At 36.1% G+C, this 57,671-nt stretch carries 64 protein-coding genes, 1 rRNA gene, 1 riboswitch and 2 other annotated features (1 of these 68 running past the window's edge); of the genes, 16 read left to right on the top strand and 49 right to left on the bottom strand.

Features of this window, described 5'->3' with window-relative positions:
- Both DOK78_RS04330 and ppk1 read left to right on the top strand, forming a co-directional pair.
- On the top strand, positions 1 to 491 hold the 3' end of the coding sequence (locus tag DOK78_RS04330; RefSeq protein WP_207942495.1) for a Ppx/GppA family phosphatase. 1,051 nt of this gene lie to the left of the window's left edge; the window shows 491 of its 1,542 coding nt (coding positions 1,052–1,542); its start codon lies off the left edge, out of view; the stop codon is at positions 489 to 491.
- A 17-nt stretch (positions 492 to 508) separates the two neighbouring features.
- Complete coding sequence (gene ppk1 / locus DOK78_RS04325) at positions 509 to 2,635, top strand: polyphosphate kinase 1 (RefSeq protein ID WP_207942496.1); 2,127 nt, start codon at positions 509 to 511, stop codon at positions 2,633 to 2,635.
- Between the two features lie 95 nt (positions 2,636 to 2,730).
- On the opposite strand, the gene DOK78_RS04320 is transcribed toward ppk1, so the two are convergent.
- From DOK78_RS04320 to DOK78_RS04300, 5 genes are all read right to left on the bottom strand, one after another.
- Positions 2,731 to 3,471: a class I SAM-dependent DNA methyltransferase gene (locus tag DOK78_RS04320; RefSeq protein WP_207942497.1), complete on the bottom strand. Its 741-nt coding sequence runs from the start codon at positions 3,469 to 3,471 to the stop codon at positions 2,731 to 2,733.
- A 147-nt stretch (positions 3,472 to 3,618) separates the two neighbouring features.
- Positions 3,619 to 4,026: a hypothetical protein gene (locus DOK78_RS04315; protein WP_207942498.1), complete on the bottom strand. Its 408-nt coding sequence runs from the start codon at positions 4,024 to 4,026 to the stop codon at positions 3,619 to 3,621.
- An 11-nt stretch (positions 4,027 to 4,037) separates the two neighbouring features.
- Positions 4,038 to 4,799 (bottom strand): MurR/RpiR family transcriptional regulator, encoded by a 762-nt coding sequence (locus tag DOK78_RS04310; RefSeq protein WP_207942499.1) that lies wholly within the window; start codon positions 4,797 to 4,799, stop codon positions 4,038 to 4,040.
- A 58-nt stretch (positions 4,800 to 4,857) separates the two neighbouring features.
- Entirely contained in the window at positions 4,858 to 6,432 is a 1,575-nt protein-coding gene (locus tag DOK78_RS04305; RefSeq protein ID WP_207942500.1) for an alpha-glucoside-specific PTS transporter subunit IIBC, read from the bottom strand.
- An 80-nt stretch (positions 6,433 to 6,512) separates the two neighbouring features.
- A complete protein-coding gene (locus DOK78_RS04300) occupies positions 6,513 to 7,850 on the bottom strand; it encodes a 6-phospho-alpha-glucosidase (protein WP_207942559.1) in 1,338 nt (445 codons plus the stop codon).
- A 219-nt stretch (positions 7,851 to 8,069) separates the two neighbouring features.
- Here DOK78_RS04300 and DOK78_RS04295 point away from each other — a divergent pair, with 219 nt between their 5' ends.
- Positions 8,070 to 9,074, top strand: coding sequence for a zinc-dependent alcohol dehydrogenase family protein (locus tag DOK78_RS04295; protein ID WP_207942501.1), 1,005 nt, complete (start codon positions 8,070 to 8,072; stop codon positions 9,072 to 9,074).
- A gap of 44 nt (positions 9,075 to 9,118) precedes the next feature.
- On the opposite strand, the gene DOK78_RS04290 is transcribed toward DOK78_RS04295, so the two are convergent.
- The gene (locus tag DOK78_RS04290; RefSeq protein ID WP_207942502.1) at positions 9,119 to 10,630 is read right to left on the bottom strand and encodes a DUF1846 domain-containing protein; all 1,512 of its coding nucleotides are present in this window, start codon (positions 10,628 to 10,630) and stop codon (positions 9,119 to 9,121) included.
- Between the two features lie 255 nt (positions 10,631 to 10,885).
- On the opposite strand from DOK78_RS04290, the gene DOK78_RS04285 reads away from it, so the two are divergent.
- Positions 10,886 to 11,788 (top strand): magnesium transporter CorA family protein, encoded by a 903-nt coding sequence (locus DOK78_RS04285; protein ID WP_207942503.1) that lies wholly within the window; start codon positions 10,886 to 10,888, stop codon positions 11,786 to 11,788.
- Between the two features lie 161 nt (positions 11,789 to 11,949).
- The gene (locus tag DOK78_RS04280; RefSeq protein ID WP_207942504.1) at positions 11,950 to 13,341 is read left to right on the top strand and encodes an Ig-like domain-containing protein; all 1,392 of its coding nucleotides are present in this window, start codon (positions 11,950 to 11,952) and stop codon (positions 13,339 to 13,341) included.
- A 134-nt stretch (positions 13,342 to 13,475) separates the two neighbouring features.
- On the opposite strand, the gene DOK78_RS04275 is transcribed toward DOK78_RS04280, so the two are convergent.
- From DOK78_RS04275 to rlmH, 10 genes are all read right to left on the bottom strand, one after another.
- Complete coding sequence (locus DOK78_RS04275) at positions 13,476 to 14,297, bottom strand: methylenetetrahydrofolate reductase (protein ID WP_207942505.1); 822 nt, start codon at positions 14,295 to 14,297, stop codon at positions 13,476 to 13,478.
- 73 nt (positions 14,298 to 14,370) lie between these two features.
- The gene (msrA, locus tag DOK78_RS04270) at positions 14,371 to 15,204 is read right to left on the bottom strand and encodes a peptide-methionine (S)-S-oxide reductase MsrA (RefSeq protein WP_243430754.1); all 834 of its coding nucleotides are present in this window, start codon (positions 15,202 to 15,204) and stop codon (positions 14,371 to 14,373) included.
- Positions 15,176 to 15,691 carry a DUF6630 family protein gene (locus tag DOK78_RS04265; RefSeq protein ID WP_243430756.1) on the bottom strand — a complete coding sequence of 172 codons (516 nt, stop codon included), beginning with the start codon at positions 15,689 to 15,691 and terminating at the stop codon, positions 15,176 to 15,178. The genes msrA and DOK78_RS04265 overlap by 29 nt, the downstream gene beginning before the upstream one ends.
- A gap of 65 nt (positions 15,692 to 15,756) precedes the next feature.
- On the bottom strand, positions 15,757 to 16,755 hold the full coding sequence (add, locus tag DOK78_RS04260) for an adenosine deaminase (protein ID WP_207942506.1): 999 nt from the start codon (positions 16,753 to 16,755) through the stop codon (positions 15,757 to 15,759).
- Between the two features lie 55 nt (positions 16,756 to 16,810).
- Positions 16,811 to 16,909, bottom strand: a riboswitch (purine riboswitch).
- A 45-nt stretch (positions 16,910 to 16,954) separates the two neighbouring features.
- Positions 16,955 to 17,140, bottom strand: coding sequence for a hypothetical protein (locus tag DOK78_RS04255; RefSeq protein ID WP_207942507.1), 186 nt, complete (start codon positions 17,138 to 17,140; stop codon positions 16,955 to 16,957).
- 172 nt (positions 17,141 to 17,312) lie between these two features.
- Positions 17,313 to 18,053, bottom strand: a complete 741-nt coding sequence (gene truA, locus DOK78_RS04250) for a tRNA pseudouridine(38-40) synthase TruA (protein WP_207942508.1) — start codon at positions 18,051 to 18,053, stop codon at positions 17,313 to 17,315.
- Positions 18,054 to 18,142: 89 nt separating this feature from the next.
- Positions 18,143 to 18,439 carry a hypothetical protein gene (locus DOK78_RS04245; protein ID WP_207942509.1) on the bottom strand — a complete coding sequence of 99 codons (297 nt, stop codon included), beginning with the start codon at positions 18,437 to 18,439 and terminating at the stop codon, positions 18,143 to 18,145.
- Between the two features lie 174 nt (positions 18,440 to 18,613).
- A complete protein-coding gene (locus DOK78_RS04240) occupies positions 18,614 to 19,243 on the bottom strand; it encodes a hypothetical protein (protein WP_207942510.1) in 630 nt (209 codons plus the stop codon).
- A 127-nt stretch (positions 19,244 to 19,370) separates the two neighbouring features.
- Positions 19,371 to 19,718 (bottom strand): winged helix-turn-helix transcriptional regulator, encoded by a 348-nt coding sequence (locus DOK78_RS04235; RefSeq protein WP_207942511.1) that lies wholly within the window; start codon positions 19,716 to 19,718, stop codon positions 19,371 to 19,373.
- 44 nt (positions 19,719 to 19,762) lie between these two features.
- Complete coding sequence (rlmH, locus tag DOK78_RS04230) at positions 19,763 to 20,242, bottom strand: 23S rRNA (pseudouridine(1915)-N(3))-methyltransferase RlmH (protein ID WP_207942512.1); 480 nt, start codon at positions 20,240 to 20,242, stop codon at positions 19,763 to 19,765.
- A 288-nt stretch (positions 20,243 to 20,530) separates the two neighbouring features.
- Here rlmH and DOK78_RS04225 point away from each other — a divergent pair, with 288 nt between their 5' ends.
- Positions 20,531 to 21,820 (top strand): S1C family serine protease, encoded by a 1,290-nt coding sequence (locus tag DOK78_RS04225; RefSeq protein WP_207942513.1) that lies wholly within the window; start codon positions 20,531 to 20,533, stop codon positions 21,818 to 21,820.
- Positions 21,821 to 21,914: 94 nt separating this feature from the next.
- Here the strand turns inward: DOK78_RS04225 and ytpR are convergent, their stop codons facing one another.
- The 4 genes from ytpR to pepA form a co-directional block, all read right to left on the bottom strand.
- Entirely contained in the window at positions 21,915 to 22,526 is a 612-nt protein-coding gene (ytpR, locus tag DOK78_RS04220; protein WP_207942514.1) for a YtpR family tRNA-binding protein, read from the bottom strand.
- 369 nt (positions 22,527 to 22,895) lie between these two features.
- Positions 22,896 to 23,357 carry a universal stress protein gene (locus tag DOK78_RS04215; protein WP_207942515.1) on the bottom strand — a complete coding sequence of 154 codons (462 nt, stop codon included), beginning with the start codon at positions 23,355 to 23,357 and terminating at the stop codon, positions 22,896 to 22,898.
- Between the two features lie 25 nt (positions 23,358 to 23,382).
- Positions 23,383 to 23,694: a thioredoxin family protein gene (locus tag DOK78_RS04210; RefSeq protein ID WP_207942516.1), complete on the bottom strand. Its 312-nt coding sequence runs from the start codon at positions 23,692 to 23,694 to the stop codon at positions 23,383 to 23,385.
- A 97-nt stretch (positions 23,695 to 23,791) separates the two neighbouring features.
- Positions 23,792 to 24,868: a glutamyl aminopeptidase gene (gene pepA / locus DOK78_RS04205; RefSeq protein WP_207942562.1), complete on the bottom strand. Its 1,077-nt coding sequence runs from the start codon at positions 24,866 to 24,868 to the stop codon at positions 23,792 to 23,794.
- A 129-nt stretch (positions 24,869 to 24,997) separates the two neighbouring features.
- Here pepA and DOK78_RS04200 point away from each other — a divergent pair, with 129 nt between their 5' ends.
- Positions 24,998 to 25,336, top strand: coding sequence for a PepSY domain-containing protein (locus DOK78_RS04200; RefSeq protein WP_207942517.1), 339 nt, complete (start codon positions 24,998 to 25,000; stop codon positions 25,334 to 25,336).
- An 18-nt stretch (positions 25,337 to 25,354) separates the two neighbouring features.
- A complete protein-coding gene (locus DOK78_RS04195) occupies positions 25,355 to 25,735 on the top strand; it encodes a PH domain-containing protein (protein ID WP_207942563.1) in 381 nt (126 codons plus the stop codon).
- Positions 25,736 to 25,771: 36 nt separating this feature from the next.
- Here DOK78_RS04195 and pepV read toward each other — a convergent pair whose 3' ends face one another.
- Positions 25,772 to 27,184: a dipeptidase PepV gene (gene pepV / locus DOK78_RS04190; RefSeq protein WP_207942518.1), complete on the bottom strand. Its 1,413-nt coding sequence runs from the start codon at positions 27,182 to 27,184 to the stop codon at positions 25,772 to 25,774.
- A gap of 132 nt (positions 27,185 to 27,316) precedes the next feature.
- Between pepV and DOK78_RS04185 the strand changes: the two genes are divergently transcribed.
- Both DOK78_RS04185 and DOK78_RS04180 read left to right on the top strand, forming a co-directional pair.
- The gene (locus DOK78_RS04185; RefSeq protein ID WP_207942519.1) at positions 27,317 to 28,141 is read left to right on the top strand and encodes an NAD(P)H-hydrate dehydratase; all 825 of its coding nucleotides are present in this window, start codon (positions 27,317 to 27,319) and stop codon (positions 28,139 to 28,141) included.
- A gap of 63 nt (positions 28,142 to 28,204) precedes the next feature.
- Positions 28,205 to 30,334, top strand: a complete 2,130-nt coding sequence (locus tag DOK78_RS04180; protein WP_207942520.1) for a HelD family protein — start codon at positions 28,205 to 28,207, stop codon at positions 30,332 to 30,334.
- A gap of 73 nt (positions 30,335 to 30,407) precedes the next feature.
- Here DOK78_RS04180 and DOK78_RS04175 read toward each other — a convergent pair whose 3' ends face one another.
- The 13 genes from DOK78_RS04175 to DOK78_RS04115 all read right to left on the bottom strand — a co-directional run bounded on the left by DOK78_RS04175 (position 30,408) and on the right by DOK78_RS04115 (position 43,383).
- On the bottom strand, positions 30,408 to 31,592 hold the full coding sequence (locus DOK78_RS04175; protein WP_207942521.1) for an acetate/propionate family kinase: 1,185 nt from the start codon (positions 31,590 to 31,592) through the stop codon (positions 30,408 to 30,410).
- Between the two features lie 62 nt (positions 31,593 to 31,654).
- Positions 31,655 to 32,665, bottom strand: a complete 1,011-nt coding sequence (locus DOK78_RS04170) for a class I SAM-dependent methyltransferase (RefSeq protein ID WP_207942522.1) — start codon at positions 32,663 to 32,665, stop codon at positions 31,655 to 31,657.
- Between the two features lie 185 nt (positions 32,666 to 32,850).
- Complete coding sequence (gene comGG / locus DOK78_RS04165; protein ID WP_207942523.1) at positions 32,851 to 33,270, bottom strand: competence type IV pilus minor pilin ComGG; 420 nt, start codon at positions 33,268 to 33,270, stop codon at positions 32,851 to 32,853.
- Positions 33,251 to 33,679 carry a competence type IV pilus minor pilin ComGF gene (gene comGF / locus DOK78_RS04160; protein ID WP_207942524.1) on the bottom strand — a complete coding sequence of 143 codons (429 nt, stop codon included), beginning with the start codon at positions 33,677 to 33,679 and terminating at the stop codon, positions 33,251 to 33,253. The genes comGG and comGF overlap by 20 nt, the downstream gene beginning before the upstream one ends.
- Positions 33,669 to 34,001, bottom strand: a complete 333-nt coding sequence (locus DOK78_RS04155) for a hypothetical protein (protein WP_243430758.1) — start codon at positions 33,999 to 34,001, stop codon at positions 33,669 to 33,671. The genes comGF and DOK78_RS04155 overlap by 11 nt, the downstream gene beginning before the upstream one ends.
- A complete protein-coding gene (comGD, locus tag DOK78_RS04150; RefSeq protein WP_207942526.1) occupies positions 33,961 to 34,401 on the bottom strand; it encodes a competence type IV pilus minor pilin ComGD in 441 nt (146 codons plus the stop codon). Before comGD ends, DOK78_RS04155 begins: the two co-directional genes overlap by 41 nt.
- 4 nt (positions 34,402 to 34,405) lie before the next feature.
- The gene (gene comGC, locus DOK78_RS04145) at positions 34,406 to 34,672 is read right to left on the bottom strand and encodes a competence type IV pilus major pilin ComGC (protein ID WP_207942527.1); all 267 of its coding nucleotides are present in this window, start codon (positions 34,670 to 34,672) and stop codon (positions 34,406 to 34,408) included.
- The gene (gene comGB / locus DOK78_RS04140) at positions 34,669 to 36,615 is read right to left on the bottom strand and encodes a competence type IV pilus assembly protein ComGB (protein WP_339076341.1); all 1,947 of its coding nucleotides are present in this window, start codon (positions 36,613 to 36,615) and stop codon (positions 34,669 to 34,671) included. Before comGB ends, comGC begins: the two co-directional genes overlap by 4 nt.
- A gap of 43 nt (positions 36,616 to 36,658) precedes the next feature.
- A complete protein-coding gene (locus DOK78_RS04135) occupies positions 36,659 to 38,500 on the bottom strand; it encodes an acyltransferase family protein (protein WP_207942529.1) in 1,842 nt (613 codons plus the stop codon).
- Positions 38,501 to 38,696: 196 nt separating this feature from the next.
- Positions 38,697 to 39,572 (bottom strand): YitT family protein, encoded by an 876-nt coding sequence (locus DOK78_RS04130; RefSeq protein WP_207942530.1) that lies wholly within the window; start codon positions 39,570 to 39,572, stop codon positions 38,697 to 38,699.
- Between the two features lie 121 nt (positions 39,573 to 39,693).
- A complete protein-coding gene (gene aspS, locus DOK78_RS04125; protein ID WP_207942531.1) occupies positions 39,694 to 41,466 on the bottom strand; it encodes an aspartate--tRNA ligase in 1,773 nt (590 codons plus the stop codon).
- Positions 41,467 to 41,470: 4 nt separating this feature from the next.
- Positions 41,471 to 42,763 (bottom strand): histidine--tRNA ligase, encoded by a 1,293-nt coding sequence (gene hisS, locus DOK78_RS04120; RefSeq protein WP_207942532.1) that lies wholly within the window; start codon positions 42,761 to 42,763, stop codon positions 41,471 to 41,473.
- A gap of 81 nt (positions 42,764 to 42,844) precedes the next feature.
- Positions 42,845 to 43,049: a binding site (T-box leader), on the bottom strand.
- Positions 43,050 to 43,137: 88 nt separating this feature from the next.
- Positions 43,138 to 43,383: a hypothetical protein gene (locus tag DOK78_RS04115; protein ID WP_207942533.1), complete on the bottom strand. Its 246-nt coding sequence runs from the start codon at positions 43,381 to 43,383 to the stop codon at positions 43,138 to 43,140.
- A 139-nt stretch (positions 43,384 to 43,522) separates the two neighbouring features.
- Between DOK78_RS04115 and DOK78_RS04110 the strand changes: the two genes are divergently transcribed.
- The 4 genes from DOK78_RS04110 (at position 43,523) to DOK78_RS04095 (ending at position 45,913) form a co-directional block, all read left to right on the top strand.
- Entirely contained in the window at positions 43,523 to 43,966 is a 444-nt protein-coding gene (locus tag DOK78_RS04110) for an acyl-CoA thioesterase (protein WP_207942534.1), read from the top strand.
- 108 nt (positions 43,967 to 44,074) lie between these two features.
- A complete protein-coding gene (locus DOK78_RS04105; protein WP_207942535.1) occupies positions 44,075 to 44,239 on the top strand; it encodes a hypothetical protein in 165 nt (54 codons plus the stop codon).
- Between the two features lie 124 nt (positions 44,240 to 44,363).
- Positions 44,364 to 45,419, top strand: coding sequence for an FUSC family protein (locus DOK78_RS04100; protein ID WP_207942536.1), 1,056 nt, complete (start codon positions 44,364 to 44,366; stop codon positions 45,417 to 45,419).
- Between the two features lie 86 nt (positions 45,420 to 45,505).
- Positions 45,506 to 45,913: a threonine/serine exporter family protein gene (locus tag DOK78_RS04095; RefSeq protein WP_207942537.1), complete on the top strand. Its 408-nt coding sequence runs from the start codon at positions 45,506 to 45,508 to the stop codon at positions 45,911 to 45,913.
- Between the two features lie 116 nt (positions 45,914 to 46,029).
- Here DOK78_RS04095 and DOK78_RS04090 read toward each other — a convergent pair whose 3' ends face one another.
- The 6 genes from DOK78_RS04090 to infC all read right to left on the bottom strand — a co-directional run bounded on the left by DOK78_RS04090 (position 46,030) and on the right by infC (position 48,688).
- Complete coding sequence (locus DOK78_RS04090) at positions 46,030 to 46,443, bottom strand: VOC family protein (protein ID WP_207942538.1); 414 nt, start codon at positions 46,441 to 46,443, stop codon at positions 46,030 to 46,032.
- Positions 46,444 to 46,457: 14 nt separating this feature from the next.
- Entirely contained in the window at positions 46,458 to 46,826 is a 369-nt protein-coding gene (locus DOK78_RS04085) for a hypothetical protein (RefSeq protein ID WP_207942539.1), read from the bottom strand.
- Between the two features lie 11 nt (positions 46,827 to 46,837).
- A complete protein-coding gene (locus DOK78_RS04080; protein WP_207942540.1) occupies positions 46,838 to 47,431 on the bottom strand; it encodes a DJ-1/PfpI family protein in 594 nt (197 codons plus the stop codon).
- A 99-nt stretch (positions 47,432 to 47,530) separates the two neighbouring features.
- Positions 47,531 to 47,890, bottom strand: a complete 360-nt coding sequence (gene rplT, locus DOK78_RS04075; RefSeq protein WP_016175999.1) for a 50S ribosomal protein L20 — start codon at positions 47,888 to 47,890, stop codon at positions 47,531 to 47,533.
- Between the two features lie 38 nt (positions 47,891 to 47,928).
- Positions 47,929 to 48,129 (bottom strand): 50S ribosomal protein L35, encoded by a 201-nt coding sequence (gene rpmI / locus DOK78_RS04070; RefSeq protein WP_016176000.1) that lies wholly within the window; start codon positions 48,127 to 48,129, stop codon positions 47,929 to 47,931.
- 37 nt (positions 48,130 to 48,166) lie between these two features.
- Entirely contained in the window at positions 48,167 to 48,688 is a 522-nt protein-coding gene (gene infC, locus DOK78_RS04065; RefSeq protein ID WP_016176001.1) for a translation initiation factor IF-3, read from the bottom strand.
- A 40-nt stretch (positions 48,689 to 48,728) separates the two neighbouring features.
- Positions 48,729 to 48,855, bottom strand: a sequence feature (ribosomal protein L20 leader region).
- Positions 48,856 to 48,951: 96 nt separating this feature from the next.
- On the opposite strand from infC, the gene DOK78_RS04060 reads away from it, so the two are divergent.
- On the top strand, positions 48,952 to 49,737 hold the full coding sequence (locus tag DOK78_RS04060) for a nucleotidyltransferase domain-containing protein (RefSeq protein ID WP_207942541.1): 786 nt from the start codon (positions 48,952 to 48,954) through the stop codon (positions 49,735 to 49,737).
- A 27-nt stretch (positions 49,738 to 49,764) separates the two neighbouring features.
- Here the strand turns inward: DOK78_RS04060 and DOK78_RS04055 are convergent, their stop codons facing one another.
- The 8 genes from DOK78_RS04055 to msrB form a co-directional block, all read right to left on the bottom strand.
- Complete coding sequence (locus DOK78_RS04055) at positions 49,765 to 50,931, bottom strand: pyridoxal phosphate-dependent aminotransferase (RefSeq protein WP_207942542.1); 1,167 nt, start codon at positions 50,929 to 50,931, stop codon at positions 49,765 to 49,767.
- 11 nt (positions 50,932 to 50,942) lie between these two features.
- A complete protein-coding gene (locus DOK78_RS04050; protein WP_207942543.1) occupies positions 50,943 to 51,728 on the bottom strand; it encodes a carbon-nitrogen family hydrolase in 786 nt (261 codons plus the stop codon).
- A gap of 152 nt (positions 51,729 to 51,880) precedes the next feature.
- Entirely contained in the window at positions 51,881 to 53,221 is a 1,341-nt protein-coding gene (gene nox, locus DOK78_RS04045; protein ID WP_207942544.1) for a H2O-forming NADH oxidase, read from the bottom strand.
- A 379-nt stretch (positions 53,222 to 53,600) separates the two neighbouring features.
- On the bottom strand, positions 53,601 to 54,062 hold the full coding sequence (locus DOK78_RS04040) for a low molecular weight protein-tyrosine-phosphatase (protein WP_207942545.1): 462 nt from the start codon (positions 54,060 to 54,062) through the stop codon (positions 53,601 to 53,603).
- Between the two features lie 4 nt (positions 54,063 to 54,066).
- Positions 54,067 to 54,636, bottom strand: coding sequence for a TetR/AcrR family transcriptional regulator (locus DOK78_RS04035; protein WP_207942546.1), 570 nt, complete (start codon positions 54,634 to 54,636; stop codon positions 54,067 to 54,069).
- Between the two features lie 14 nt (positions 54,637 to 54,650).
- On the bottom strand, positions 54,651 to 55,649 hold the full coding sequence (gene ruvB, locus DOK78_RS04030) for a Holliday junction branch migration DNA helicase RuvB (RefSeq protein WP_207942547.1): 999 nt from the start codon (positions 55,647 to 55,649) through the stop codon (positions 54,651 to 54,653).
- Between the two features lie 10 nt (positions 55,650 to 55,659).
- A complete protein-coding gene (gene ruvA / locus DOK78_RS04025) occupies positions 55,660 to 56,265 on the bottom strand; it encodes a Holliday junction branch migration protein RuvA (RefSeq protein ID WP_207942548.1) in 606 nt (201 codons plus the stop codon).
- 97 nt (positions 56,266 to 56,362) lie between these two features.
- A complete protein-coding gene (gene msrB, locus DOK78_RS04020) occupies positions 56,363 to 56,800 on the bottom strand; it encodes a peptide-methionine (R)-S-oxide reductase MsrB (RefSeq protein ID WP_207942549.1) in 438 nt (145 codons plus the stop codon).
- 131 nt (positions 56,801 to 56,931) lie between these two features.
- Between msrB and DOK78_RS04015 the strand changes: the two genes are divergently transcribed.
- The gene (locus DOK78_RS04015) at positions 56,932 to 57,417 is read left to right on the top strand and encodes a cupin domain-containing protein (protein ID WP_207942550.1); all 486 of its coding nucleotides are present in this window, start codon (positions 56,932 to 56,934) and stop codon (positions 57,415 to 57,417) included.
- A 113-nt stretch (positions 57,418 to 57,530) separates the two neighbouring features.
- On the opposite strand, the gene rrf is transcribed toward DOK78_RS04015, so the two are convergent.
- Positions 57,531 to 57,646 (bottom strand): 5S ribosomal RNA (rrf, locus tag DOK78_RS04010).
- Positions 57,647 to 57,671 lie beyond the last annotated feature (25 nt).

Here is a 57,671-nt window from a genome sequence, read left to right as displayed (position 1 = left end):
TTAAACAAAAACAATTAATGAATGACGAAATTGAGCAATTAACAGCGTATGTTTCTTATGGTTCACAACTTTATCATATTGGTTCCTATATTGAAGAAGATAATAGCGCCTACCATTCTTTTTATTTGCTAGCTAATAGTAATTTAAATGGCTTTACGCATCGTGAACGAATTTCTTTAGCTTTATTAGCCAGTTACAAAAATAAATCCTTGTTCAAATTATTTGTTAAACCTTTTAAACAATGGTTCACAGAAGAAGAATTAAAGTATATTCGTTTAGCGGGTAGTTTGATTAAATTTTGTGAAGCACTTAATATCACTACGGTCAATGAAATTATCCATTTTTCTCTGAAAGACAAAGAAACATATTTTGTCTTAAAAGTAGAATGGTCCTTTGATCCTGTCGCTGAAGAATATCGTGCCAATCGCCAGAAAAAAAATCTAGAAAATATAATTAATAAAAAAGTGGTTATTGATTTTAAGAAAGCATAGAGTAGGAGTATTAAAAAATGGAAGTATCTGAGTTTACTAATCTCAATTACTATCATAGAGATTTAAGTTGGTTATTATTTAATCGTCGGGTCATTCATGAAGCTAAAGACCCGTCAAATCCTTTATTAGAAAAATTACGTTTCTTAGCCATTGCAAGTAGCAATTTAGATGAGTTTTTTATGGTGCGTGTGCCAAGCATTCAAAGTTTAGCTCGCTTGCAACCTAAAGATAAAGACACTCGCACAGGTTGGACACAAGAAGACGTTTTATTAAAGCTATACGAAATAAATTTAAACAACACACGATTGCAATATCAATATTTCAATCAACTGATTGAAGAATTAACGAAACATCAAAAATTTGTGAAATCGATTAATGAATTATCTGCAGAACAACTTCAAGAAGCAGATAGTTTCTTTTATGAACTATTATTACCAGCAGTTACGCCGATTGGTTTAGATGCGTATCATGCTTTTCCTAAATTAGCAGAGAAAAAAGTTCATATTTTTGTGCAAGTTCATCAAGGTAATCGAGTTGAACGTGCGGTAATACCTTTGCCACCACTCTTTTCACGCTTGCATCAATTGGCTAATGAGCAAACCTATCTCTTTGTTGAACAGTTAATTATCCGTCATTTACCTGAAATTTTTGTCGGCTGGGAAATCGATCATTCCTTTTGTTTTCGAATTACTTATGATAAAGATTTAGAGTTTCGTGAAGACACAGAGGAAAAACTTTTTACTCAAATGGAAGAATACATCATTGAACGTTCTAAAGGACTCCCTTCTCGTTTAGAAATTAGCAGTGAGTGGTCAAAAGAAGTTGAAGAAAGTGTCTTAATTCTAGCAAATCTCCTACAATTAAAAGTTCGTGATTTATATTGGGTACCTGGTCCATTAGACTTAACATTTCTTTTTCCATTTGTAGATAGTTTAGCACCAGATTTTCCCGGTCTAGTATTCCCTCGTTTTATTGGAAATACCCATAAAGAATTAAACGGTGCAGAGCTATTTCAAGCGATTGAAGAAAATGATTTACTTTTCCATCATCCGTACGATTCATTTGATATCGTTTTGAATTTTTTAGAATCTGCAGCAGCAGACCCCAACACCATCGCTATTAAACAAACATTATATCGGATGGCACCTAATTCACGTGTCGTTAACGCATTGAAAAAAGCTGCAGCGAAAGGCAAACAAGTAACGGTGCTTGTAGAATTGAAAGCACGTTTCGATGAAGAAAATAATTTGCATTGGGTTCAAGAATTAGAAGAAGCTGGTTGCTATGTTAGTTATGGCTTACATCAATTAAAAACACACAGTAAGGCTTTATTAATTGTAAAAAAAGATGGTCGTCAAATTAAACAATATGTCCATTTTGGTACAGGAAACTACAATGAAAAAACTTCTTCTATTTATACAGATATTAGTTTATTTACTGCGAAAAAAGAGTATGTAGCAGACATTACTGCGTTCTTTAATTATTTAAGTGGCTATCGACAAGTTCCTAATTATCAACGCATTGCAGTTTCACCAAATGGTATTCAGCAAAAGTTGCTCGAAAAAATAGAACAAACTATTGTTCACTATCAGCAAACGAAGCAAGGAGCAATCTGTTTTAAAATGAACTCTCTTACGGATAAAGTAGTGATTAATAAACTTTATGAAGCTAGTCAATCTGGGGTTCCTATTCATTTAATCGTTCGTGGCGCATGTTGCTTAAAACCAGGTATTCCTAATCTGAGTGAGACAATTGAAGTGAAAAGTATTGTCGGCCGTTTTTTGGAACATAGCCGTATCTATGCTTTTTATACCAATGATAAAGAAGCAGACGTTTGGATTTCCTCAGCAGACATTATGACACGAAACATGTTACATCGAATTGAAATTGCAACACCAATTGAAAAGGGACCTGCCTTGGATCATTTATTAACCATTTTAGATAGTTTCAGAAAAGACCGTAAAAAAGCTTATTATCTGACAGCATCTGGTCATTCTCGTCGTCTAATTGAAAACAATGAATTTTCTGCACAAGAATATTTCATTGCGCATAGTCAACCAAATTCAGAAACAATCATTCCAATGAGCATCAAAGAAAATCCAAATTTGTTATCAAAAATCCGTAAAATATGGCAAAGCCATTAAAAAAAGTTAGACTTACTTCAATAGTAAGCCTAACTTTTTTTATTTGTCTCTGTATTGTTTTAAAACAGTGAATCTCACGAAAATTCTTGTCGTGTTTATTTTTTCGTAGCGATATACGTGATTATCTCTGATGCGTCCGTACCATAGCCAACTTCCCGCTCAATTTCCACAAAACCAACTAAACTTAACAACATTTCAAATTCATTTAAACCATACCAGTACATTGTAAAATGAGAATATTCCGTTTGTGTTACTTGTCCATTCTCGACTAATTCATACTTGCTAAGAGAAACGGTTTTTTGATTAAACCAATCAATCGTTTCATTAAAATTTGTCATAATAATGCCTTTATCTTGATCTAATAGAAAATGAGATTGGCTTATTTTTTCTTCAGTAAATCCAATTGGCATTTCTAAATCAACAATTAGTTTCCCACCATCTTCTAGATGACTGAAAAAATTAAATAAGATATCTTTAATACTGTCTCTAGACAGCAAACAAAAACTCCCTGTCGGCATAATAATCGCTTGATATTTGCGCGGCATCGCTAGCTTTAATAAGTCTTGTTGGTAAATGTTCGCTGTAACCTCATGCTTTGTCAGATTGGTGTGACATTGAACCAGCATTTCATTAGATAGGTCGACACCATCTACATCTAAACCTTTTTTTAATAAAGGAATTAGCATACGCCCTGTTCCTACTCCAGCTTCTAAAATTGGTCCTGACACATTTTTTAATTTTTCAAAATAGTATTCCACATCTCCATCCAAAGATGTCCCAATTGGCTTCGTATGCTCATATAATAAAGTACTTAAACGTCCATATTCTTTAAACATTATTTCCCTCCGATTAGTCAGATAAACTATTAGTTATTATACCAGCTTTCAGACATATTATAAAATTATTATCCAGCCTAAAAAACTCGCTACTAACTAAAACGTGATTGAAAGCTCTTCCTAACTTTCAATCACGTTTTATTTTTATCATTGGTTCACATATACGGTGACTTGTAAACATAAAACTAACCCTAAACAAATACCAATCATCTTACTTTGACTTTTCATCTTAGTTGTATCATTAGCATGTTTACCTAATAAATAAATTGGTAACACGCTAATGAAATTAAATGACAAAATTTCTGCAAATAATAAAAACCATAATGCTTTTTTATGTTGCCATTCATTGATAAAAAAGAGAATTTTTAAAAGCGTTGCTAGAAAAAATAAAAACAAATACAAACCTAAAGATGAATTCATCAATAATTTTTCTGTCCCTACTTGCGTACTATTGAAAGCAAATAATCCTCCAGAAATCGTCAAAATGATTAGCCAAAAAGCCAGCAAAAAAAATGGCAATTTTTTTATAGAGAACCAATTCTTTATCGTTAACATAGATACTCCTTTCAACGAACATATTCAAAATATTTACGAATTAAGGTGTCGATTACTAATTTCAATGAAATAAATGAATAAAATTCATCTTTCATCTGTGATGTTAGAAAAATTGGTGATGCCGAATAAAACAAATTATACATCGCTTTATCTGACAGATAGTTCTGAATAAGATTGGTAATGGAAATAGTTGGTATCTTTCTCAAAGTCAGCATATCAATATTTTCTTTGATTGCATCTGTTTCACCTGATAACGAAACAAAAATAACTAAATCCTTCCGACTAATCAGTGGCATATTCATATCAAATTCTCGTTTAGCCGGAAACGTTAAAATCCGTTTTCCTTTATACATCATTGCTTGTGATAATTCTGATAATGAATTTTTTTGCGAAAATCCTGTTCCATAGCAATAAATCGTTTCTGCTTGATACATCGCATAAATGATATCGGTAAAATCCGTTTGTTGAATCAAACGATTGGTCTGTTCTAAGTCTTGTTTTTGCAGCTGCATTAACGCCTGTTCAGAATAGGATGATACTTGCTGTTTATCCATCGATTGTTCCAAATAGAATTTCATTTCAGAAAATCCTTTAAATTCTAGTTTTTTTGTTAGTCGAATAATCGAGGATTTCGAAGCGTGAACGAGTTGAGACAGCTCTGCAATGCCTAATTTTGTCACTTCTTCCTTATGCTCTAAGATATACGAAAGAATTTCTCTATCTGTCTCACTCAAATTTTGTGAATAGGCGCGTGCACGTGCTTCAATATCCATTTAAAAACATCCTTTTTTTATTCCCATTATACCAAATTCACCCTAAATTACGCGTTAATTATTTTCCTTTCATAATTAGATCTACTTGTGCTTTTACCATTGGAACATCGAGCCCAACAATCACTTGAACAGCATTCCCTTTACGAACAACTCCATGAGCTCCTAGATTTCTAAAGATACCGTCACTAGCTAGTTTCTCCACATCAGCCACACTCACACGTAAACGAGTGGCACAATTTGCGACGGTTTCAATATTTTCTTTGCCACCTAAAGCTTCTACAAACCTTGCTGCTTGATCATAAAATGGACTTTCGTTTGTGTCTCCTTTTTGTTTTTCACGGTATTCTTGTTTACTATAAAATTTTACTTCTTCCTTCTCTTCTTCACGTCCTGGAGTAGCTAAATTGAATTTTAAAATTAGTGCACGGAAAACGAAGAAATATAGCACCGTAAAACAAATACCAATAACAAATTGTAATACATATGTTTGCCAGTGATTTTGTGCCAAAGGAATCCATGTTTTAGCAGCTTGTTCAATTAAGCCCGCTCCTAAATCGCCTACTACACCAAATTGATACATTACAGCTGCCATAGTTGCAGCTAACAACGCATGCACAACAAATAACATCGGTGCGACAAATAAGAACGTAAACTCCAGTGGTTCGGTAATTCCGGCAACAATTGCCGTTAACGTAATTGGAATTAATAATGTTAATACTTTTTTCTTTTTATCAGGATTCGCAGTCATATAAAACGCACCCGCAATCCCTAATGGCGCAAAAATTTTGGAGTTACCTGTTAACGCAAATCCACCTTCTGGATATAATTCAATCATTGGTTTGGTACTTTGTGCAAATTCATGAATATGTTCCATCCAATAACGGGTTAAACCACCTTCAACAACAGCTGGTCCATAAACGAATGGTGCCGCGATGAAATGATGTAAACCAGTGGGAATTAAAATCCGTTCTAGAAAAGTATAAAGCCACACACCAAAAATTCCCGAATTCGCCATTAAATGTTGTAATGAACCAATGCCTGATTGAATTTTTGGCCAAATCAAGCAAGTAGCAAATGCCAAGAGAAACATCACAAAAAATCCTACGATACAAACAAAAGCTGATCCTTGGAAAATACCTAACCAGTCGGGGAGTTTTTTATCAAAATAACGATTGTGAACCCAAACTACTACAGCTGCGACTAAGATAGCCCCTAAGACACCTGTATCTAATGTTTTAATGCCGGCAATCATTTTTAAGCCACTATCGCCACCAACTTCTGCATTAAAGTCAACGCCAAAAAATGGACCAAACAACTGAATAAATGAACTAACAAAATAAGTAAATGTAATATATAAAACAAATGATTCCAACGCAGCACGTCCGGTTGCCTTTTTCGCTAATCCTAATGGCAAACCGATTGCAAATAAGATTTCCATTTGATTAAAAACCGTCCATGCACCATTTTGGAAAATCGTCCAGACATTCGTCCATAACGTTCCTTCATTGGCTAACGAACCAACAAGCATGGGATTAGTGAAGACAATACTTAACGCAACCATAATACCTGAAAATGTAAATAATAAAACGGGCGTGAAGATTGCTCCACCAAATTTTTGAAACTTCTCCATCATAACTTTTTTCCTCCTTGTATCCCTTTTCATTTTTGATTAAAAGATAGAAGGCATCATCAGCTACCTTCTATCCAACTAAGTTAGTTTAATTCTGGCCAAAAGTCTTTGTTTGCTTCGTATAACTCATCCAATAGTTGTTTGGCTGTACGAGCATCCGGTACAATTCTAGAAAGAATTAGTGCTTGCCACAACTTTTGATACGATCCTTCAATCCATGCTTCCACTACTAGTTTTTCAACCGACACTTGTTGTTCCATCAAGCCTTTTTGGAATTGTGGAATCTTCCCTTGTGTCAGTGGTTCCGGACCATTTGCACCTAAAATACAAGGTACTTCAACCATTGCTGTTTCATCAAAGTTTGAAATCGCTCCATTATTTGGAACAATTAATAACATTCGTTCATGTGTATTAAATTTAATTGCTCGTGCTAAATCGACAATATAAGATGCGTGTTCATCAATTTCCAATGTCATTCCATCTGACGTATTCACATGAGCAATTCGATTACATTCTGAAAAAACATGTTTTTCACGACTTGCCATTACTTGATTGGCACGTGTATATTCTGGGTTAGTATGCGCGACTTCATCTTGTGGAAAGAAATAATATTTTAAATATGTGTTGGGCATAGTGGTTGGGTCTAGTTCAAAGACTTCTTTCGCTTTCCCAAATGTTTGTACCCAACTTTCATCACTATGCTGAGAACCTTCCATCTCTTCTTCTAACAAATAGCCATGTTGCTTCACATGTTCACGAATTTTAGGCATCAAATCATTTCCTTGTTTATCCCGAATATCAGTCCACCAACCAAAATGATTTAATCCAAAGTAACGAATCTCCATGTCTTTTCGAGAAGCAAGTCCTGCCGCTTTTGCCATACGGTCTTCAATTCCAATTGGCATATCACAAATATTGATGATTTTTGAATTAGGACGTAAACGTCGCGTTGCTTCAGCGACAATAGCGGCTGGATTGGAATAGTTTAACATCCATGCATCCGGTGAATATTTTTCCATATAGTCAACAATTTCTAACACGCCACCAATTGAACGCATACCATAAGCAATGCCTCCAGGTCCACATGTTTCTTGACCAACGACACCGTATTTCAATGGAATTTTTTCATCTTTTTCACGCATCGCATATAAGCCTACGCGAATATGTGCCATAACAAAATCGACATCTGTAAAAGCTTCTTCTGGATCTGTGGTAGCAACAAATTGAATTTCTGGTGCTTTTTCACGAATAATGACTTCGCAAGCATCCGCAACTTGTTGTTGGCGTTCATACAGATTATCATAAAATTTAATCTGACGAATTGGAAAACGGTCTAGGTTATCCAATAACATTAAAACAATACCTGGGGTAAAGGTACTACCGCCACCGGCAATAACAATTGATGATGATTGATTCATAATAAAAGTCTCCTTTAGCTGTTTGTCTTACACTTAGAGTTATAACAAGCTTTCTCGTACGCTTCAATAGGCGCAAACGCTTTAGAATCCTCGTTTACGATTTTGAATCTATGTGTCAGACTTTGGAAAATTTTCCCGCTTTTTTTCTAAAAAAACACCCTAATTGAAACCGTTTTAAGATAGAATAAAATAACTTCATACTTATAAAAGGAGAGATTATCAATGAAAGCATTAGTATTAACTGGAAAAGAAAAAATGGCAATACAAGAGCAATCTATTCCTGAAATTGCCGCAAATGAAGTGTTAGTAAATGTTAAATTTTGTGGAATTTGTGGAACTGATGTGCATATTTTTAATGGAGAACCCGGTTCAGCAGAAGTTACTCCACCGGTGATTTTAGGGCATGAATTTGCTGGAGAAATTGTTAAAATCGGTGCAGAAGTGACAGAATTAACAGTCGGTGACCATGTAGCCATTGATCCGAATATTTATTGTGGACATTGTGATTATTGCCGACAAGGGCGCGTTCAACTATGTGACCATTTATCTGCATTAGGCGTCACTCGTAATGGTGGCATGGCAGAATATTGTGCGGCTCCAGCGACTGCTTGTTTGAAATTAAATCCTGAAATTCCTTTCGAACATGGCGCTATGGTTGAACCTTTAAGTTGTGTCTTACATGGCTTTGATCAAATTGACCCAATTACTCCTGAAACAAACATCTTAATTATTGGCGGTGGTTTTATTGGCTCGTTATTTTTACAAACTACTCGCTTATATTCCCCAGCAAAAGTCAGTGTTTGCGAATTAAACACTGACAAACATGAACAACTGCGTGCATTAGGTGCAGATGAAGTGTATCGAACAGCCGATGACATTTCAGAAAAGTTTGATTTGGTAGTGGAATGCGTTGGTAAAAAAGTCACGAGTGAAACGGCTATTTCTTTAGCAGGTAAAGGGGCAAACGTTTTATTATTTGGCGTTCCTTCTCCAGATACCGAAATCACGATTCCTGCTTATGATATATTCAGTAAAGAATTAAAGATTACTAGTTCCTTTATCAATCCATTTACCTTATCAAAAGCCGTTCAATTATTGAATCAACAAAAAATCCAACTTACGCCGTTGTTGTCTCACAAAATTACGTTGGAAGAAGTTCCCGATATCTTAGCAAATTACCCTACTTACGGCATCACCAAAGCAATTATTGAACTACCCGCAAATTAATAAAAACCGTCTTTAGAGTATTTTACTCAAAAGACGGTTTGTTTTTATACATAAAATAAATTTTTTGAAGGGTAAATCGGATCACAAGTGAAAGAAATTCCTAAATTACGTAACACTTGTTCATCATCTTTATTAAAGATAACTGTTGAATGAGCTTGCGTATCTTTTAGCTCTGTTAATTTATCATATGCTAATTGTGCAGTTGGATTTGTTACTGCGCTGATGGATAAAGCAATTAAAATCTCTGAAGTATTTAAAGAAGTAATACGGCCAGATAATTCGTTTGCTTTTAGTTTTTGAATTGGTTCTAAAATATTTGGTGATAACAACAAAATTTCATCGCCAATATTGGCTAATTTTTTAATTGCATTTAAAATCGCTGCTGCACTTGCATCCATTAAATCAGAACCACGCCCGGTAATAATTTGACCGTCAGATAACTCCAATGCCATCACTGGCGGGACAAATTCTTGATCCCAATCTTTTGTTTTTAATTCTTCTGCGTAATCTCTGGCAGGTTTCACACATGGACGATCTTCAGGACGTAAATCAATTTCTTCCATAATGATTTGAATACGATTTAACGTATCAATATCAGTGATTCCTTTTTTATAATTTGCAGCAGTTTCGAAATAACGACGGATAATTTCTTGTTTGGATGCTTCTTGTACCACTTCATCATCGATAATTCCAAAACCAACACGGTTCACACCCATATCTGTTGGCGAATGAAATTCTGATTCTTTGCCTGTGATACGTTCAATCGTACGCTTGATGATTGGGAAAGTTTCTAAATCGCGATTATAGTTAATCGCTACTTCACCATAATAATCAAAATGGAACGAATCAATCATATTCACATCTTTTAAATCAACTGTAGCTGCTTCATAAGCAATATTTAATGGATGTTTTAATGGCACATTCCACACTGGGAAAGTTTCAAATTTAGAATAGCCACCTGTATTTCCATGACGACTTTCGTGGTATAGCTGATTCAAACAAGTAGCTAATTTCCCACTACCTGCACCAGGTCCAGTGACTACGACAATTGGTTTCGTTGTTGGAATGTATTCATTTATCCCAAAGCCTTCATCACTAACAATTTTATCAACATTGACTGGATAACCTTCAATTTCACCATGCGTGAAGACTTTAATGCCACGTTGTTTCAATTTATTGATAAAGATTTTTGTAGATGGTTGACCGTTATAACGTGTAATAACCACGCTGTTTACCGCCAATTCATATTCACTTAACTCATCAATCAAACGCATAATATCCATATCGTACGTAATGCCATAATCACCACGAATTTTATTTCGCTCAATGTCACCTGCAAATACGCAAATAATAATTTCTGTTTTATCTTTTAGTTTGTGCAACAACTTGATTTTTGCATCTTGATCAAAACCAGGTAAGACACGTTTTGCATGCATGTCACCGATTAGTTTTCCACCAAATTCTAAATACAATTTATCATAATTGTTCACACGCTCTAAAATATACTTCGATTGTTCTTCAATATACTTCTGTGGATCAAAGCCAATTTTTTTCACTATTCTCTTACCCCTCACCTAAATTAAAAACTTGCACCTACAAAAACTAAAATTCTCTTGTATAATTCAAACAGAAATCAGCGAAATATACAACCGTAAATCACTAAAATTATAAAAGATTTTTGTCATTTTATGTTGTAAGGGAATCCACTAATTAAGTTGATGGAAGAAATAGAAACTATGCCTTTACTTGTTTTTTCTAGAAACCCTTGCTAGAATACAGCGTATTGCTAAAAACAGAAGCAGGTGAAACACATGATAACAAAAAAAGCATTTGGAATGGAAAACACGTGGGTTAATTTAAACACGCAGTCACGAGCTGAATTACGTACACTTTACAAAAATTATGGGATTGATAGTGAAGTGATTGATTACACACTGGATAAAAATGAACGTGCTCATTTAGATTATGATCAAATCACCCAGACTCTCGTTGTTATTTTCAATGTACCTAATAGAGAAAAAAATGATAACCACTATGAAACGTTACCTATGACCTTTATCGTAAAAGACAATCAATTAATCACTGTAACTAACGAAAAAACCCACTATATTTTTCAAGAAATGGAGAAATATCTAGATAAGTTTCCTGACAGCACCTTATTTAGTTTTTTGTTTAGCAGCTTATTTTTAATCACAGATTTATTTTTTCCTTATATTGAAGAAATGGATGAGTCTCGCATTTCTGTCAATCATAAATTAAAAGAAAAAACGAGTAAACAAAATTTATTGTTATTATCTGACCTAGAAATTGGGATTGTTTATTTAGTTGCTGCCTCTAAACAAAATACTGTCTTACTTGAACAAATCCGTTCACACGCGGTATATAAAACGCTCTCTCCAAGCGAAAAAGAACAGCTAGAAGATGTCGTGATTGAAGCAAGACAATTAGTTGAAATGACTCGGTTGTCTGCCCAAATTTTACAACAGCTGTCTGGTACCTATAATAATGTCTTAAACAACACACTGAATGATACCATGCGCATCTTAACTGTCCTTTCGGTATTATTAACGATTCCCACTATTATTACGGGATTTTTTGGTATGAATATGCCATTACCGTTAGAAAATAATACGTCCGGATGGCTTATCACAATTGCTATGAGTACCATTATTTGGTTTATCTTATCATGGATACTTCGTAAATTTATGAAATAACTTCTCGCCATGACAGCTACTGTCGTGGTGCTTTTTTTACTGGACTTATTTACTAATATACGTACTTTTTTTCATTTCACATTTTTTCTTAAATTTCTTAATGCTTTATTATTTCATATGAGCTATACTTCAAGTGAAACCAAAAGAAAGGGAGTAAAAATATGAAAATAATTCAATGGAAAAAAGTGTTAAATCAGGTTTTGTTGGCCGGTCTCTTTGCAAGTTTTATCGCTGTTCCTACCTCTGTTGCTGTAGATGCAGCAACTAGTCCCGTTATCTCTGAAAAAGAATTTAACGGCGACAATGCACGCGCAAATAATCTTGTTTTAGGCAGAAAAATACAGGGGAATTTTTCTGGAAAACAAGATACGGATGTCTATGCTCTTACGCTAAATACAACTAGTGATATTCAACTCATCTTTAATGGCACGGGAAAAACCAATGAACAACTCGCGACTTTTCAATTAAGCAATAGTGCTGGTAACGTGCTAATCAATGCTAAAAAAGTGTCTAATGCCACTTCGCAAATACTGGTCAAACAGACGTTACCTAAAGGAAAATATTATTTTAGCTTTAAAAATACACAAAATTTAACACAAGCCAAAAACTATCACTTTACTGCTTCTGTTTTACCAGCTGTTGCTAGTGTGACGCTTTCGCAAAAGGAAAAAACACTATATGTTAACGAAACAGCGACGTTAAATGCCACAGTAGCACCAAATAACACATTAAATAAAACTGTTACTTGGACAAGCTCAAATACATCGGTCGCAACGGTCGACTCTAAAGGTAAGGTTACTGCTAAAAAAGCTGGTTCAGCAACAATTACTGCTAAAAGTAACAATGCAAAATCAGCTACATCAAAAATTACTGTCAAAAATCGAAGTGTCACGAGTGTTTCTGTCTCGCCTACCTCTAAAACAATTGAAGTTGGTGCAACGACAACTGCCACTGCGTCGATAAAACCTACTAACGCTACCATCAAAACAGTTTCTTGGAAGTCTTCTGATTCAAAAATTGCCACTGTTGATAGCAAAGGAAAGATTACTGGCAAAAAAGCAGGCAAAGCAACTATCACAGCAACCACAACTGATGGTAAAAAAACAGCCAAAGTCACTGTTACAGTTCAAGCCAAAAAAGTAGCTGTTAAAAGTGTTAGTATCAATGCTCCAACCAAAACAATTATGGTCGGTAAAACAACTACAGTTAAAGCAACATTTAATCCAACCAATGCTAGCAATAAAGGTGTAACCTGGAAATCTTCAAATACCAAGGTCGCTACTATTGATGCCAATGGTAAAATTACTGGCAAAAAAGCAGGCAAAACGACCATTACCGTTACAACCAAAGATGGTAAAAAAACATCTTCTGTGACAATTAACGTTAATGCTACCAAGCCAATCGGTAAAACTGTCTATATTGCTCCTAAATCTGGTAAAAAATACCACTATGATGCGCATTGTCGTGGTTTAAAAAATGCGCATTCAATTTCTTCGATGACCGAAAACCAAGCGAAAAGTGCTGGTTACGATTTGTGCGGCTGGGAAGATTAAGCAACTAACCTTTATAAACTAAAAATACCAAAAAACAATCCGAATGATAGAAAGCAGGTTTAATCGCATCTTCTCAAGAATGTGCGCCATGCTTTACCTTATCGTTCGGATTGTTTTTTCTATTAGCGTACTTTTTACCAAAAACTTCGATGAATTTCTTGGGTAGCGTCTACATCGTTCATCGTAAACAAATGAATGCCATCTACCCGATGCGTAAGTAATTCGTCTATTTGATGCAGTGTATAATCGATTCCTGCTGCCCGCATAGATAGTGGCTTGTATTGATATTTTTCCAAAATAATGGCTAATTTTCTAGGAATAGCTAGTTGATTGCGTGTCGCCATGTTAAGTACTTGTGAATAACTAAGAATCGGTAATACACCTACCAATAACGGCAAGTTTAAATAATGGTCATACACTTCATGCAATCGATAAAAACCGTCATTTTCAAAAAATAATTGCGTGAGGAATTGTTGACAGCCATCTTGTACCTTTTGTTGAAGATATGCTACTTCTATTCGTGCTGTTTCTTGATTCGTCATGTGTTCTGGGTGGCATGTTCCCATCACAGTAAATTGCGTGGTCTGTTCATTGATATAATAACTTAATTCATTCGCAAACTGAAATTCACCCGTTGGCACGTCCTTCGCAGTAACTTCACCACTGACTGCTAACAATTGAAAAACGTCCTGTTCTTGTAACAATGCCAAAGCCTGCTGGACTTGTTTTTTTGTCATAAAACGGGCGGGTAAGTGAGGTAACGCTTCAATTGCTAATGTTTGCTGAATATAACCTGCCAGTTGGAGAGTTTGTTCAATTTTAGTCTTATCAATGCTTGGTATTCCGATAAATGCTGGCTGCAATTTGGCAAGCTGTGCCGAACATTGTGCCACTTCTTCATAGGAAAAACGGTCATTGGGCGGAACAACTTCCAAAGAAAAGGTTGTGCGTGTCATAAAAATACTCCTTGTTTTTCTTTATTATCAATCAATACCCCAAGGAAAGTCTTAGCGTTTTCCTTGGGGTATGCTATCCATGTAGTTTGCGTTTAATCGTTTGATAAAAAAGCAATTGTTGACGTGCTCGTTTTATCGCCTTGTAGCGTTTCGGTTGTTTTTTATAAAAGGCTTGATGGTAATTTTCTGCTGGCCAAAAAGTTTCGGCTTGGCGAATTTCTGTTACAATGGGTTGGCTATAGTTGAAGGCTAGTTCTGCTTTGGATTGTTCAGCAATTTGTCGTTGCTGATGATCTTGAACAAAAATGATGGGATGATAGTGATTTCCACGATCTTGAAACTGCCCAAAAGCATCCGTTGGGTCAGTAATTTGCCAATATAGTTCCACCAAATCACGATAACTGATTATTCGCTGATCAAAAATAATTTCGACTGCTTCTACGTGACCCGATAATCCACTACTAACTTGATCATACGTTGGATGTTCTATTTTTCCGCCAGTATAACCAGATAAGACCGATACAATACCAGCTTGGGTTTCAAATGGTTCAACCATACACCAAAAACAACCGCCCGCAAAAACGGCTCGTTCTTGGTACGCAAAATTATCGTTATCTCTGGTGTAGGCCTCCTGTTGCACATCAACAGTATTGCCGGTTATTTTCAAATAGAAGTCCATCACATCCGGCGTCAAGTTATTTCGTAAAGCTAGTGGTCGCAATTTTGCTTCTAACTTTGAAAGTTCACTTTGCACATTTATTTCTTGCGCTAATGCATCTTTGGCGATAATCAACTGTTCTCTTTCCCATTCACGCGTGCCTTTTGTTAAAATCAAATTGTAAATATCGTGCAGTACGTTCTCTATCGTTTCATTTTGTTTATTCATAGGTATTAAAAAATGAAACATAGATTTCTTTTCCTAAAATTTCTAAACGTGGAAATGCTGCTTTAGGAATAATATACAAATGGTAACAATCGCCACCCACATCCCAAAAAGCTAGCGTATAATTATGCTGTTCTAAAAAATTTTTCAAACGTTCTAAAAAAACATCGGTTGCTTCATCAGCTATAATTGGTACATCTTTTAAATTTATAGCATACCCTTTTTTTAGAATGCTCGGTTCTAATTGGGCAATGATTTCTTCCGGCCATTCTTTCCAATCAATATATGCCCCAAAATCATGGGGGGTATCATACCCAGTTAACCAATAGGCGGTGATAACATCCGCTTCATCCTCAGGGGAGTATTCCATATTTTCTATCCATTCAGCATATTGACTTGTAAATTTCTCTGGTTGTTCAACCAGCAAGGAAATACTATCCACTGCGTCTACATCATTCTCCGTCAAAATTTTTGTAATTTCAATTAATGGCATCCATTTTGTTTTTGACATGTTGATAACCTCCACGCTTTTCTTCAATTATACTGGAAAATTTTTATTTCAAGCAAATTTCGAGATTAAGATTGCGCCTCATATTGTGTAAGACACCATGCTTTTACTTCATCAGTTGCAAAAGCCGCAGCAACGGCTGTTTGATAAATTTGTTTATAAAGCGATTCATCTGTCGCAAATGCTCGTTGAATACACAACATTTCATTTGTCATCGTTGTATCAGAAACGGTCCGATTATCGGTGCTAATCGTTACATTGATGCCCGCTTGATGAAACTGATAAATAGGATGATTCTGATAACTAGAGACAGCTTTTGTTTGTACATTACTTGTCGGACACATTTCTAAGACGATTTGGCGTTCTTTTACTAATTGATACGCAGTTGGTTCATCCTTAATAAACACACCATGCCCAATTCGCTCTGCGCCTAGTAATTCAATCGCATCAATGACATTTTGTCCGCTACCTGTTTCTCCAGCATGAATGGTCACACGATACCCGTATTTCTTCGCTAAAGCAATTGGTTCAACAAATCGCTCGCAAAAACCAACTTCTTCAATGGCACATAAATCTATCGCAACGACCCCATTTCCTAAAAAGTTTTGCCCGGCTTCCACAACTTCAAAGGCACTTTCAACAGACATGGAACGTAAACAAGATAAAATAAGATTGCCTTTGATGTCATAGCTAGCTTCTGCTTGTCTCATCCCATCAAGCACACTTTGAATGACTTCTTCCAACGTCAATCCTTTTAATGTGTGCAATAGCGGACCAAAACGCACTTCAAGATATTTCACATTTTCTTTAGCTGCATCTTCAAATAATTCAAAGGTAATTCGTTGTAAACTTTCTTTTGACTGCATCACCGCATTTGGTAATGCAAATCGTTTTAAATAATCTTCTAGAGAAGCACACTCAACTGGTGCTACCAATGCTTCTTTTAATTCTATTAAATCATAGGTTGGCAATGAAATTTCCTCTTTTTGGGCAATGGCTAATACCGTTTCTACCCGTACACTTCCATCTAAGTGACAATGTAATTCAATTTTCGGTAATGAATTCATAATATCCTCCTCACGTAGCTCCTAAATAAAAAAATTCCTGCTTACGAAGAAAATACATATCTAGTACTTTCTTCGTAAGCAGGAATTTCGGTTCCTGGTAGAGACCTCCAAACCATATTATTGGAGTTATACGAAAATTTATTCTTGTTTAATTTTTTATAAGGATAATAAATATTAACAGACTTGTCAATTATTATTCTTAAACTTTGTCACTCTCATTATTTTCTCCGCCTACTATCAAATAAAGTGAAAGAGAAATCAACAATAAACAAATGCTAAATAATGTGGATTTTCCCTCTTCCATATTTGAATTAAAACTTAACCAAATGCCTAACAAAGATATTCCTAACACCAAGATTATCCCATATTTGGTTACACGCTTCACTTTTTTCACCCCTCTATACTCATTTTATTTGCTACCAACATTATTTTCTTTGATGGCTTCTACTTTATATAATCGGCTAGTTTTAACAAAGATTTTACCGTCTTAGTTAGTATTGTAAAAAAATAGTTAAAAAAACCTAACAACATCATCACGAATATCGTTAGGTTTAAACTTATTTATAATACACTTCATCCAAAAACAGTCCTTGTGCGGGCACTGTTTCTCCAGCATCTTGTCGAACTTTACTTTCAAAAATAGCATCGATGTCCGCAACTTGCATTTTACCCGCACCGATTTCTATTAATGTTCCCGTAATAATTCGGACCATTTTGTGCAAAAATCCATCACCAACAAAAGTAAAATGTAACAGACTTCCTTCACGTTGAACAGAGATTTCATCAATCGTGCGAACAGTGGATTTCTTCGTTTTTTTCAAAGCAGAAAATCCAATAAAGTCATGTTTGCCGAGTAATTTTTCACAGGCTGCGTTCATTTTTACAAGGTCTAATGTTTGTGGGACATGAAAGCTACGATGTCGTTCAAACGCTGAGGGAATTGGATCATTCCAAACATAATAGCTATATTGTTTGCCTTTGCAATTGTATCGTGCATGGAATCGTTCTGGGACTTCTGCTACTTTTTTAATCACAATATCTTGTGGGAGATAACGATTCATAAAGTCTAAGATTTCATCACGACTTAATGTAGTATTTGTCTTAAAATTGGCAACTTGACCACGAGCATGTGTTCCAGCATCCGTACGACCAGAACCGATAATTTCAAGTTTTTCCCCAGTCATTTGGGTAATAATATTCTCAATCTTTCCTTGAATCGTTTTATCTGAATCACCTAGTCGTTGCCAACCAAGGTATCGTTTGCCATCATATTCGATGGTTAATTTTATATTTCTCATGTGTATGCTCCTTATTTTTAACTTCTACCTCTTATATTGTATACGAAACACCGCCACATTCCCAATATAAAAAATATCTTGCCCACGTTTTATCTAAATAAATGAATTTGTTTCAACTCTGAATTCACTTGAATAGATTGATAACCAAGAAATATTGCATCTATGGTGACTTGAGTATCAACTATATACATATTAACCGTGTATGTATCTTCGCCATCTGAATACTTGATAACCGTCGTAATTAAATTATCATCCCCAATATCTATGAATGCTGTGAACTTATTGACTTGATTATAAGGAACATACAATTCCCAACCCGCTGCTAAAGTAATCGTTGCTGAAAAATGTTTGCTGAAAATATTTGAAGCCAATTTTATTAATCCCATAATAGTTCACCTGTCGTCGCTACTAAATCTGTTTGTTCCCCTATCGAAAGAGTAGCTGCAAAATAATTAGCACTAAACTGTAAAGCGATTATAATTACTAGAACTATGAAAATTGAAGTTTTTTCATCCGTTCTCTCCATTTATCTGCTATTCATCCACAAGTCTTTCTCTAAACTACTTGCTAGGTGTATAGCGCAAGTTTCTAAAGAAGCCCTCTGTTCCAATATCAACAAAAAATCCTAGTGCTCCTTTAGCATTGGCACCATGCTTCATATCATTAACGACTAAAGCAGGTTGCTCTGCCGTATTTATATACAATTTACCATGTGCGCCTTCCACAACAAGCTTGAGGTCGATCCATTCATCTAAGCCAATATCGGCATAACTTTCATATTCGCCAGGATTTGTTTCTCGTGAATGAAAATATTTAAAGTTAGGATAAGAAAAATATTGCACCGTCCGATTTCTTCTTAATTGAATAGCGCATCGACTATTTGTAGGTCGCACATAAAAAGATTCAAATTCAGTATCTTGTTCATCAATTCGAAACGCCATGCCAATAAAACCTCGCGCATGTTCAGGTGCATCTGGTAAAAGGCGACTCAACACTTGAACTTCAATCACACCATCTTGAAATTCAGAACCAATGAGTTTGGCATATGTCGCTTCGTCCTCTCCTGTAACTTTTTGATCTTTAACTACTCTTAAAACACTTGAATCATCAAGTTTAGCATCATTTATAAAAACATTTACTTCTTTAAAAAGATTCGCTTTCACAGATACTTCTTTAAAATTTTTCTCCATCGCTTGCATCTCCCTAACCTATCATTTTTTATCTAAGGATAGTGTAACCAGATTGTCTCTTCATGAGAAGTAGGTACTTTTTTATTAGATAGTTACCTCAAAGAAACGATTAGGAAAAGACACTGTTTTATTGATCGGTAGTTGTCTGAGCTATAGTATTTTTGTTGTAATCAATTCCCCAACTTTGCATAGCATCAATGATCGGACGAAGACTATTGCCTAGATCACTCAACGCATATTCTACTTTCGGCGGGACTTCAGGATAGACCGTTCGAATGATAATTTTATCTTCTTCCATTTTCCTTAAGCTTTGTGTTAATACTTTTTGACTCACACCATCAAGCGCTCGATGAATTTCACTAAAACGTTTGGTGCCAGTAAGTAATTCTCGTATAATCAAAAGTTTCCATTTACTACCAATTAAATCAACTGTTGTAGCAACTGGACAAAATGGTAATTCGTCTTTTGTTAACAATATCCATCACCTCCGTATAAAATTATAGTTTATAGCAAGCTGTTTTATTTATGATACGGTCCGCCCGTATTAATTCGAAACGCTCGATAAATTTGTTCTACTAAAATTAATTTCATTAACTGATGGGGATAAGTCATTTTACCAAATGAGATTTGAGCATTACTCCGTTTCATTACTGCCTCACTTAAACCTAATGAGCCACCAATCACAAACACCAGTTGACTTTTGCCCTGGATGCCTAGCTGGTCAATTTGTTTGGCAAAATCTTCGCTACTTGGATTTTTCCCTTCAATCGCTAACGCATAGACATATTCTTGTTCTTTGATTTTTGCTAAAATTCGCTGTCCCTCTTTTTCTTTCACTTGAAGCATTTCCGACTCACTTAATTTTTCAGGTGCTTTTTCATCTGGAACTTCGACTAATTGAATTTTGGCATATGCACCCAAACGTTTCACATATTCATTAATTCCCTGAACAAGATATTTTTCTTTTAATTTTCCGACAGTAATGATTTTAATATTCATATTGACGCTCCCTTTAATTACTTCTTATTCATTATACATGCAAACTAAATTCGCTGCTATGCTTAGTTTCTCCACATACTTATCCACAGTTTTCACAGGTTTATCCACAGAATTATCCACAAGTCCAGCTATCGCATCATTATTCATCAAATTTAATTACTATTTTTCATCTTTTTACACATTTTTATGCGTATCTTTTTCATAATTTGTTCAAAGTCTAGCAGTAGACTAGATTTAGAAATTAATATTATACTAATTATAAGAAGACTAAATAGGAGGTATATACTCATGGCTCGAAAAAATGTTACACCCAATAGAACAAGTAATGGTGTATTGAAAAAATTTGGGATTGGTTTACTTGGAGGCGTACTGGGCGGTATGTTAAGTGTCGGTGGTTTCTACTACGCAACAGGTGCGAATGATGCTGCTTCTGCTAACGAACCTCTTACTAGCGAAAGTACGAAAGATTCTACTAACGATACGCAAGTAAGTAATGTCAAAGTCAATGTAAATAGTGATGTCACTTCAGCTGTTGAAAAAGTTCAAAATGCGGTCGTTTCAATCATTAATTTACAAGCAACTTCTTCTCAAAGTCAATGGGCTAATCCTTTTGAAACCCAAGAAGAAAATAGCGCTGAATTACAACCAGTTGGTGAAGGTAGTGGCGTGATTTATAAAAAAGATGGCAAAGATGCCTATATCGTAACCAATAACCACGTGGTAGACGGTCAACAAGGATTAGAAGTCGTTTTAACAGATGGCACTAAAGTGAAAGCTGAGCTAATTGGCTCGGATGCTTACACTGATTTAGCTGTTTTAAAAATTGCTTCTGATAAAGTCGATACTGTTGCAACATTTGGAGATTCTGATTCATTAAAAGTAGGTGAACCTGCAATCGCCATCGGTTCTCCTTTAGGATCTGATTATGCAAACTCTGTAACACAAGGGATTATTTCTTCATTAAATCGTTTAGTAACAAACACCAATGAATCGGGACAAGCAATTAGTATTAACGCGATTCAAACCGATGCAGCGATCAATCCAGGTAACTCTGGAGGTCCATTAATTAACGTTGCCGGTCAAGTAATTGGTATTAACTCAAGTAAAATTGCAAGTTCTTCTGGTTCTGGCGTCAGTGTTGAAGGGATGGGCTTTGCCATTCCAAGTAATGATGTGACGAATATTATTGAACAACTAGAAGCAAAAGGCGAGGTTACTCGTCCAGCTTTAGGGATTTCAATGGTTGATTTGAGTAGTATCTCTACGCAACAACAAGAACAAATCCTAAAAGTTCCTTCTTCTGTGGTCAATGGCGTTGTCGTTTCAGCAGTTGGTAGTGCGACTCCGGCTGAAAAAGCAGGCATTCAACAATACGATGTGATTACTAAAATTGATGGCAAAGATATTAGCAGTGGTACAGAATTACGTTCTGCACTTTACAGTAAATCAGTCGGTGATACCATTGAAGTAACTTTCTACCGTGAAGACAAAGAGCAAACGGTCAAAGTGGAATTGTCAGTGGATCAATCTATCATCAACAATCAAAACCAAACACAAAATCAACAACCACAAAATTAAATAGCCGTTGTGAGCAATACAAAAAACTATCCGGACGATGTAAGAGATATGGCTAACAGCCTTTCTCTTTATTGTTCGGATAGTTTATTGTTTCTTATTTACCTACTTTAAAGGCTTCACCAATTACTGCATCACTGCCTAATTCTAAAATTCCTCGTTTCATTGGTGCATTAGGTAGATTTAATTCTTTTGCTGAACAAATCATACCATAGCTCGCAACGCCTCGTAGCTCACCTGGCCAAATCAACATTCCATCAGGCATCATCGCTCCTGGTTTAGCAACGACAACTTTTAGTCCTTTACGGATATTTGGTGCACCACAAACAATTTGGAGCGTTTGTCCGTTATCAACTTCAATTTCTGTAATCGATAAGTGATCACTATCTTCGTGGGCTTCACATGATTTGACAAAACCTACAACAAATTTTGGCTCATGATCTGGTGTTAATTGTTCTGCAAAACCAACTTCACGCATTAATTCATTTAATTGTCCCACTTGTTCATCAGACAGTGTTACTTGACCAGTACCATCAATCGTCATCACTTCTGAAATAGCAAAAAAGTTCCAACCGATCACACGGCCATCTTCTGTTTGAAGGCGTGCTACGTTTCCTTTACGTTCAACAGTTTGTTCTAAGCCTTTATCATTTTCTGTAATCACTAATAATGTATCGCTAACATATTTCGGGTTATAAGCAAAAATCACAATGTTTCCTCCTAAAATTCATTTCGACAACTATCTTAACAAATTTTACGTTCAGAAACACTATTCATGGCATTTTTTTTATTAAAAAAGCGCTCTTTTAAAAATCATTCTCTAGACGGAGTAAAAAATTTTTTTACATGGTATACTTATTTTATAAGAAAGCGATTTCTTATATCTAAAAAGGAGAGGATTATAATGAAAAACAAAGGCTCATTCTGGCAAAACTTATTTGGTTTCTTATCAATAGATATTGTTGTTCGAGGTATTGTGGCAATTGTTGCGGTTATTCTCCTGTTTTGGTTCTTAACACGTTAATCGAAAAGACCTGTTTATTCGGCAGGTCTTTTTTTATCAAAAAAAGAAGACTGATTACTCAGCCTTCCCTTTCGTTGGTGTCACAACTAAAACATCACAGGGTGCTTCACGAATGACATAACTTGCCACACTTCCCACCATCAAGCGTTCAACCGCATTTAATCCCGATTGTCCCACCATGACTAAATCTACGCCATATTTTTGTGGTAAATCACGTGCTAACGCTGTTTTTGGTGATCCAAAGACGACCACACCTTCGACATCATGAAAAGAAACAGAAGCCGCATATTCTTTTGCCTCATCAATCATTTCTTGTGCTTCGTCTTCTTCTTTTTCTAAAACGGACTCACTTAATGGTGCATAGCCCATCGTCGTTGGTAATTGAGGCTCAATAATTGCCGCAACAACTACTTTCCCCTCATTTCTACGAGCAACTTCAACTGCTTTTTCAAATGCTTCTTTTGCTTGTTCTGAACCATCGATACCGACTAAAACTGTTTGATAGTTTTGTTCCATTGTGCTCACCCTTCCATTTTTTATCTTAAAGACTACGAAGAAACGTTTCGATTTCTTCTTTTGTCTTGCGCTCTTTGTTGACTAATCTACCTAATTCTTTTCCGTCTTGAATTACAACAAAACTTGGAATGCCAAAAATGTTCCATTCTGAAGCAACGTCAATATATTCATCGCGATCGACTTCAATAAATTGATACTCTGGAAAATCTGCTTCAATTTCAGGCATTGCAGGTTTGATAAAACGACAATCGCCACACCAATCTGCGGTGAAGAAAAACACGTTTTTACCTTGCTCTACATAACCCGCAAGTTCTTCTAAATTTTTAGGAATAATCATTCACTCGCCCACTTTCTTCTTTATTAACTTCAGTATACTCTTTTTAATCAATGAAAAAAAGCTATCCAAACTAGTTTCGTTTGAATAGCTTTGATAATTATTGACCTTCAATAATCGTATTGATTGTGCTTTGATCTAACCCGCGTAATGTTTGAATCAACATTTCTTGTGCTGCATCATAATCGGCAATACTAAACATTGTTTGGTGCGTATGAATATAACGACCAACCACGCCAATAACTGTACTTGGAATTCCTTCGTTCGCAGTATGAGCTGCTCCAGCATCGGTTCCACCTTTTGAAACAAAATATTGGTAAGGAATATTGTGTGTTTCAGCAGTATCTAATAAATATTCTTTCAAGCGTGGCAACATAATTAAACCTGGATCGTAAATACGCATTAACGTCCCTTCACCTAAATGACCAAATGTGCCATTTTTAGTTACTGTGTCGTCTGCTGCAGAACAATCTACGGCAAAAAATAAATCCGGTTTGAATTTAGTCACAGATGGTTTTGAACCACGTAATCCAACTTCTTCTTGAACATTGGCACCTGCGATGAGTGTATGACCTAGTTTTTCGTCTTTAAGTGCTTCTAAAGCTTCTAAAACGACTGTACAGCCATAGCGATTATCCCACGCTTTTGAAATAATATTTTTGCCATTCGCTGTTTTAATTGTTTCGACTTGCGGAACAATCGTATCTCCTACACGCACCCCATAACTAGCGGCTTCTTCTCTAGAATCAAAACCTGCATCAAATAAAATATCCGTCACTTCTAGGGATTTTTGACCAGCTGTTCCACGTAATAAATGTGGTGGAATAGAAGAAGAAATACAAGGATAATCACCCTTAGCTGTTTTTAAAGTAAAGCGTTGCGCTGAAACAACGTATGGATTCCATCCTCCTAGTGGTGTCACTTTAAACAATCCACGATCAGTAATTTGCGTAATCATAAAACCGACTTCATCCATATGCGCTGCAACCATCACACGTGGTGCATCTGCGTCTTCATGATGACGAATCCCAAAAATACCGCCTAAACCGTCTTGTTGAATTTCATCAACCAGTGGCGTCATTTCTTTTCTCATATACGCACGAATTTCATGTTCAAAACCGCTTGTTCCTTGCATCTCTGTCAACTCTTTGATTCGTTGAAATGTTTTTTCTTGCATGTTTTTGTTTGACATTTGTCAAACCTAGCCCCCTTTATCAATAAAACTACCTATTCAGTATAACGCAAAACCAATAATATGGTAAAATAAACAGTAATTAGATTAGAGCTTAAGAAAAGAGGTCATAGTATGGCAACAAATCAACCGTTCAATTATTTCAAAAATGGTTTAGCAATTGGAGCAACTATTGGATTGGCAAGCGGAATTGCCGCAACTGTCTGGGTGAAAAATCGAAAAGAATTGTCTGCTGACGATGTCTTAAACCAAGTAAAACGCGCTTTTTTATTAGAGGGTCCAATTGAAGGCTCTTGGATTAACTTTGAGAAACAACCTTTACGTAAATTTGCTGTTCATTCGACAGCATATAACGGTGGCATTACTCGCATGGAAGATGGCGAGTTGGCTATTTATGAATTTTTAGCAGATACTAAAACAGGAACTGTTTTAGATATTACACGTTCAATTTAAAGAAAAGAGGAATGTATGATGGGTTTATTTGATGGATTAATGGGAAATGCAACTGAAGCCAATCACCAAGACATTACCAAGAAATTAGCTGATGTTTTAATACCAGATGAACAAGTCAATCTCGCCTTTAAACTAGTTCGTGACTTGGTCGTTTTCACTGATTATCGTTTAATTATTGTCGATAAACAAGGGGTCACAGGTAAAAAAGCGACTTATAAATCAATTCCCTATAAAAGTATTTCGCGTTTTAGTGTCGAAACATCCGGACATTTTGATTTAGATGCCGAATTAAAAATTTGGATTTCTAGCAGTGTCGAGCCGGCTGAAATGCTACAATTTAGAAAAGACAAAAATATTACTCAAATTCAAAAAGCACTTGCTACAGCTGTCTTAAGATAAACAAAACCGATGTGATTGCTCACATCGGTTTTTGTTTTATTTCGCCAATCTATAAATGGCATCCGCATAAATTACGGCTGCACGGAATAAATCGTCTAATTCCATGAATTCATTGGCTTGGTGCATGGTATCTGTATACCCAGGGAACATGGCGCCATAGGCAACCCCACGCTCTAATAAGCGACCATATGTGCCGCCACCGATAATTTGTTCAAACCCTTTTTCACCGGTATGTTCTTCGTAAACCGCTAATAATGTTTGTACCAACGGATCATCTTGAGGAACATAATGTGGTTTCATATGATGTGGTTCTGTTGAGAAAGTTGCACCTAATGAACCAAGTGTTTCTTGTAACCCAGCTTCAATGTTTTCTAACGTTGTTCCTTGAGGGTAACGGAAATTCAAGTTAACGAAAGCTTGATCTTTATCTGCTGAAAAATCAAATAAACCAGCGTTCATCGTTAATTTACCCATTTTTTCATCTTCATAAGCAGTGTGTAATTTTTCACCATAAACATCTTCATGAATGTATTCGGCGATAGCTTGAACAAAGTTTTTCGCACCACCAGAAAAATCGTAGTCGTTTAAGAATGCCGCTAAAAAGGTTGCCGCATTGATTCCGATTTGTGGACTTGCACCATGTGCGCCCTTACCAATTAGATCAAAAGTAACCGTTAAGTCTTCAACAGTGCTTGTCCCCTTCACTGGATTCGCTTCAAGGTAAGCAGTAAAGGCTGTTGTCAATTCCGTCACTTTTTCTGCATCTGGAACAGTCACAACTGCCTTAGCTGTTCCTGGCACCATATTTGCACGTAGACCAGAAACAAAACTTTCTAAAGTATAGCTGCCTGTATTGCCACTTGGCAGATGAATAGCAACAGAAACATTCCCTTTTTCTCCATTGATAATTGGAAATTCTGCATCTGGTGAGAAACCAAAGTCTGGTTTTGCTTCATGTTCAAAATAGTAATCCATATCTGCCCAGCCACTTTCTTCGTCAGAACCAACTACAAAGCGGATTTTTTTTGATAATGGTAATCCTAATTCTTTAATGATTTTCATTCCATAATACGCCGCCATACTTGGACCTTTATCATCAGAAGAGCCACGAGCATAGATTTTATTATCTTTAATGACTGGTTCATAAGGATTGGTATCCCAACCATCACCAGCGGGTACAACGTCCATATGACCGAAAATCCCTAATGTTTCATCGCCTTCGCCATATTCAATGTGTCCAGCGTAATTGTCTACGTTTTTTACGATGAAACCATCACGCTCGCCGTAAGCTAACATGTGTACTAACGCATCACGAGGTCCTGGTCCAAATGGAGCGTCTGGCGTTACTTTATCGTCTTCACGTTCACTTTTTACTTTCAATAAGTCGATTAAATCTTGCAACAAATCATCTTTGCGTGCATCGACTTCTTTTTGCCAATCAATTGTCATTTGATTCCCTCCAAATTCTATTCTCGTGTTCCATGATACCACTTCTAACATCGAAAGTGAAAAAGTTTTGCGTGGAGACTCTTTTTTAAAAAAAAGTTATAATAAATTAACTATAAAAAAGGACTGAAACGTATGAAACAACTAACAGAAAAATGTCTTGAAATCATTCAACCTCGCCCTAAAAATTCCCACAAAGGCACATTCGGTCGAGTCGTTTTAATTGGTGGCAATGCGCAATATGGTGGCGCAATTATGATGAGTGCCGAAGCTTGTGTACGTTCGGGTGCTGGTTTAGTGACTGTCATTACCCATTCCAAGAATCATGCACCATTGCATGCGCGTCTTCCAGAAGTAATGGTCGTTGATTGGCAAGATGAAGACCTCATTGCGGACGTTTTTGCTACAGCTGATGTCTGTTTGATTGGTCCAGGACTTGGCTTAGAAAAACGTAGCAAAGAACTCCTTGCATTTGTTCTACAAAAACAAGATAAACAATGGTTCGTAATTGACGGTTCCGCGATTACCTTGATTTCCGAAGACAATCTATCTTTGCCAAAACCCAAACAAACCGTTTTTACACCGCATCAAATGGAATGGCAACGATTGAGTCACATTCCAATTTCTGAGCAAAATCAACAACTAAACCAATATGTGCAACAAAAATTACAAGCAACCATCGTCTTAAAAAGCCATCGTACCGAAATTTATCACCATACAGGAATTTATCAAAATCTTCTAGGGAATCCAGGAATGGCGACAGGTGGTACTGGTGATACTTTGGCAGGGATGATTACTGGTTTTCTGGCTCAATTTCCAAAAGATATTACTAGCATTCATGCTGCCGTTTATCTACACAGTTACATTGGTGATCAATTAGCAAAAGAGCGCTATGTGGTTTTACCCACCGAGATTAGTGCCGCTTTACCTTTTTGGATGAATTATTTCGCAAATGCTTGAAAAATAGTCAATTATCCCCTATAATTCTTGTTCTGTTAACTTTTTGACAAAAGGAGAATGTGTATGGTCAACACTGAATTTCAAAAAGAAAAAAATTATTTGTCACAAGTCTATCAACAATTACTACAAACAGAACAAGCACTACAAAAACTCGTTCAAACAGCCAAAGAAGATGGTTTAACTTCCTTACGCGAAATGGGTAAAGATGTCAGTCTCAACTTTGATAGTGTCCTTGACAATTTGGACACCTTCTCAATGCTTGAGATGAAAAATCGCGAAATCGATCAAATGAATATTAGAATTCAATCGAGCGAACGCACGTTACAACAAGTTCAACAACTACTGAAAAGTCCTTATTTTGGTAAAGTGACGCTGACTTTTTCAGATGAAGAAACATCCGACGCCTTTTATTTCGGTCGTTACAATTTTACGAATGAAGCTGGTGAAACTTTAATTTTTGATTGGCGTTCCCCAATTGCCGAAACCTATTACAACAATATGTTAGGCGACTCTTATTATGAAGCCAATCAGCAACAAATTCCCGTCACTATTCTTGATCGACGCCAGCTTTTAATTGAAAAAAATCATTTACTTCAATATTTTGATACATCTGTCGCGATTCAAGACGATATTTTACTCGAAGCACTCAAACAAGATGCCACTCATCACATGCAAGATATTACCGCTACAATTCAAACCGAACAAAATAAAATTATTCGTGATACTCAACATGAGATTGTATTAGTTAATGGTGTCGCTGGTAGTGGTAAAACCTCGACAATCATGCAACGTATTGCGTATTTATTGTATTTATTCCGTAAACAAATGACTGCTGATAATTGTCTAATTTTATCTCCTAACCATCGTTTTATTGATTATATTTCAAATGTATTGCCTTCATTAGGTGAACGCACACCACTCAACTTAACCATCACGCAGTTTTTACAACAGTTTCTCACACTGCCACTTGAAGATGAAACCAGCTATTTTGAGCGAATTAGTAAAGCGACAGTCGATGAACAAACGACACAGTTACGTAGTTCCGCCTTTTTAACATTTCTAAAAAATACTACTTGCCAGCCGGATGATTTTTTTGAAGCAATTCACTACAAAAAGCAGGTACTGATTAGTCACGAAAAAATTAAAGCCCTCTACCAATCTACACCAGCACAAGCAACTATCCAAGATCGGATTCAAGCAACCAAAAAACTTTTACTTAGCGATTGGGAACGTCATTTATTGCATCAAGCAAAATCAGCTCGAATTCAAGATCAACTACTCGCTTTATCAGAAGCGCAGCAAATGCAGTACTTTGGAGAACTAATCACCGATGATTCCGAACAACAACTGATTCATTATGCACAAACTTTGTTGCGAAAAAAATATCAACGCGTCCAAAAACAAATCGAACAACTCCGCTGGATCGATACACTTGCCATGTTTCAATCCTGCTTGCAGCGGTATACGAAAACAAAAGCTCCCCTCTCTACTACCATAAATGTAGATGAAGCAGTTGGTTTAGTTTTGATGACACATTGGTTTCTTGAAAAAATTGAAACACCTCATATGCACTATGTTTTTATTGATGAAGTACAAGACTATACACCAGCCCAACTAGTGCTATTAAACGAACTTTTCCCTAAAGCACGTTTTACCATGGTTGGCGATGAAAACCAAGCTATTTTCAATTCAACGAGTTCATTTAAAACGATTGCTAATCAATTTGTTCAGCGTCAATCAGTCATAACCTATCCTTTGCTTTATAGTTATCGTTCGACAGGTGCCATTACTCAGTTATTCAATCAATTAACTACCCAAGAAATTACCATTATTCCTGTTCGTCCTTTGGGAAAAGTTCCGCAATATCTACCTATCGATACAACAACCGATTTGAATCCCTTACTCACAAGGATTGCTCAAGAAAATCAAACAACGACACTCACATTGTTAACCAAAACGGCTCAACAAGCTACTCAAATAAAAGAAAAATTAACTCTATCTGCAATTAATGTGACTGTTTTACCCATTAGTTTAGCGAAAGGTTTAGAATTCGATCATGTCGTACTCTATGATGTCTCTTCTGAAATGTATCATACACCACGAGACCGACGCATTTTATACACCGCTCTTTCTCGTGCAATGCAAACAATCACTTTACTGTATTCGCAGCAACTGACGAATTTCTTGCAATAAAAAAAAAGCAACCAATTAATGCCGACTCTCACTGAATGAGGTGCATTAATTGGTTGTTTGTTTTTATTCGATTTTATCCGCGTAACGCTTCAACATCGCGAGCGATAACTAATTCTTCGTCTGTTGGAATTAACAATACTTTTACTTTTGATTCTGGTGTAGAGATTTCTAATTCTTTTCCACGTGTCGCATTTTTTTCTGGGTCTAATTCACAACCAAACCAAGTCATACCGTTAATGATGTTTGCACGAGCATTTGCATCATTTTCACCAATACCAGCTGTGAAGACAATCGCATCAACCCCGTTCATTACAGTTACGTAAGAACCGATATATTTACGGATACGGTCAGCAAAGATGTCTAAAGCTACTTGAACTTCTTCTTTGTCCATATTGTTTTCTAAGTCACGCATGTCACTTGAAATACCTGATAGGCCTTGTAAACCAGATTTTTTATTTAAGATGTTAAGCATTTCTTTGATATCAATGTTTAATTTATCCATTAAGAATGGTAAAATCGCTGGATCTAAGTCGCCTGAACGAGTTCCCATTGTTACGCCAGCTAAAGGTGTGAAGCCCATTGATGTATCAACTGATTTACCACCATCAACTGCTGTAATTGATGCACCGTTTCCTAAGTGACAAGTGATGATTTTTAATTCTTCGATTGGACGATCTAACATTTCAGCTGCACGATGCGCAACGTATTGATGACTTGTTCCATGAGCACCATATTTGCGTACGCCATATTCTTCATAGAATTCTTTTGGTAAGCTATATAGATAGTTTACTTTCGGCATAGTTGAATGGAATGCTGTATCGAAGACAGCTACACTCACAATATTTGGCAATAAGTGTTGGAATGCTTTGATTCCCATAATATTTGCAGGATTGTGTAAAGGAGCAAAATCAGCTAATTCTTCAATTTTTTCCATAACATCTTCATCGATAACTACTGATTTATCAAAATAGCTTCCGCCTTGAACTACACGGTGTCCTACACCTGTAATTTCATCGTAAGAGCTTAAAATGTTTAATTCAATCAATTGATCTAATAACATTTTAACAGCTATTTCATGGTCAGGGATATCAATAATTTGTTCGAATTTTTGGTCTTCCCCGTATTTAATGGTGAAGATAGAATCATTCAAACCAATACGTTCAACGATTCCTTTCGCTACTACTGTTTCTTCTGGCATTTGATATAATTGCCATTTTAGACTTGAACTTCCTGCATTAATTGCAATTGTTTTAGACATCTTATTTTCTCCCTTATTCTTATTATTTTAAATCCTCGAAAATACTTTTCAAGGTTCATAAACTAATTTAACTCATTGCTTTTTTTCCAAGTAATAAACTCTTGAAAGAACGCCGTTACATATTTTGTCTCTTTTAAAGAAGTCAATTTTGCTAGCAATACTTCTGGCACTTGCTTAACATCTGATCCTTTACGTTGTAGAATCAGAATACTTTTACGAGATATTTCATTTTTAAATAGTTCGTCAGGTAACTGAATAATTCCTTGCAAGTAAACGTTGTTACCTATCCATTGTTTCAAATAGTCACTTTGCTCTGTTTCTAAGAAGTTAGATGGCACTAAAAATAGACCAAACCCACCTTCTTTAACATAATTCATACTTTGTTCCATCAATAAATGATGAGCAAAAGTATGGCCATTTTCTGCAGCAGTTACAAATTCTTGGGCTTTTTCATCAATTGGATAATAACCAACAGGTAAATCACCTACTGCAACGTCGACTGGATCTACCAACAGACTTTGTAACCCATCTTGATGGAATAATTGGGTATCTGTGTTTAACCATTGGCTATTAACTGCAGCAACGCCAAGTAGCGTCTCATCATTATCCACACCAATACCTGAAATTTGATATTTTGCCAATTTCAAATTACTGATAATTGTTAATAATAAATTTCCCATTCCAACCGATAAATCTAAAACGGTTAACGGTTGCCCTTTTTTTGCTAATTGCTCAATTAAGAAAACAAATAAAAAGCCAATACTATCAGGTGTTAATTGATGGTTTGGCTGTAAGGGTTCTGTTTGCGCCCCTTTAAGTAACAACAACTGAGAAAGTTTACGAGTTTCTTCTTGTTCTAACGAAATCGTTTGTAATTTACGGTAGATGTCATTTACTTTTTCAGTAGTTTCTGCATTTGGAACTCCATCAATCACACGTACTTGATATTGATCAATGATATTTTCCACATGTTCTACATAGGCATCCAAATATGAGGACTCCAATGCAGTTTGCAACAATTGAATGGCTTCAAGATGCAAGTGGAAGCTTTCTTCAATTTTTTCTGGAAACATGGTGCACCTCATTTCAAGCTCTAAACTATAACAACTATTATACCTGTTTAATTTTATCCGATTTAGGTTAAATAATCAACAGCTTCCGCTTGCAATCCTTTATTTCCTTATGTATTTGTATTTTTGCGAACAATCTCACTAGATAAAGGAAAGGCTTTCATATGTATTCCCTCCCTTTATCTGTACTATTCTAGGCTTTCATCTGTTATTTCTTTGTTTGCATTTTCCTCTTCTTTTCTCTCTGGTTCTGTATTATTTCCCACATTTTCTGTATCGCTTTCTTTCAAAACTTCTTGGTATGTTTGTTGGTATTTACCTGCATAAGCGGTCACGATGAGTCGATTTTCTTGTACAGAATAACTGATTTTCCCCGTATTATAATAAACTTCACCCTTCATATTTTTTTCAGCAGGTACTTGCGAGTAATCTTGCAAAAATAATTCTGTCATGATGCGCATTTCATAATAGCGACGTGTCCGTGTCGAAAACTCTAGGGCATTCCGATAATTACCAATTAGGAACATTAACAATGCACTTAGCAAACCAATGGTAAAAATTGCTGTAATTAATATGCCACCTTGATGCTTAAAACGTCCATTTACCATCTCGTTTTTCTCCATTATTAAAAGTGATTTCAAAAGTTACACTATAAGGATATTGTATGAAAGTTACATTTTCGACAGAAGTTAAAATAGGTTCATACCCCCCATCATCACGAATGACGATTTCTTGATTTTTAGCATTGTATTCAATCCGACACTCATAGACTTTATTTTCAACAGCTCGTGGTTTATTAAAAAACACTTTGCTTCCTTGCGCTTTTACAAATTCACCTTCTGATAATTTCTGTTCAAATTGCAGTAAGAACACATGCCATTCTTGTTCGTGACGACCGAAAACCACTTCATTCATTTGTTTGCTTTGTATAATCATCCGTGGCACCAGCAATAGACAGAGACTAAATACTAACAGCGCAAGGAGACATTCAATTAGCGTAAATGCTTTATATTTCACGGTAAATACTCCATGAACGATTCTTTGATGCAATTGTTGCCTGGGTATGCGTTTGCGTTGTAATAGTAATTCTCTGATTCTTTTGATTTATCGTATACGGTGTTGCTACTGACATTTGGCGGTACTGCGAAACTTCCTCATACAGGGTCCGCAGCATCGCCACGTCCTGATAGGCTTGTTGGCTTTTTTTCACTAATTGGAGTTGACAGTCTTGATAATACAAAATACCCACAGTCAAAACACTAATGGCTACCAATGATTCTAATAAAATAAAGCCTTCTTTAAAGCGTCGTAACGACTTTGTTGTAATGTCCTTTTCCAAACAAGAAAACATAGGAAACTTTTTGCTTTTTATCTTGCCATATAAATTGAATTTGTCGTTGTTGCCCCACATTTCCTGTTCCTCCTGCAAATGAAATTTTTTTACTTAGTTTACTTGCTACTAAGGTATCTGGTACGGTTAAAGTTTCCAACCAATCTCCTGTTGTTAATTGAAATGCTAATTGTTTAAGATCCGGTTGGAGTATATCCGCACTTTTATTGGAGATAATCGCGACTTGCTGACTTGTTAAAATACTTTTTTCTAAACGGTCAAAAAAATAAAGTGTTTCTACAGTCTTGGTTGTTTCCCTAATCATCAGTGTTGGTAGACAAACAATGATTGAAACAATCATCAACACCACTAACGATTCGATTAATGTAAAAGCTGTATGTTTTCTCATCGGCCTATGGTTGCGCTGCCCGATAAATTTTTAACTGTTCGGCTGGAATTTCCCGAGTCATATCTTCTTCTGTCATTTTGCGATTATTTTCTAACTCAAATAAATCAATTTGAGTTTCAACTGATTTAACAACTGCTGAATCTCCTTGTTTTCTGACCGTTTCTTTCCCTTGCATTAAATTAGGAATAAATAACATCACTAAAATGCTGACTATTAAAAGGACAATCATCATTTCAATTAACGTAAATCCCTCATGAAGCTTCTTTTTCATGTCATCATACCTCCTATATTTCCATAAATTGGTAAAAACATTGCCATATAAATAGCCAAAATCAAGATTGCCACGAATAAAAAAACCAGTGGCTGAATCCATTGAATGTATTTTTCAATTTGCACAATAAATTTGTTCAATAATAGTTGACTGTACACAACTAATTCTTCGCCTAATTTCCCTTTCACTTCTCCTTGAAAAACAATCAGCGGAAATTCTTTCGTTAAAAAAGGATAGCGTTCTAATTGTGTTGCCAAACTTTTTCCAATAATTAATCCCTCATGTGCTTCTTGCGCCACCACAGTTAATAATGTTTCTTGCTCCATTTTCATCGTGTAGCTCAAGATTTGATGAGCTTCCATTCCTTGCCTAAATAAACGCCCCCATTCTAAAGCAAAATAACTCGTTTGGTAAAAAATATATAGCGAGCCAAAGAAAGGGAGCTTTGCTAAAAAACAGGCTTTATCTAAGATACTACGGTGCTTAAAATACACGCTACTTGCTATCAGTACTATGCCAAGCAGGAAAACTACCCCTAGCAAAATGAAAGGACTATACTTCAAAAAAAGCATCCCTACGTGTTTTTCATCAATCATGCCCGATTGCAACAAAGAAGGTAATAAAAAGAAACGCATCCCCATTAACAAAGACACAATAAACGTTAGTAATAGCAAAGGATAGGTTGCAACTTTACGGAGTTCTTTTTGTTGTTTTTCAAATAAGTTGATATGCTGTAACATTAAATTTAATGTATGATTCAATTCTCCGTGACTTTCGGCTAATTGAATCTGTAAGGCTTGCTGTTTGGAAAATCCAGCGTTTAAAAAACAACGCGCAACAGAATTACCTTGAGCGAGCTCTGTTATAAACTGCTTCAATTTTTCTTCTGAAAATTGACCGCTACGTTTCATCACGAGTAAGCTTTCTTGTAAGGAAAAACCATTGTCTAACAATGCAACGAGCAGTTCTAAAAATTGCTTACGAAAACTTTCTTTTTTCACAGATTTCCCCCTGTTGTTGTAGTTGTTTGTAGCGCGTGGGAAAACTTTCTTTGAGTTGTTTATCAAAAAGAACTCATAACCGACTAATGCCTGAACCTCATTTGTCGAATTGAGAAATAATTGTTGATATAACACGCCATTTAAACAATGCTTTAACTCTGTATCTGTTCCCACTAAATCTATTAGGCGGCTTTTGGTTTCATGGAGCCCTTTCGCATGAACGGTTGCTAAAACCGTATGACCCGTTAAAGCTGCTCGAATCGCTGCTAAAGCCGTTACACGGTCACGAATCTCTCCAATAATCAATAAATCTGGTCGATGACGTAACGCTAATTTAATCAGTTGGTCGTATGTTTGCCCAATTTTTTCATTGGTTTGTAGTTGTAAAAAAGCAACTTCTTCAATTTCAACAGGATCTTCAATCGTAATCACTTGTCCGGTACTTTGTCTAGCTAGTTCATACATCATTGTTGTTTTTCCAGAACCTGTGGGACCGCTAAATAAATACAAGCCGACTTTTTGTTGGACATATTCTTGGATGACTGATAGATCTTCTGGATAAAAATAGCCTATTTGTTGGTGCCTTGTATGCAAAAAACGAATGACCATACTTTCTTGTCCACGATAATCACCCACCGAAGATAAACGTAAACGTTGCTTATTTTCGGGTAACAAATACGTGATTGCACCAAGCTGCGCCTTGCGTTTCTCACCAACGTCCATTTCACCTAAATATTTAAAACGCGCAATCAGTTGTTGAATAATTGCAAGGGGCAATTGTCGATATAGTTGAGTGGTCATACTCTGTCGAAAAAATAATTTGCCCATCTCACCTACTGAATAAATATATAAATCTTGCATCTGATGCTCCATTCCGTATGCAATCAACTCATCCGATAGCTTTTGAATATCCAATTCATCTCCTCCCTTCACTCTTAACATACGAAAAAACTCCCTTAAACTTTTTCGTCTAAGGGAGTTTTTTTTAATTTAAGATTGCTTTTGCGATTAAAGAGACATATGCTGTTAAGCCATTTTCATCTGGATGAACAGAATCTTCTCTAAACCATTCTTCATGATTGACACTTTCACCATACCAATCAATCAGCGTAATATTGTCGTATTTTTCCGCCATTCGATTAAATAAATCGTTGACTTCATTTTGCCAGCGTTGGGTAGGTACGTGGACATTTACAAGGTACACTTGACGCTCACCAATGGTTGCCATGATACCATCAAATTGGGCTTCTGTTGCTGTTCCATTTGTTCCTAACGCTAAGACAACTTTATCTTTTAATAAACCTTGTTCACGCAAGCTTTTTAATAACTCAGCTGCTTGATATAATTGACGACCAACATCCGCATCAACAATTGCTTGAGGAAAGACTTGTTGTAAATCAATCGTGGCACCTAACATAACCGAATCACCAAAAGCGGTGACTTCTGTACTATAGGCTTCTTCTAGCTGTGCTTTGGTTAAATCATACGTTGCCATAATTTCTTCAGCATTTTCGCCTAATTCTACTTTATTTTGTTGATCTTTTGTTTTTTCAGCAGCCTCTTTATTTTTAGCAATATCTTTTTGGAATTTTTCTTGAGCAGCATCTACTTGATTACTTGGTGCCGTTGTAATTCCAACAAGTGCAGTAACGGTGACTAACGCACAAACAATTCCGGTAATTTTCCGAGAATTTTTTAATGGTAGTGCTAACCATTCTTTGACTTTAATGCGCAGTTTACGGAAATTAAAGTATCGCATCGGTTTTTCAACTAATTGATACGACAATTCACTCATAAACAAAATCAAGAATAACTCAATCAACACATGCATCCAACTATTATTGGCAATATTTTTTACTTTTGCTTCATAAAAAATCATCACTGGAAATTGATATAAATAGATACCGTAGCTTCGTTTGCCTAGATACGTAAAAAAACGATTGGTTAACAAACGATTTAAACTTGCTCCTGGATGTGCCGTAACCGCTACTAAAACTGCAGCGACCAGACTAATTAAATACATTCCGCCATAATAAACAAAAGGCTGTTGCGCTCCTAAATAAATAAACGAAAGTATCAACAGGACTAAGGCCAAAATACCCGAAGCATTTAATACCCGTTTAGCTTGCGAAGGGATTTTACTTTTTAGTTGCATACTTGGCCAAATAAATGCCAGCGCACTTCCAACCCAAACAGAAAAAATACGAGTATCTGTACCATAATATACGCGCGTTGGGTCCACATCAGGTGTATATAATATTCCCATCAATATTGCGGACAGTAATCCTCCAATCGAAAGAATTGCAAATATTTTGTTTTTACGTTTCACAAATTTTACTAATAAAACAAAAATGACTGGAAAAATCAAATAGTGTTGACCTTCTAATGCCAATGACCATAAATGTGTAAAGGGCGATTCGCCACCAAATCGATCAAAATAAGACATACCATGATTGATTTGCCACCAGTTATTCACATAGAGTAAACTACTTGTCACAATGCCTCTTAAATTGTTTAATAAGTTCCTCTGAAACAATGTAATGTATGCGGAGGAAAGAATTAAAAGGACGAGCATCGCCGGATACAATCGTTTGATTCGCCGAATATAAAAATCTTTAATTTGGATTTTACCATTTTGTTGCCATTCTTGACGCAACAAGTCAGTAATCAAATAACCTGAAATAACAAAAAATACGGGTACACCTAAATATCCCCCCTGCATACTTGTAGGAATTAGATGATAAAATATAACACCGATTACAGCTAAACTGCGAATACCGTCAAACCCGGTGATATAGCGACTCTTTTTGATTCGTTTTTTCTCCATGCGTTTACCTTCTCTATTCATTTCTCTACCTTTCATCATGCCATAGAAATGACAAAAAATCACCAGAGAAAACATAAAAAAAAGAAATTTTTTTCATTTTATTTCTCTTGTCCCAAAATACTAACCATCCAAAATTTACACAATCATTTAATACAAAAACAGCATCTGATCGTACATCAAATACTGTTATACCCTTCTATAATTCTTCTTCATAAAAGCGACCCAGAATTTGTACATTGTCCGCAATACTTACAAACGCTTTTTTATCGGCTTCACGCATTGCTTGGCGTAAAATAGGTAATTCAAAACGAGTCACAACCGTTAATAAAACCGTTTGTTTATCATGACGAAAAGCCCCTTCTGCTTCGTGAATAATCGTAATTCCGCGGCGCAAACTATTTTGAATCGAATGAATGACTTGATCTGGATGGCGCGTAATAATCGTCACTTGCATTTTCTTTTGTTTCGTATAGACTGCATCGGTTACCTTCCCACTTACAAAAATTGCCAGTGCGCTATACAGCGCATATTGCCAACCAAATAACATCCCTGCTGCCAGTAAAATAAAGAAATTAAAAATAATTGAAATCGAACCAATCGTCTTACCAGTTTTTTTACGAATTGCAATACTTATAAAATCCAAGCCACCTGAAGACAAACCATTTTTTAACGCATATCCAATTCCAGCCCCCATAACTGCGCCACCAAAAATCGCACAAATAATAGGATCAGTTGTTAATACCTCCGTTGGCATAATTTGCATAAAAATCGAGGTTAATACGACGGTAATACCAGTAAAAATAGTAAATTTATGTCCTATTTTAAACCAGCCTATTAAAAATAAAGGTACATTCAATAATAATAAGGTCAACGAAACAGGTAAATGAATATCAAACCATGTTTCAGACAAAGTGGAGACTATTTGAGCAATACCTGTCAGTCCACTAGAATAAATTTTTCCTGGTTCATAAAAAATATTGACTGCCACAGAAGCTAAAATAGCATACACAACAGAAAAAGAAAATTTCATCGCATAATCTGGATGCGGTAGAAACTTAAATAGGCGACTCATGATAGTTCCTCACTTTTATATTTAGATACGTTCATTCCTATTATAGGCAGTTTTAGCCTAAAAAGAAATCAAAAAACCTGAAAAAAGTTCTTTCATTAAACTTTTTTCAGGTTTTAAAAGATTACTCCTCTTCTACAGAAGTAACATCAATATTTAACTCAAATAACTGTAGCGGTGATACTGTACTTGGTGCTGCAGACATTGGATCCACGGCTTTTCCGTTTTTAGGGAACGCAATGACTTCACGAATATTCTCTTCACCAGCTAATAACATTGCTAAGCGATCTAATCCTAAAGCAATTCCGCCATGTGGAGGGAAACCGTAATCTAAAGCATCTAGCAAGAAACCAAATTGTTCTTGCATTTCGCGACGAGAAAAACCTAATGTTTCAAACATTTGTTCTTGAACTTCACGTGTATGAATACGTAGTGATCCACCACCTAATTCGTAGCCATTTAACACAATATCGTATGCTTCAGCATGAACTTTCGCTGGTTCAGTTGCTAACAGCTCAACGTCACCTGCTTTAGGTAAAGTAAATGGATGATGGGCAGACACATAGCGACCAGCTTCTGCATCATATTCAAATTGTGGCCAATCAACTACCCATAAGAAGTTGAACGCTGACTCATCAATCAATTCCAATTCTTTTCCTAGACGTGTACGAATCGCTCCTAATGTTGCCGCAACAATCTCAAAGCTATCGGCACCAAACATCAATAAATCGCCTACTTCAGCATTTGTTGCTGCGATAATTTCATCTGTTGCTTCTACTAAAAATTTAGCAATTGGTCCTTTCAAACCATCTTCTTCGACTTTCAACCAAGCTAAACCTTTTGCACCAAATTGGCTAGCATATTGTCCTAAGTTATCCATATCTTTACGAGAATATTTTGCAGCAGCACCTTTTGCATTTAATGCTTTAACAACGCCACCGTTTTGTAATGCCATTTGGAATACTTTGAAATCAATTTCTTTAACAGTTTCTGATAAATCAATTAATTCCATCTCGAAACGTGTATCTGGTTTATCACTACCGTAACGATTCATCGCTTCATCCCAACTCATGCGAGGGAATGGTAGAGTAACTTCCACGCCTTTGACTTCTTTCATCACTTTCGCAATCATTTGTTCAGTATAATCTTGAATTTCATCAGCTGTTAAAAAAGATGTCTCAATATCAATTTGAGTAAATTCTGGTTGACGGTCACCACGTAAATCTTCATCACGGAAGCAACGAACGATTTGGTAGTAACGGTCAAATCCTGCATTCATCAATAATTGTTTAAAAATTTGTGGTGATTGTGGCAATGCATAAAAATGCCCTGGATGCACACGAGATGGAACTAAGTAGTCACGTGCTCCTTCTGGCGTTGATTTTGCCAAATAAGGTGTTTCAATATCTAAGAAATCATTGTCATCTAAGAAACGGCGGATTGATTGCGTAATTTTTGTACGTGTAATTAAATTTTTTGTCATATTTGGACGACGTAAATCTAAATAACGATATTTCATACGAACTTCATCGCCGACATTTGCGTCTTCTTCAATTGGAAATGGTGGTGTTTTTGATTTGCTTAAAATGGTGATTTCGTCAATCATCACTTCATATTCTCCTGTTACCATTTTAGGATTTACTGCTTCTGGATTACGAGCAATCACTTCACCGGTAACTTCAATAACATACTCGCTACGGCAAGTATCTGCTGTTTCCCAAGCTTCTTTTGATAATTCTGGATTAAATACGACTTGGACAATTCCTTCACGGTCACGTAAATCGATGAAGATAACGCCACCTAAATCACGACGCTTTTGTACCCAACCTTTTAATGTTACTTTTTGGCCTAGCTGTTCTTTTGAGACACGGCCACAATACACTGTGCGTTTTGCCATTTGTTTACTCCCCTTTAGTCATTTCATCATAAATTGTTGTGAATGATTCATAAATATCAGTTAACGGTACACGTTTTTCTTCACGTGTTGCCATTGCTTTGACGTTAATCATTCCGGCAGCTAATTCATCTTCGCCTAATGTGAAGACCAACGTTGCAGCCTCTTTATCAGCAGTTTTGAATTGTGCTTTAGCTTTTCTGTTCATTACATCACGGTCGGCAGAAAAACCTGCGTTACGAATAGCTTGAACCACTTTTAATGCTTCAATATTTGTTGCTTCGCCTAAGTTCACGACATACGCATCGACTTGGTTAAAGGCTGGAAGAACCACTCCCTCGGCATCTAAGACAAGTAAGATACGTTCGATTCCCATTGCAAAACCAAATCCCGGTGTTTCTGGTCCACCAAGATCTTCAACAAGTTGATTGTAACGTCCTCCTGCACAAATCGTTGACTGTGCACCCATTCCTTTGGCGTCACTCATAATTTCAAAAATGGTATGTGTATAATAATCTAAACCACGAACCATATTGGTATCAATTTCATAAGGGATTCCCAAAGTATCCAACATTTTGACTACTTCCTCAAAATGTTTTTTAGCAGTTTCACTTAAATAATCTAAAATAGACGGCGCATCTGCTACAAATTGTTTATCACGTTTATCTTTACTATCTAACACGCGTAAAGGATTTTCGTGTAGACGACGTTTAGAATCTTCACTTAATTCAGCTTCATGTGGTTCTAGATAATCAATCAACGCCTGACGGTAATTTTGACGTGTTTCTTTGTCACCTAACGAATTGATTACTAAACGAATTTCTTCAATTCCTAGTTGTTTGAAAAATTCCATCGCCATAACCATTGTTTCAACATCAGTTGCTGGATTTTCAGAACCAAATGCTTCAACACCAATTTGGTGGAATTGACGTAAGCGACCTTTTTGGGGACGTTCATAACGGAACATTGGACCGGTATAATACACTTTATAAGGTTTGGCATGTTCTGGACCAAATAATTTATTTTCTACGTAAGAACGCACGATTGGTGCCGTTCCTTCTGGGCGCAGGGTGACATGACGATCCCCTTTGTCATAAAAATCATACATTTCTTTTGAAACAATATCTGTTGTATCTCCCACACTACGGGCAATTACTTCATAATGTTCAAACATCGGTGTACGAATTTCATTATATTGATAATCTTTAAATAATAAGCGTGCTGTCTCTTCAACAAATTGCCATTTTTCGGATTCTCCTGGCAAAATATCATTCGTGCCTTTTGGACGTTGATAACTCATTTCTCTTCCTCCCTAACTAATGAAAACTAACCGTAACAGACTGTCGGCGTGCAAAAAAATAAAAAATCGCCCTTGTTTTTACACAAGGGCGAATGAATTCGCGGTACCACCTAAATTTGAAAGTCTAATGCTTTCCTCTATGCGAATAACGCTCGCTCGCGGAGTGGCTTTGCACGCACTCGCCTCCAGACTGTCTTTCTGCCGCATCTCTTAAACTACTTTCAGCCTAGGTAGTTCTCTCTTTAAAGTTGCTATTGCTACATACTCGTTCTTTCACTGGCTTTTTTCCGATATTAGCTATAAGGTACAGGAAAGCTAGTGAAAAGTCAAGATTTTAGAAGCAATATTTTCAGAAAACTTGCACGATTTTGTTCTTACGCCTGCTTTCTTTTTTCTCGTCGTTCCTTTCGCTGTTGCCGTCTTTCTTCTCGTTCGATTTTACGAATTTTTTCATGGAACGAAAATCCCAATATAGCCAAAATAGCGAAAATATTTGCTAATGTGACTACTCCCATAATCCATCTATTTCCTGAAGTGTAAAATAATATATTTAAAGCAACTACATATAAAATCATCACATAACGATACATTGCCATTCGTTGTTTCACTAACCAGCGCATCGGCCTCTCTCCTTTTTCATTGAGTATACACCTAATGAGAATGATTCTCAATTAACTTTATTCAAGAAAAGATTCTTGCATCCTACTATTTCTAACCGTAAACTAATAAATAGAAACTAATAGAAAGAAGGCGTTTTGTTTGACCATATATTCAGGATATATTCGTCAACCACACTACTACGAAACTGACCAAATGAGTATTATTCATCATTCCAATTATATTCGTTGGTTTGAAGAAGCTCGAGTAGATATTTTAAATTTTTTAAATTTACCGTATCAAAAAATTGAAGAATCTGGAATTATCGTCCCTGTATTAGAAGTAAGCTGTCAATACAAGGAAATGATTCGATACGGCGACACAATCCGTATCGATGTTTTTGTCGAAAAGTATACCGGAACACGCCTTGATTTTTGTTATGAGATTCGTGATACAAACGAATGTTTATTAACGACTGGAACCAGCAAACATTGTTTTTTAAATAAGGAAACACAACGGTTAGTACAGTTGAAAAAAACTGTCCCAGAATTTCATAAAATATTCGCAGAATATGCTCAATTACAAAATAAAATTCATGAAAAATAGTGATTTTCTTAACAATTATTGGAATTGTATTAAAATGAACGCGTTTTTTTTGATTTTTATCTCCTCCTTCGTATAATTAACAGTAGATAAATCGAAAGGAGTGGTTTGATGTACGCAATTAAAGTTTTTCACGGATATATCTCTAAAGATGGGCAACGCACAAGAGAAAAATCTCCAGATAAATTGTTGATTTTCAATGATAGAAAACAATCTGAAGCATTCGCAGATAAAATCGGCGGCCGTGTTAAAAAATTAGAAAAAACCCAAGTCTGAGTCTTTTTTGTTGAAAAGTTACTCAGGCTTTTTTCTTTGTCTATTTTTAATAAAACTATCACAAGCATGGCAGGTTTATTCTCCACTTGTGATATGCTATTCTTAATGTAAAAGGAGTGATTGAATGGGAATACCCTTCTTAAAAGAACTATTTCATTGGAATAAGCCTAAACTTAACCCCTTCCAATTAATTGGTGCAGGACTATGTATGTTTACTGTATTATTTACAGGTTACTTTTTAGATAATATGGCAATTGCTAGTTTCGGTTCCTTCGGGATTTTTGTCTTTCTTTATTACCACCATCTTCCATTACAAAACTTATTATTACGCCTCAGCGCAATTGGTCTCTTCGTTTTTGTTAGTTTTCTATTAGGTTTGTTATCTACACACGTCAGTTGGTTGGCACCTTTAGTTGTCAGCATTATTGCTTTTACTGGACGTGTTTTTTTTCGCTTATATAACATTACAAAGCCCGGTGTTTTCTTCGGAGTAATGGTAGCTGCAATGGGAACAAGTATTCATCTACCCTTGTCCGCCTTGCCTTCTACTGCGTTATACTTTCTCCTAGGAATTATCCTTTCTTTGATTATGGCAAGCTTGGTACATTTTACAGAAAAAACACCTGCTGAACCAGTTCCAAAAATTTCCATATCTCAACGTTTAGCAGATGATCCAGCGGTTGTTTTAGATGGTATTTTTTACGGAGGCATGTTATTTTTCGCAGTGTATTTGAGCCAAGGTTTACAATTAACTAATCCTTATTGGATGGTTGTATCAACAGCAGCAGTTTTACAAGGCGATAATTTACGTGCCATGTTACATCGGAATATTCAACGTATTTTGGGAACAATTATCGGTCTTGGTCTTTCGGTATTCTTATTAAACTTACCTTTAACAACTGTTCAAACTTTGCTAATGATTACGATATTATACGTCATTGTAGAAATTACTGTTCGTACCAATTACGCAGTTGCAAATTTTTTTATTACACCAATGTCTTTAATGTTAGCTTCACTGATTAAACATCAATACATGATTCCTTTATTGCCTGATCGGTTTATCGGTATTGTTTTAGGTGGTATCTTAGGATTGTTTGCTGCCTGGATCATGACGGTTGGATTGAAATTTTACAACAAAGCGTTTGATTTACACGAAAATTTAGATAAAGAAAATGATTAGTAGATGATAGGCATCTGCTTTTTATTTTTGGCTTTTTGGCACTGATGTTAGAATAACCTGAGAACTTATGAGAGAAATGATTCTAGTTGAATCAACAAGAGCGTTTTGAGCTTGTTTATGATAGTGGGGAAACGTTATTAAAAAATGGTGCAGAAGTGAAGCGTGTCGAGTCAACAATCATTCACGTTGCGCAAACCTTTGAATTAGAGAATTTTGATAGTTATGTCTCCATTCACGGGATTTTTCTAACAGCAACACCTTACAATAAAAATGTCCAAGCAAAAGTTCGTGACACACCACTTTCACCGACTTCGCTTGGAAGAATTGATGCTATTAATACCTTATCCCGACACATTACAGAAGGAAAAATTGATCCCTATGAGGCTCGAAAACAGCTAACGATGATTCAACTACTCGCTAGTTTCATCGTCACCATTGCTTTTGCTATCTTTATTGTGGAATCATCGGCAGTTAGGAATTACCTTGGGATATGAATTACTCCAACGGTTTTCTATATGTATCATCGGCGTCAAAAACACGCACACAATTAAAACAAGCCTGTTTCTTCAATTTATTTTGAAATAAACTGAGGAAACAGGCTTGTTTTATATTATGCCCAAACAGGTTGCCATGTCACGCCAAATTTATCAACTACCCACGCACATTTTCTAATATCTCCAACCGATTCTGGTCCCATCATAATTGATCCTTCCTCAGAAAGCCCTTGGAAAATTTCGTCAAACTCTGCTTCATTTTGACAATCAATATACAAAGAATGTGCCCAATTAAACGGTGGCGCTGGGTATTCATCACTCATATCTAAAAACATAATTTCTTGCCCCATACAATTAATAGCACCGTACATAATTCTATCTCCTTGTTCTGCAGGCATATGAGGATTATCTATTCCATAACGTACGAGCGTTGTAATTGATGTTTCTGGTAATACTTGAGCATAAAATCTCATCGCTGCTTCGGCTTGTCCAGTAAAACTTAAAAATGGTACAATGCGTGCTTTACTCATTTTCATCTACTCCTTTATTCAATAGTCAGGGTGATATATTCTTCCCCATCCTCTTCAATTGTTTGATGGTAAACGTGTTTGCCAATAATTTCGCGACATTGTTTTACTTCTTCAAGATCCCCAGCAACTTCAAAGAAACATTCTTGCTCATTGTTTTTATTTAACGCACCATAAAAGTCAGAAATGTAAAGAGAATAGGTATCTAACAAGTCTTCAAGCAAATAAGGGGCAAACAAGCCACCAATTTTTTCTTCTCCTATTTCCGGTTCAAACGAAAAGCTAGTTACATATTCATTCCCCATTTGATAAATATCTTCTGCCACAGCAGTATATTCTGGGTTATTTTTATATTTTTCTGCAACAAAATTTTTAATATTTTTCATTGTTTTCCTCCTTATTTTCCAACAAAAAAATCCTCTTGTGGACAATCATTCCAGACATATTCAATATCATAGGCAATTTTTTGGGCACACGCCTTGCCATGTCGATCCGCAATGAAGCCTAATGCCATATCCATTCCTGCCGATACACCAGAAGAAGTGTAATACTTGTCAGCGACGACCCATCGTGCTTTTCGTTGCCAATTGACCGCTTGGTTAGTCGAAATAACCCAATCAAATGCACGTTTATTACTGGTTGCTTTTTTCCCATTCAGCAGTCCCGTCTTCGCTAATAACGCTGCACCGGTACAAATTGTTAGCACATAAGGAGCTAGTAAACTTAATTTTGTTAATTGTTCTGTCCATTCATGATGATCCACTAACTTCCGTGTTCCCATACCTCCAGGAACAACTAAAATACCCGAAGTATCGATAGAAGAAATTGGTTCAGTAACAATCGGCGTCTGTTGACTACTTGTAATCACGCCACCTTCTAAAGAAACAAACTTGAGATCATACGATTCTTTCAAACGACCAAAAATTTCAACGACACCAAATAAATCCAACGTTTCAAAGTCATCAAAGACCAAAAAATTCACTTTTTGCATATGCCACCTCCTATTATCGCTATTGTATCACAGAAGAAATCAATGCGATTGAAAATAAAAAAATCCCTACTCCAAAGAGCAGGGACAATTAACGAATAATTATTTAGCTAATGCAGATTTCGCTTGGTCAGCTAATGCAGTGAATGCAGAAGCATCGTTTACAGCTAAATCAGCTAGCATTTTACGGTTGATGTCGATTTCAGCAACTTTCAAACCATGCATTAATTTAGAATAGCTTAAGCCATTCATACGAGCTGCAGCGTTGATACGTGCAATCCATAATTTACGGAAGTCGCGTTTTTTCTGACGACGATCGCGATATGCATAACTATATGATTTCATTACTTGTTCTTGAGCTGTTTTAAATAAAGTATGTTTTGAACCGTAATATCCTTTTGCTAATTTAAGCACTTTTTTACGACGTTTACGAGCTACTGTTCCACCTTTAACACGTGCCATGTTTAATTCCTCCTAATATATCAAATCTAGTAATTGGTTTATTTCATTCTTGCTAATTGTTGACGGATACGTTTGAAATCGCCGCTTGATACCATACGCGCTTTACGTAATTGGCGACGTTGTTTTTTAGTTTTTCCATGGAATCTATGGCTAGTAAAAGCACGAGCGCGTTTTAATCCGCCTCCGCCAGTACGTTTAACACGTTTTGCTAATCCGCGGTGAGTTTTTTGTTTTGGCATAACTAATTTCCTCCTCAAAATCTTTCGTTAATCAGTTTTATTTTTCGTTTTTAGGTGCAAGCACTAAGAACATGCTTCGTCCATCCATTTTCGCTTTTTGTTCTACTGTTGCAATATCAGTAGTTTCTTCTGCTAAACGATCTAGAACTCTTTGACCAATCTCTTTATGGGTAATGGCACGTCCTTTAAAACGGATAGAAGCTTTCACTTTATCGCCTTTTTCTAAGAATTTTCGTGCATTACGCAATTTAGTATTGAAATCATTTACGTCGATCGTTGGACTTAAGCGCACTTCTTTAATGTTAATTACCTTTTGCTTCTTACGGGCTTCACGTTCTTTTTTCTGTTGTTCAAAACGATATTTACCGTAGTCCATAATTCGCGCAACTGGTGGTTTCGCATTGGGAGCCACTAATACTACATCTAGATTTGCTCTTTCAGCAATACTTAATGCTTCTGCTTTAGATTTAACTCCTAATTGTTCACCATTTTGATCAATCAAGCGTAGTTCTCTTGCACGAATGCCGTCATTTACCATCATATCTTTAGCTATGGTCATTCACCTCCAAGTTATTTGAGAGAAAGAAAGAATTACCAATATGGCAATAAAAAAACGAGTTCTTCTACAAGAACCCGCGCGTACTCCAGCTAATCAATTAGTCGGAATCCTATTCTGCCCAGCGATTTTTTCACTCAGGCGAGAAGCGGGTGCTTCTGCTTTCATTTCTCAACTTTTATATCATATCAAATATATCAGCCCATGTCAACAATTATTTATCTGTTTTTATATGATACAATCTAGAATAAAGGAGTTGATTGAATATGAAGGAAACAACCTTACAAACATCTAGAAATAAACTGCTCCATCACTTACGAGTTATAACCAATATTTCGATAATCCAAGGGACTTTCCTTGGAGGTTCACTAGCAACTGGCAATGCCGATGCTTATTCAGATATTGATTTTCGAATCGTTCTTGCTCCGACTGTCGATAAAAATATTTTTTTAACAACCTTGCTAAAAAAATTAGAACCTATTTTGTTTATTGAAACAAAAACTACTTTTTATGCAGTTATCCATTTTCCATCTTTTATTAAATTAGATGTTTTTGTCTATTATCCAGATGAGTTACCACCAAGTCCTTGGTTAGCAACTATTCATATTTTAAAAGATACAAATGAACTCTTACAACACATCAAAGAAGACTCTCAAAAGTCTCCCTACCATCCCACACAAGCGGAAGTAGATGTCTTTTTAGCTAAATATTATGCGAACCTCCATGAATTTTATCGACGTTTAAAACGTCAAGAGACTATCTATGCGCAAACATGTCGTTTTATGTTAATCCATTGTTTAATTTCTTTCTGGTATATGGAACAAGGATATCCTCCAAACAATTTAGGTGATTGGAGTAAGTATGAAGGCGCGCGTTCCAAGCTAACAAATACGCAAAAAAACACCGTTCAACAGCTTGTAATGTTAGAACCTCTGGACTTTATTAATGAATTGATAGATAGTACGCATACCACTTTAACGTCTCTTTCTGTAAAGCAGTCGCTTCATTTTGACTCTGCACATTATCAAACCGTCACATCGCTTATTAAATAGACGGTAGCATACGCCACCGTCTATGGGTTAAAACGTTAAATTCAACGTAGCAATGCGTGCAATGGCTTCTTGTAATCGTTCTTCTTCAACTAACAATCCAACGCGTACATAGCCTTCACCACCATCGCCAAAGCCATTTCCAGGCGCTACAGCCACAGCAACTTCATTCAATAAGAACTCAGCAAATGAACGACTCGTATAACCTTTTGGTACGGGCATCCACGCATAAAAAGCTCCCGTAGAAGGATACGCTTGCCATCCAATTTGAGCTGCCGCTTCGACAAAAGCTTTACGACGACGATTATACAAAGCAACTAGTTCGTCCACTTTTTCATTACTTTTAAGAGCATAGGCCCCTGCTTCTTGTAAAGCAGGAAATAAGCCTACAAATAAATGATCTTGAATGATGTTAATCGCTTCAATAATTTCGGCATTCCCTGCAGCAAATGCAATTCGCCAACCAGCCATATTATACGTTTTAGACAGTGTATATAATTCTACCCCAACTTCTTTTGCACCTGAGCTTTGTAAAAAACTCACAGGTGCTTCTTCATTCGTACCTAAAGCCCCATAAGCAAAATCATGAACGACCGCAATCTCGTGTTCTTTTGCAAAGGATACGGTTTGATCAAAAAATTCCGAAGTTGCTTGGGCGCCTGTAGGATTATTCGGGTAATTTAAAAAAAGTAACTTCGCTTGTTCCAGTTTTTCTTTGTCCACTGTTTCATAATCGGGCAGATAGCCATTTTCTGGTAATAAAGGTAACAATTCTTTCTCAATTTGCGCTAAAACAACCCCTGACAAATAATCCGGATAACCTGGATCAGGCAACAATAGACGATCTCCTGGATTCAATAAAGCAAGTGGTAACTCCACTAACCCAATTTTGGAACCACCCATGACTGCGATTTCCGTTTCAGGATCCAGAGTTACACCATAGTGTTCCAAATAAAAATCAGCAGCTGCTTGTTTAAAAAATTGATTTCCTCTAAATTGTGAGTATTTATGATTTAATGGATTCTCAACAGCTTGTTGAAGCGTCTCAATAATTCCTGAAGGCGTTGGCTGATCTGGATTTCCTTGACCTAAATTAATGACGTCTTGACCTTCTGCAATTTTTTGATTCACTTGTTGCACTAAATGAGCAAAAAATTGTGGCGGTAACTCTTGTAATATCTTTGATTTTTGTATCATCCTTTTCCCCCTCAATATAAATCAGTTCGACGATCTTCAAAAACAGGCATCTGTCCCCGTGTTTTTGCTACTTCTTGATGATTAATGGTCACTCGTCCAATTGTTTCAGTATCGTCTAATTTTATTAAAATATTTCCTAAAGAATCAACTACTAAAGAATGTCCGCCAAATTGGTTATTAGGATCGGCACCCACACGATTCACTGCCGCAGCAAAACATTGATTTTCAATCGCACGTGCTTGAACTAATTTTTCCCAATGCTCAATCCGTGGTGTTGGCCACTGCGCAGAAAGAAGCAATAATTCTGTCCCTTGGTGCGCACTTTTACGAAACCATTCTGGAAAACGCAAGTCGTAACAAATAAAAGGTGCTACTAAAAAATCAGCAATCGTTGTTTGCGCCAACTGTTTACCCGCATCTAAAAATTTTTCTTCTTCCATTAAACGAAACAGATGGACCTTGTCATATTGCGCCCGAACTTCTCCTGTTGGGGCGACAATATAGGTTGTATTAAATACCTTCTCCCCTGTCTGACGTGCAATAGAACCGCCGGAAATAAATACTTGATATTTTTTTGCCAATTCTGATAAAAATCGTTGTGCCGTTTTTCCTTCTTGATCCGCAATTTCAGGCAATCGCGTCAAATCATAGCCCGTATCCCATAGCTCTGGCAGCAAGACTAATTCATTCGGCTGCAAATTCGCTTTAGCAAACCATTCACTAACTTTTTGTCGATTTGCTTCTGGATCCCCAAATATAACATCTAATTGAAGTAATACAATCGATAATTGTGACATTTTCTCACACCTCTCTTATTTCTTATAAATTACAGTTTAATGCAGCAATCATATCGTCAGAATTTTCAGAAGTCAATCATTTAATAGATACTTTTTTTCAATCACTCAACAAAAAAAACCGACAGTCATTGCGTGACTGCCGGTTTCTTCTATTATTCTGCTGCTAATGCAGCTTTGTTAATATAGTTATATGGTTGATTGAAGTGTGGTAAGAAGAACAAGTCTAGTAATGCTAGCTCATCAACTGTTACCCCACGCTCAATTGCTAATGAGAACATGTGGATTGCCATTGAAATTTCTGAAGTTGTAGAAGCAATTTGTGCGCCAACAATACGACGAGTAGTTGCCTCGTATACAATACGGATTTTAACTTTATCGTTTTTCTTCATAAAGCCTGGTTTTTGTGTATCTTCAAAATCAGTGTATTTCACGACTAAGCCATGACGTTCTGCTGCTTCAACAGAGTAGCCAGTTGAAACCATGTTGTAACCGAAGATTGAGATTCCATTTGAACCTTGAACACCTGGTGATGCAACTGCAGCGCCACCGATATTTTCACCAGCAACCATTCCTGTACGAACAGCATTTGTTGCTAAAGCAATATAAGTTGTATCTTGTAATGCGTTTGAATAAACTGTTGCACAGTCACCAACTGCATATACGTCTGGATCGTTGGTTCTTTGATGACGATTCACCAAGTAAGCGCCATTTTTGTATACTTGCAAATGATCTTTGCCTAATTCACTGTTTGGCAAGAAACCAATTGCATTGACAACTAAATCAACTTGATATTCACCATTTGCTGTAACAACTGCTTCAACTTTATCCGTTCCTTTGTATTCTTGAACCAATTCACCTAAGTGTAATTCAACACCATTGTCTGCCAGATTTTTATCCATCGCATCTGTAAATTCACGGTCATAGTAGCTTGGTAAAGAACGATCCATCGCATCAAATAATAACACGTTTTTGCCGCGACGTTTTACAGCTTCAGCCATTTCAACACCAATGTAACCAGCACCGATTACCGCAACATTTTGGATTTCATCTGAATCCAAGATACCATCGATAAACTCGCCTTCAGCATATTTTTTCATGAATGTGATGTTTTTCAATTCACGCCCAGGTACTTTTGGAGAAATTGGTTTAGAACCAGTTGCAATAACTAATTTATCATATGATTCAACAAATTCAGAACCATCTGATGTCACACAATGAACTTCTTTTTTCTCAAAGTCAATGCTGTCAACAGCTGTTTCTAAATAAACTTTCGCGCCTTTTGCTTCAAAATCTTCACGGTTTGTGTAGAATAGGCCAGGTACTTCATCTTCATCGATTTGACGCCCTACCCAAAGTGCTGTTCCACAACTTAAGTAACTAAAATTGCTGTTACGCTCGATCATTACAACTTCTTGACCTTCATACTTATCTAATAACACATTTCCAGCAGCAATACCTGCGTGGTTCGATCCAATAATTACTGTTTTTGTCATTGAAAGTTCCTCCTTTAATTTACAAGCTTATTATAGCTAGATTGTGAATTAAGAAACTATCACTTTTTTTTGCACAAGTAAAAAAAATGACAGTTTTCCGATAAAAACTCTTTATATCAGTCTATTTTTAGTATAAAAAATTTTTTTGTTTTATATATTGTGAAATAGATATCTTGTAAATTTTATTTATTGAAGTAAAAAAAGAACCTGTCAGCGGGGAACTGACAGGTAAGGAGTAAAAATGAAAAAGTGTTTTGTTAGGGTTGTTTGTTGGTATGCTTATACTATACTCAGGAAGTGTGAAAAAAGTGTGATAAATTTATTTTGTTTTCGTAAAATCACCGTTTTAGTCAATAAAAATTAAAAACTGACGTATCTTTCAGCTTTTATTCGATGCAAATTTTTCAGCCCATAAAGGCAAACCTGCCTTGACCAAACGATACGTCTGCTCAAAATCTCCTGTATACCATGGATCAGGAATCGCTTGGTCTTCTTTTCCTGGTACTACTTCTTGATACAAATGAATTTTATGATGATATTCTTTGGGTGCCATCGCTCGTAAATCGTCTACATTATCATGATCCATTCCAATAATCCAATCAAATAGTTCAAAATCTCCCAATTTAATTTGACGTGAAAACATTTGTGAGTAATCAACATTTTCTTTGCGTAAAATTTTTTGGGTCCCACTATAAACTGGATTTCCCACTTCCCAACGACTCGTAGCAGCTGAATCGACAACTATCTCCAATTGGTATTCTTCACTATATTTACGCATCAAGCCCTCTGCCATTGGTGAACGACAAATATTTCCCAAGCATACAAATAAAACTTTCGTCATCCAATTATTCCTCATTTCTTTGATAAATTCGATATGAATAAACTTCAATATCCTGCGCCAAACGTAAGAGCTGCGTTGCAATGTCTAGCGGCGTCTCTTGAAAATTCCCACGAATCCAAGCTTCTAAAATACCACTGCAACCAAAAGAAAAAAAGCGACTATAAAACTGAATATCTTGCGTAGACAATACATGTTCTTCATCTACTTGCTGGAACAATTGCTTAAAAACTTCTTGAACGACTTGAAAAAACTCATTCATCAAAATATCGCGCTCACCAGCTAGTGTATTATGATAAAAAACACTTTTTTCTTGCATTGTTTTCAACATTTTCAACGCTTGTTCTTCCCAATTATCTAAAGAAACTTCATCCGCCGCTAAATACCTTAACGAATCATTCAAATACACCCAGCGCAACAGCGTTTTTTTATCTGGAAAATGATAATAAAAGGTTTGGCGGTTAATCTCCGTACGTAAAGCAATATCTTGTACGCTAATTTTTGCCCATTCTTTTTCTTCACATAACTGAATATAAGCTGCAGCAATCGCAGCTTTAGTTTTTTTACCTTCTGCCATTGTCTTCCTCGCTTCTATTCTTGATAAGAGTAGCCAAAATGTTCATATGCTAAAAGCGTCGCTACTCTTCCACGTGGCGTTCGTTTTAAAAACCCTTTTTGAATCAAATACGGTTCGTACATATCTTCTACAGTTTCTCGTTCTTCTCCGATATTTACAGACAACGTACTTAATCCAACAGGCCCACCATTATATAACTCAATCATTGTTTTAATTAATTTTTGATCAATTAAATCTAAACCAGCACTATCTACTTGTAATAAAGATAAGGCTTTATCAGCAATTTTTTGATCAATAATACCATTCGCTTGAACTTGAGCGAAATCACGCACACGTTTCAACAACCGATTGGCAATTCTAGGAGTCCCTCTAGAACGACGCGCAATTTCAATTGCACCAGTTTCAACAATTTCAGTTTGAAAAATTTCTGCCGATCGTTGAACAATTTCTTTTAAATCAGCTTCTTCATAATACTGCATGTGTGAAATGATACCAAAACGATCTCTTAATGGCGCTGAAAGCATTCCTGCACGTGTTGTCGCACCAATTAGGGTAAATGGTGGCAAGGGAAAATGAACAGGATGTGCCGTTGTTCCTTGTCCAACCATAATATCCACATAAAAATCTTCCATTGCTGAATATAACATTTCTTCTGCCACACGTGGTAAGCGATGAATTTCATCAACAAATAAAACATCCCCAGGCTCTAGTTCGTTTAAAGTAGCTACTAAGTCACCTGGTTTTTCAATGGTAGGGCCACTTGTTGTACGAATATTGACACCCATTTCATTAGCAATTACCATGGCCATCGTTGTTTTTCCTAATCCTGGAGGTCCGTAAAGTAACACATGGTCCAATGACTCTTCACGATGTTTGGCCGCTTGGATATAGATATTCAATTCTTGTTTTACTTTATCTTGCCCAATATATTGCGCAAAATACTGCGGACGTAGTGTTCTTTCAAGAAATTCTTCTTCTTGATTCGTATTTGGCGAAATCATTCGATCAGTCATACGTTTCTCCTTATTTTTTCATCATTAATTTTAACCCAGCTCGTAAATATTCATCCGTTGATTGAACTGGTTCTTGCAGTAATTGTTTGTGAACTTTTTTTGTTTCTCTTTCACTATAGCCTAGTGCTTGCAAAGCTGCTATTGCTTCTTCTAACGCAGGATTTTCTGAAGTAGTAAACAATTCCATTGGTACCTCCCCCGTCAAATCCCCTGCAAGTTCTCCAAGTTTTCCTTTTAAGTCAAGAATTAATTGTTGAGCTGTTTTTTTACCTACACCAGGAAATTTAGTTAAATAAGTAATGTCTCCAGATTCGATTGCAGCTATTAAACCGTCATGGTCATCATTTGCCATAATTGCTAAGCCACTCTTTGGACCAATTCCGGATACACTAATTAAGCGTAAAAATAATTGCTTTGCTTCTAAACTATTAAAACCATACAAGGTATGTGCATCTTCACGGATAACTTGATGGACAAAGATTTTTACCTCTTGATTCATTTTACTACTATAACGATACGGGTTTCCCGAAGCAATCTGATACCCAATACCATTTGTTTCAATCACAATATATGCGGGATGAATTGCCGCAATTTTACCAATAATATACTCGTACATAATTTTTCCTTTCTGTACATATGTTCCCTTTATTGTATCATAAAATGAAAAGGATATAAAAAAAACAGATAACCTATTTGCTATCTGTTTTTTTTATTTATCTGACATATTGTTGGTATTCTTCGTAACCTTTTTCTACCATATCGTCATATGGAATAAATTTTAATGCGGCAGAATTAATACAATAGCGCAAGCCACCTAATTCTTCTGGTCCATCTGTAAACACATGCCCGAGATGTGAATCAGCTTCTTTGCTGCGCACTTCTACACGAGGATAAATTAATTCATAATCTTTTTTTTCTTGAATTTCTGCTGTAGCAATTGGACGTGAGAATGATGGCCAACCACAACCTGCATCAAATTTATCACTAGAAACAAAAAGTGGTTCTCCACTTACTATATCCACATAAATTCCCTTTTCATAAAAATTATCATATTCACCTGTAAAAGGACGTTCTGTCGCATTCTCTTGCGTTACAGCAAATTCAATAGATGATAATTTTTTCTTTAGTTCTTCTTTTGAATGTTCTGCCATTAGTTTAACCACCTTACTTTTCTTTTTATTTTCCTCTGCTTCAATTCATTTGTCTACTTATTTGCTTATCAGTGTATAATGATTATATGCAATATAGAAAGGAAGGTGATGGAGTTTTTAACTCCACTTAAATGAAGATAGCAGAACAATGGATTCGAGAATTACAATTAATTCCCCATGAAGAAGGTGGTTATTTTAAACAAACCGATGTCAGTGAACAAACTATAGTAACTTCTAATGGCACTCGTCCACTATACACCTCTATTTTATTTTTATTAAATACTGATAGTCCTTCACATTTTCATCGATTACAATCTGATGAAACTTGGTTCTATCATGAAGGAGCAGCATTAACCGTTCACTGTATTTTTCCAGATGGACATTATGAAGCCATTTTGTTAGGTAAGCATCCTCAGTTAGGTGAAAAATTATCTTATACTGTTCCTAAAGGGACTATTTTTGGCTCAAGTGTTGAGAAATCTTTTGCTTTAGTCAGTTGTGTGGTCGCTCCAGGTTTTGATTATCAAGACTTTGAATTATTTACACAAAATGAACTACTAAAAGACTATCCTCAACATGAGACAATTATTAAACAATTAGCCTATGAAACAATCTAAACTCTAAACAATCCTCAATTCTTAACATGATTGAGGATTGTTTCATAGCATAAAAAAAATGTAGGATTCATACCATTTTGGAATGAATCCTACATTTTTATCAAATGATATTTGCGTGGCGACGTCCTACTCTCACAGGGGGCAACCCCCAACTACAATCGGCGCTAAGAAGCTTAACTTCTGTGTTCGGCATGGGAACAGGTGTATCCTTCTCGCTATCGCCACCACACTATTTAATTGAATGAACATTGTTC

This window comes from Enterococcus sp. DIV2402 (assembly GCF_017426705.2).
Classification (GTDB): domain Bacteria; phylum Bacillota; class Bacilli; order Lactobacillales; family Enterococcaceae; genus Enterococcus_F; species Enterococcus_F lowellii.
The sequence above is the reverse complement of the archived record's forward strand: the minus strand, read 5'-3'. Positions and strand labels throughout refer to the sequence as shown.

Coding starts and splice junctions, on each gene's coding strand:
- DOK78_RS04310 (WP_207942499.1), bottom strand. CDS start 4,799: ATGGATATTGAAGCACGTGCACGCGCCTATTCACAAAATTTGAGTGAG.
- DOK78_RS04195 (WP_207942563.1), top strand. CDS start 25,355: ATGGGTTTATTTGATGGATTAATGGGAAATGCAACTGAAGCCAATCAC.
- DOK78_RS04185 (WP_207942519.1), top strand. CDS start 27,317: ATGAAACAACTAACAGAAAAATGTCTTGAAATCATTCAACCTCGCCCT.
- DOK78_RS04115 (WP_207942533.1), bottom strand. CDS start 43,383: ATGCGCTGGTTAGTGAAACAACGAATGGCAATGTATCGTTATGTGATG.
- pepA (WP_207942562.1), bottom strand. CDS start 24,868: ATGCAAGAAAAAACATTTCAACGAATCAAAGAGTTGACAGAGATGCAA.
- DOK78_RS04245 (WP_207942509.1), bottom strand. CDS start 18,439: ATGGGATTAATAAAATTGGCTTCAAATATTTTCAGCAAACATTTTTCA.
- DOK78_RS04280 (WP_207942504.1), top strand. CDS start 11,950: ATGAAAATAATTCAATGGAAAAAAGTGTTAAATCAGGTTTTGTTGGCC.
- DOK78_RS04135 (WP_207942529.1), bottom strand. CDS start 38,500: ATGGAGAAAAAACGAATCAAAAAGAGTCGCTATATCACCGGGTTTGAC.
- DOK78_RS04040 (WP_207942545.1), bottom strand. CDS start 54,062: ATGACGAAAGTTTTATTTGTATGCTTGGGAAATATTTGTCGTTCACCA.
- DOK78_RS04100 (WP_207942536.1), top strand. CDS start 44,364: ATGGGAATACCCTTCTTAAAAGAACTATTTCATTGGAATAAGCCTAAA.
- DOK78_RS04050 (WP_207942543.1), bottom strand. CDS start 51,728: ATGTCACAATTATCGATTGTATTACTTCAATTAGATGTTATATTTGGG.
- DOK78_RS04175 (WP_207942521.1), bottom strand. CDS start 31,592: ATGTCTAAAACAATTGCAATTAATGCAGGAAGTTCAAGTCTAAAATGG.
- DOK78_RS04225 (WP_207942513.1), top strand. CDS start 20,531: ATGGCTCGAAAAAATGTTACACCCAATAGAACAAGTAATGGTGTATTG.
- DOK78_RS04015 (WP_207942550.1), top strand. CDS start 56,932: ATGAAGATAGCAGAACAATGGATTCGAGAATTACAATTAATTCCCCAT.
- infC (WP_016176001.1), bottom strand. CDS start 48,688: ATGACCATAGCTAAAGATATGATGGTAAATGACGGCATTCGTGCAAGA.
- DOK78_RS04305 (WP_207942500.1), bottom strand. CDS start 6,432: ATGATGGAGAAGTTTCAAAAATTTGGTGGAGCAATCTTCACGCCCGTT.
- DOK78_RS04200 (WP_207942517.1), top strand. CDS start 24,998: ATGGCAACAAATCAACCGTTCAATTATTTCAAAAATGGTTTAGCAATT.
- DOK78_RS04315 (WP_207942498.1), bottom strand. CDS start 4,026: ATGTTAACGATAAAGAATTGGTTCTCTATAAAAAAATTGCCATTTTTT.
- comGG (WP_207942523.1), bottom strand. CDS start 33,270: ATGGTAAATGGACGTTTTAAGCATCAAGGTGGCATATTAATTACAGCA.
- DOK78_RS04240 (WP_207942510.1), bottom strand. CDS start 19,243: ATGGAGAAAAATTTTAAAGAAGTATCTGTGAAAGCGAATCTTTTTAAA.
- msrB (WP_207942549.1), bottom strand. CDS start 56,800: ATGGCAGAACATTCAAAAGAAGAACTAAAGAAAAAATTATCATCTATT.
- ruvB (WP_207942547.1), bottom strand. CDS start 55,649: ATGACTGATCGAATGATTTCGCCAAATACGAATCAAGAAGAAGAATTT.
- DOK78_RS04105 (WP_207942535.1), top strand. CDS start 44,075: ATGTACGCAATTAAAGTTTTTCACGGATATATCTCTAAAGATGGGCAA.
- rplT (WP_016175999.1), bottom strand. CDS start 47,890: ATGGCACGTGTTAAAGGTGGAACAGTAGCTCGTAAACGTCGTAAAAAA.
- nox (WP_207942544.1), bottom strand. CDS start 53,221: ATGACAAAAACAGTAATTATTGGATCGAACCACGCAGGTATTGCTGCT.
- rpmI (WP_016176000.1), bottom strand. CDS start 48,129: ATGCCAAAACAAAAAACTCACCGCGGATTAGCAAAACGTGTTAAACGT.
- DOK78_RS04080 (WP_207942540.1), bottom strand. CDS start 47,431: ATGCAAAAAGTGAATTTTTTGGTCTTTGATGACTTTGAAACGTTGGAT.
- DOK78_RS04320 (WP_207942497.1), bottom strand. CDS start 3,471: ATGTTTAAAGAATATGGACGTTTAAGTACTTTATTATATGAGCATACG.
- ruvA (WP_207942548.1), bottom strand. CDS start 56,265: ATGTACGAGTATATTATTGGTAAAATTGCGGCAATTCATCCCGCATAT.
- rlmH (WP_207942512.1), bottom strand. CDS start 20,242: ATGAATATTAAAATCATTACTGTCGGAAAATTAAAAGAAAAATATCTT.
- comGD (WP_207942526.1), bottom strand. CDS start 34,401: ATGAGAAAACATACAGCTTTTACATTAATCGAATCGTTAGTGGTGTTG.
- DOK78_RS04215 (WP_207942515.1), bottom strand. CDS start 23,357: ATGGAACAAAACTATCAAACAGTTTTAGTCGGTATCGATGGTTCAGAA.
- DOK78_RS04295 (WP_207942501.1), top strand. CDS start 8,070: ATGAAAGCATTAGTATTAACTGGAAAAGAAAAAATGGCAATACAAGAG.
- ppk1 (WP_207942496.1), top strand. CDS start 509: ATGGAAGTATCTGAGTTTACTAATCTCAATTACTATCATAGAGATTTA.
- comGC (WP_207942527.1), bottom strand. CDS start 34,672: ATGAAAAAGAAGCTTCATGAGGGATTTACGTTAATTGAAATGATGATT.
- DOK78_RS04085 (WP_207942539.1), bottom strand. CDS start 46,826: ATGAAAAATATTAAAAATTTTGTTGCAGAAAAATATAAAAATAACCCA.
- add (WP_207942506.1), bottom strand. CDS start 16,755: ATGAATTCATTACCGAAAATTGAATTACATTGTCACTTAGATGGAAGT.
- DOK78_RS04035 (WP_207942546.1), bottom strand. CDS start 54,636: ATGGCAGAAGGTAAAAAAACTAAAGCTGCGATTGCTGCAGCTTATATT.
- DOK78_RS04180 (WP_207942520.1), top strand. CDS start 28,205: ATGGTCAACACTGAATTTCAAAAAGAAAAAAATTATTTGTCACAAGTC.
- DOK78_RS04210 (WP_207942516.1), bottom strand. CDS start 23,694: ATGATTATTCCTAAAAATTTAGAAGAACTTGCGGGTTATGTAGAGCAA.
- pepV (WP_207942518.1), bottom strand. CDS start 27,184: ATGACAATTGATTGGCAAAAAGAAGTCGATGCACGCAAAGATGATTTG.
- DOK78_RS04090 (WP_207942538.1), bottom strand. CDS start 46,443: ATGAGTAAAGCACGCATTGTACCATTTTTAAGTTTTACTGGACAAGCC.
- DOK78_RS04170 (WP_207942522.1), bottom strand. CDS start 32,665: ATGTTTCCAGAAAAAATTGAAGAAAGCTTCCACTTGCATCTTGAAGCC.
- comGB (WP_339076341.1), bottom strand. CDS start 36,615: ATGTTAAGAGTGAAGGGAGGAGATGAATTGGATATTCAAAAGCTATCG.
- DOK78_RS04275 (WP_207942505.1), bottom strand. CDS start 14,297: ATGACACGCACAACCTTTTCTTTGGAAGTTGTTCCGCCCAATGACCGT.
- DOK78_RS04130 (WP_207942530.1), bottom strand. CDS start 39,572: ATGAGTCGCCTATTTAAGTTTCTACCGCATCCAGATTATGCGATGAAA.
- DOK78_RS04285 (WP_207942503.1), top strand. CDS start 10,886: ATGATAACAAAAAAAGCATTTGGAATGGAAAACACGTGGGTTAATTTA.
- DOK78_RS04055 (WP_207942542.1), bottom strand. CDS start 50,931: ATGATACAAAAATCAAAGATATTACAAGAGTTACCGCCACAATTTTTT.
- truA (WP_207942508.1), bottom strand. CDS start 18,053: ATGAGAAATATAAAATTAACCATCGAATATGATGGCAAACGATACCTT.
- hisS (WP_207942532.1), bottom strand. CDS start 42,763: ATGAGTTATCAACGTCCAAAAGGCACGAATGATATTTTGCCAGGAGAA.
- aspS (WP_207942531.1), bottom strand. CDS start 41,466: ATGGCAAAACGCACAGTGTATTGTGGCCGTGTCTCAAAAGAACAGCTA.
- msrA (WP_243430754.1), bottom strand. CDS start 15,204: ATGTTTCATTTTTTAATACCTATGAATAAACAAAATGAAACGATAGAG.
- DOK78_RS04060 (WP_207942541.1), top strand. CDS start 48,952: ATGAAGGAAACAACCTTACAAACATCTAGAAATAAACTGCTCCATCAC.
- DOK78_RS04265 (WP_243430756.1), bottom strand. CDS start 15,691: ATGTCAAAAACAAAATGGATGCCATTAATTGAAATTACAAAAATTTTG.